This window comes from Jeotgalibacillus aurantiacus (assembly GCF_020595125.1).
Classification (GTDB): Bacteria; Bacillota; Bacilli; order Bacillales; family Jeotgalibacillaceae; genus Jeotgalibacillus; species Jeotgalibacillus aurantiacus.
In genome coordinates this window covers 230,686-288,356 of the sequence record NZ_JACNMS010000004.1, presented here as the reverse complement: position 1 = coordinate 288,356, position 57,671 = coordinate 230,686, and the positions used below count along the sequence as shown (strand labels likewise).

The 57,671-nt window shown below is 44.5% G+C and carries 59 protein-coding genes, 1 other RNA gene and 2 other annotated features (2 of these 62 only partly in view); of the genes, 5 read left to right on the top strand and 55 right to left on the bottom strand.

What is annotated here, in order from left to right; all coding sequences use genetic code 11:
- The 7 genes from H7968_RS14270 to cymR form a co-directional block, all read right to left on the bottom strand.
- Window positions 1-473: the 5' portion of an AI-2E family transporter gene (locus H7968_RS14270; RefSeq protein WP_227396775.1), read on the bottom strand. It extends 595 nt beyond the left edge of the window; the window shows 473 of its 1,068 coding nt (coding positions 1-473); it begins with the start codon at window positions 471-473; its stop codon lies beyond the left edge, outside the window.
- Window positions 470-649 carry a hypothetical protein gene (locus H7968_RS14265; RefSeq protein ID WP_227396774.1) on the bottom strand — a complete coding sequence of 60 codons (180 nt, stop codon included), beginning with the start codon at window positions 647-649 and terminating at the stop codon, window positions 470-472. Before H7968_RS14265 ends, H7968_RS14270 begins: the two co-directional genes overlap by 4 nt.
- Window positions 650-704: 55 nt before the next feature.
- Complete coding sequence (gene recD2, locus H7968_RS14260; RefSeq protein WP_227396773.1) at window positions 705-3,080, bottom strand: SF1B family DNA helicase RecD2; 2,376 nt, start codon at window positions 3,078-3,080, stop codon at window positions 705-707.
- A 16-nt stretch (window positions 3,081-3,096) separates the two neighbouring features.
- Window positions 3,097-3,762 (bottom strand): tetratricopeptide repeat protein, encoded by a 666-nt coding sequence (locus H7968_RS14255; protein ID WP_227396772.1) that lies wholly within the window; start codon window positions 3,760-3,762, stop codon window positions 3,097-3,099.
- Between the two features lie 388 nt (window positions 3,763-4,150).
- Window positions 4,151-5,266: a tRNA 2-thiouridine(34) synthase MnmA gene (gene mnmA / locus H7968_RS14250; protein WP_227396771.1), complete on the bottom strand. Its 1,116-nt coding sequence runs from the start codon at window positions 5,264-5,266 to the stop codon at window positions 4,151-4,153.
- A 34-nt stretch (window positions 5,267-5,300) separates the two neighbouring features.
- Complete coding sequence (locus H7968_RS14245; RefSeq protein WP_227396770.1) at window positions 5,301-6,443, bottom strand: cysteine desulfurase family protein; 1,143 nt, start codon at window positions 6,441-6,443, stop codon at window positions 5,301-5,303.
- Window positions 6,444-6,460: 17 nt separating this feature from the next.
- A complete protein-coding gene (gene cymR, locus H7968_RS14240; RefSeq protein WP_227396769.1) occupies window positions 6,461-6,880 on the bottom strand; it encodes a cysteine metabolism transcriptional regulator CymR in 420 nt (139 codons plus the stop codon).
- 123 nt (window positions 6,881-7,003) lie between these two features.
- Here cymR and H7968_RS14235 point away from each other — a divergent pair, with 123 nt between their 5' ends.
- Window positions 7,004-8,269: a replication-associated recombination protein A gene (locus H7968_RS14235; RefSeq protein ID WP_227396768.1), complete on the top strand. Its 1,266-nt coding sequence runs from the start codon at window positions 7,004-7,006 to the stop codon at window positions 8,267-8,269.
- Window positions 8,270-8,318: 49 nt separating this feature from the next.
- Here H7968_RS14235 and H7968_RS14230 read toward each other — a convergent pair whose 3' ends face one another.
- From H7968_RS14230 to hisS, 6 genes are all read right to left on the bottom strand, one after another.
- Complete coding sequence (locus tag H7968_RS14230; RefSeq protein WP_227396767.1) at window positions 8,319-9,242, bottom strand: ABC transporter permease; 924 nt, start codon at window positions 9,240-9,242, stop codon at window positions 8,319-8,321.
- Window positions 9,235-10,167, bottom strand: a complete 933-nt coding sequence (locus H7968_RS14225) for an ABC transporter ATP-binding protein (RefSeq protein ID WP_227396766.1) — start codon at window positions 10,165-10,167, stop codon at window positions 9,235-9,237. Before H7968_RS14225 ends, H7968_RS14230 begins: the two co-directional genes overlap by 8 nt.
- 379 nt (window positions 10,168-10,546) lie before the next feature.
- On the bottom strand, window positions 10,547-11,305 hold the full coding sequence (locus H7968_RS14220; protein ID WP_227396765.1) for a tRNA threonylcarbamoyladenosine dehydratase: 759 nt from the start codon (window positions 11,303-11,305) through the stop codon (window positions 10,547-10,549).
- A 176-nt stretch (window positions 11,306-11,481) separates the two neighbouring features.
- Window positions 11,482-11,670: non-coding RNA, 6S RNA (gene ssrS, locus H7968_RS14215), on the bottom strand.
- Between the two features lie 51 nt (window positions 11,671-11,721).
- Complete coding sequence (gene aspS, locus H7968_RS14210; protein WP_227396764.1) at window positions 11,722-13,494, bottom strand: aspartate--tRNA ligase; 1,773 nt, start codon at window positions 13,492-13,494, stop codon at window positions 11,722-11,724.
- A gap of 14 nt (window positions 13,495-13,508) precedes the next feature.
- On the bottom strand, window positions 13,509-14,774 hold the full coding sequence (gene hisS, locus H7968_RS14205) for a histidine--tRNA ligase (RefSeq protein ID WP_227396763.1): 1,266 nt from the start codon (window positions 14,772-14,774) through the stop codon (window positions 13,509-13,511).
- 58 nt (window positions 14,775-14,832) lie between these two features.
- Window positions 14,833-15,064: a binding site (T-box leader), on the bottom strand.
- Window positions 15,065-15,225: 161 nt separating this feature from the next.
- On the opposite strand from hisS, the gene H7968_RS14200 reads away from it, so the two are divergent.
- Window positions 15,226-17,022, top strand: a complete 1,797-nt coding sequence (locus tag H7968_RS14200; RefSeq protein ID WP_227396762.1) for an SH3 domain-containing protein — start codon at window positions 15,226-15,228, stop codon at window positions 17,020-17,022.
- Window positions 17,023-17,180: 158 nt separating this feature from the next.
- Here H7968_RS14200 and dtd read toward each other — a convergent pair whose 3' ends face one another.
- The 7 genes from dtd to H7968_RS14165 form a co-directional block, all read right to left on the bottom strand.
- Window positions 17,181-17,621 (bottom strand): D-aminoacyl-tRNA deacylase, encoded by a 441-nt coding sequence (dtd, locus tag H7968_RS14195; protein ID WP_227396761.1) that lies wholly within the window; start codon window positions 17,619-17,621, stop codon window positions 17,181-17,183.
- An 18-nt stretch (window positions 17,622-17,639) separates the two neighbouring features.
- The gene (locus H7968_RS14190) at window positions 17,640-19,832 is read right to left on the bottom strand and encodes a RelA/SpoT family protein (protein ID WP_227396760.1); all 2,193 of its coding nucleotides are present in this window, start codon (window positions 19,830-19,832) and stop codon (window positions 17,640-17,642) included.
- Window positions 19,833-20,098: 266 nt separating this feature from the next.
- Window positions 20,099-20,611, bottom strand: coding sequence for an adenine phosphoribosyltransferase (locus H7968_RS14185; protein ID WP_134376724.1), 513 nt, complete (start codon window positions 20,609-20,611; stop codon window positions 20,099-20,101).
- Window positions 20,602-22,962, bottom strand: coding sequence for a single-stranded-DNA-specific exonuclease RecJ (gene recJ, locus H7968_RS14180; protein WP_227396759.1), 2,361 nt, complete (start codon window positions 22,960-22,962; stop codon window positions 20,602-20,604). The genes H7968_RS14185 and recJ overlap by 10 nt, the downstream gene beginning before the upstream one ends.
- Window positions 22,963-23,120: 158 nt before the next feature.
- Window positions 23,121-23,471 carry a LapA family protein gene (locus H7968_RS14175; protein WP_227396758.1) on the bottom strand — a complete coding sequence of 117 codons (351 nt, stop codon included), beginning with the start codon at window positions 23,469-23,471 and terminating at the stop codon, window positions 23,121-23,123.
- A gap of 211 nt (window positions 23,472-23,682) precedes the next feature.
- A complete protein-coding gene (gene secDF / locus H7968_RS14170; protein WP_227396757.1) occupies window positions 23,683-25,956 on the bottom strand; it encodes a protein translocase subunit SecDF in 2,274 nt (757 codons plus the stop codon).
- Window positions 25,957-26,115: 159 nt separating this feature from the next.
- Entirely contained in the window at window positions 26,116-26,445 is a 330-nt protein-coding gene (locus tag H7968_RS14165) for a post-transcriptional regulator (RefSeq protein ID WP_227396756.1), read from the bottom strand.
- 100 nt (window positions 26,446-26,545) lie between these two features.
- Here H7968_RS14165 and spoVB point away from each other — a divergent pair, with 100 nt between their 5' ends.
- The gene (gene spoVB / locus H7968_RS14160; protein ID WP_227396755.1) at window positions 26,546-28,051 is read left to right on the top strand and encodes a stage V sporulation protein B; all 1,506 of its coding nucleotides are present in this window, start codon (window positions 26,546-26,548) and stop codon (window positions 28,049-28,051) included.
- On the opposite strand, the gene H7968_RS14155 is transcribed toward spoVB, so the two are convergent.
- Window positions 28,038-28,676, bottom strand: a complete 639-nt coding sequence (locus H7968_RS14155) for a DUF421 domain-containing protein (RefSeq protein WP_227396754.1) — start codon at window positions 28,674-28,676, stop codon at window positions 28,038-28,040. The genes spoVB and H7968_RS14155 overlap by 14 nt on opposite strands.
- A gap of 67 nt (window positions 28,677-28,743) precedes the next feature.
- On the opposite strand from H7968_RS14155, the gene H7968_RS14150 reads away from it, so the two are divergent.
- Window positions 28,744-29,115 carry a TIGR04086 family membrane protein gene (locus H7968_RS14150; RefSeq protein WP_227396753.1) on the top strand — a complete coding sequence of 124 codons (372 nt, stop codon included), beginning with the start codon at window positions 28,744-28,746 and terminating at the stop codon, window positions 29,113-29,115.
- Window positions 29,116-29,431: 316 nt separating this feature from the next.
- Here the strand turns inward: H7968_RS14150 and yajC are convergent, their stop codons facing one another.
- The 8 genes from yajC to safA form a co-directional block, all read right to left on the bottom strand.
- Window positions 29,432-29,704 carry a preprotein translocase subunit YajC gene (gene yajC, locus H7968_RS14145; RefSeq protein ID WP_134376731.1) on the bottom strand — a complete coding sequence of 91 codons (273 nt, stop codon included), beginning with the start codon at window positions 29,702-29,704 and terminating at the stop codon, window positions 29,432-29,434.
- A 34-nt stretch (window positions 29,705-29,738) separates the two neighbouring features.
- Window positions 29,739-30,878 (bottom strand): tRNA guanosine(34) transglycosylase Tgt, encoded by a 1,140-nt coding sequence (gene tgt, locus H7968_RS14140; RefSeq protein ID WP_227396752.1) that lies wholly within the window; start codon window positions 30,876-30,878, stop codon window positions 29,739-29,741.
- 16 nt (window positions 30,879-30,894) lie between these two features.
- Window positions 30,895-31,920 carry a tRNA preQ1(34) S-adenosylmethionine ribosyltransferase-isomerase QueA gene (gene queA, locus H7968_RS14135; RefSeq protein WP_227396751.1) on the bottom strand — a complete coding sequence of 342 codons (1,026 nt, stop codon included), beginning with the start codon at window positions 31,918-31,920 and terminating at the stop codon, window positions 30,895-30,897.
- Window positions 31,921-31,938: 18 nt separating this feature from the next.
- Window positions 31,939-32,127 (bottom strand): DUF2905 domain-containing protein, encoded by a 189-nt coding sequence (locus H7968_RS14130; protein WP_227396823.1) that lies wholly within the window; start codon window positions 32,125-32,127, stop codon window positions 31,939-31,941.
- 11 nt (window positions 32,128-32,138) lie between these two features.
- Window positions 32,139-33,137, bottom strand: a complete 999-nt coding sequence (gene ruvB / locus H7968_RS14125) for a Holliday junction branch migration DNA helicase RuvB (protein ID WP_227396750.1) — start codon at window positions 33,135-33,137, stop codon at window positions 32,139-32,141.
- A gap of 13 nt (window positions 33,138-33,150) precedes the next feature.
- Window positions 33,151-33,762 carry a Holliday junction branch migration protein RuvA gene (gene ruvA, locus H7968_RS14120; protein ID WP_134376735.1) on the bottom strand — a complete coding sequence of 204 codons (612 nt, stop codon included), beginning with the start codon at window positions 33,760-33,762 and terminating at the stop codon, window positions 33,151-33,153.
- Window positions 33,763-34,188: 426 nt separating this feature from the next.
- A complete protein-coding gene (locus H7968_RS14115) occupies window positions 34,189-34,476 on the bottom strand; it encodes a BofC N-terminal domain-containing protein (RefSeq protein WP_227396749.1) in 288 nt (95 codons plus the stop codon).
- A gap of 267 nt (window positions 34,477-34,743) precedes the next feature.
- Complete coding sequence (gene safA / locus H7968_RS18190) at window positions 34,744-35,523, bottom strand: SafA/ExsA family spore coat assembly protein (RefSeq protein WP_406566416.1); 780 nt, start codon at window positions 35,521-35,523, stop codon at window positions 34,744-34,746.
- Between the two features lie 94 nt (window positions 35,524-35,617).
- Between safA and H7968_RS14105 the strand changes: the two genes are divergently transcribed.
- Window positions 35,618-36,154, top strand: coding sequence for a transcription repressor NadR (locus tag H7968_RS14105; protein WP_227396748.1), 537 nt, complete (start codon window positions 35,618-35,620; stop codon window positions 36,152-36,154).
- A 431-nt stretch (window positions 36,155-36,585) separates the two neighbouring features.
- Here the strand turns inward: H7968_RS14105 and pheA are convergent, their stop codons facing one another.
- The 26 genes from pheA to H7968_RS13975 form a co-directional block, all read right to left on the bottom strand.
- On the bottom strand, window positions 36,586-37,440 hold the full coding sequence (gene pheA / locus H7968_RS14100) for a prephenate dehydratase (protein ID WP_227396747.1): 855 nt from the start codon (window positions 37,438-37,440) through the stop codon (window positions 36,586-36,588).
- Between the two features lie 24 nt (window positions 37,441-37,464).
- Window positions 37,465-37,920 (bottom strand): ACT domain-containing protein, encoded by a 456-nt coding sequence (locus tag H7968_RS14095; protein WP_134376740.1) that lies wholly within the window; start codon window positions 37,918-37,920, stop codon window positions 37,465-37,467.
- A gap of 17 nt (window positions 37,921-37,937) precedes the next feature.
- Window positions 37,938-39,227 (bottom strand): GTPase ObgE, encoded by a 1,290-nt coding sequence (gene obgE / locus H7968_RS14090; RefSeq protein ID WP_227396746.1) that lies wholly within the window; start codon window positions 39,225-39,227, stop codon window positions 37,938-37,940.
- A 157-nt stretch (window positions 39,228-39,384) separates the two neighbouring features.
- The gene (locus H7968_RS14085) at window positions 39,385-39,801 is read right to left on the bottom strand and encodes a Spo0B domain-containing protein (RefSeq protein WP_227396745.1); all 417 of its coding nucleotides are present in this window, start codon (window positions 39,799-39,801) and stop codon (window positions 39,385-39,387) included.
- A gap of 114 nt (window positions 39,802-39,915) precedes the next feature.
- Window positions 39,916-40,206 carry a 50S ribosomal protein L27 gene (gene rpmA, locus H7968_RS14080; RefSeq protein WP_134376743.1) on the bottom strand — a complete coding sequence of 97 codons (291 nt, stop codon included), beginning with the start codon at window positions 40,204-40,206 and terminating at the stop codon, window positions 39,916-39,918.
- A gap of 15 nt (window positions 40,207-40,221) precedes the next feature.
- Window positions 40,222-40,554, bottom strand: coding sequence for a ribosomal-processing cysteine protease Prp (locus H7968_RS14075; RefSeq protein WP_134376744.1), 333 nt, complete (start codon window positions 40,552-40,554; stop codon window positions 40,222-40,224).
- 8 nt (window positions 40,555-40,562) lie between these two features.
- The gene (gene rplU, locus H7968_RS14070) at window positions 40,563-40,871 is read right to left on the bottom strand and encodes a 50S ribosomal protein L21 (RefSeq protein ID WP_134376745.1); all 309 of its coding nucleotides are present in this window, start codon (window positions 40,869-40,871) and stop codon (window positions 40,563-40,565) included.
- A 15-nt stretch (window positions 40,872-40,886) separates the two neighbouring features.
- Window positions 40,887-40,962: a sequence feature (ribosomal protein L21 leader region), on the bottom strand.
- Window positions 40,963-41,065: 103 nt separating this feature from the next.
- Complete coding sequence (locus H7968_RS14065; protein WP_227396744.1) at window positions 41,066-42,442, bottom strand: ribonuclease E/G; 1,377 nt, start codon at window positions 42,440-42,442, stop codon at window positions 41,066-41,068.
- Window positions 42,443-42,455: 13 nt separating this feature from the next.
- Complete coding sequence (locus H7968_RS14060; RefSeq protein WP_227396743.1) at window positions 42,456-43,259, bottom strand: site-2 protease family protein; 804 nt, start codon at window positions 43,257-43,259, stop codon at window positions 42,456-42,458.
- On the bottom strand, window positions 43,252-43,968 hold the full coding sequence (locus H7968_RS14055; RefSeq protein ID WP_227396742.1) for a M23 family metallopeptidase: 717 nt from the start codon (window positions 43,966-43,968) through the stop codon (window positions 43,252-43,254). The genes H7968_RS14060 and H7968_RS14055 overlap by 8 nt, the downstream gene beginning before the upstream one ends.
- 6 nt (window positions 43,969-43,974) lie before the next feature.
- Complete coding sequence (gene minD, locus H7968_RS14050; protein ID WP_227396741.1) at window positions 43,975-44,775, bottom strand: septum site-determining protein MinD; 801 nt, start codon at window positions 44,773-44,775, stop codon at window positions 43,975-43,977.
- Window position 44,776: 1 nt separating this feature from the next.
- Window positions 44,777-45,451, bottom strand: a complete 675-nt coding sequence (gene minC, locus H7968_RS14045; protein ID WP_264476746.1) for a septum site-determining protein MinC — start codon at window positions 45,449-45,451, stop codon at window positions 44,777-44,779.
- A gap of 26 nt (window positions 45,452-45,477) precedes the next feature.
- Window positions 45,478-45,996: a rod shape-determining protein MreD gene (gene mreD / locus H7968_RS14040; RefSeq protein ID WP_227396740.1), complete on the bottom strand. Its 519-nt coding sequence runs from the start codon at window positions 45,994-45,996 to the stop codon at window positions 45,478-45,480.
- A complete protein-coding gene (gene mreC, locus H7968_RS14035; RefSeq protein ID WP_227396739.1) occupies window positions 45,993-46,877 on the bottom strand; it encodes a rod shape-determining protein MreC in 885 nt (294 codons plus the stop codon). The genes mreD and mreC overlap by 4 nt, the downstream gene beginning before the upstream one ends.
- A 29-nt stretch (window positions 46,878-46,906) precedes the next feature.
- Complete coding sequence (locus tag H7968_RS14030) at window positions 46,907-47,911, bottom strand: rod shape-determining protein (protein WP_227396738.1); 1,005 nt, start codon at window positions 47,909-47,911, stop codon at window positions 46,907-46,909.
- 88 nt (window positions 47,912-47,999) lie between these two features.
- Window positions 48,000-48,698, bottom strand: coding sequence for a RadC family protein (gene radC / locus H7968_RS14025; RefSeq protein ID WP_406566415.1), 699 nt, complete (start codon window positions 48,696-48,698; stop codon window positions 48,000-48,002).
- A 33-nt stretch (window positions 48,699-48,731) separates the two neighbouring features.
- A complete protein-coding gene (locus tag H7968_RS14020) occupies window positions 48,732-49,292 on the bottom strand; it encodes a Maf family protein (protein WP_227396737.1) in 561 nt (186 codons plus the stop codon).
- Between the two features lie 54 nt (window positions 49,293-49,346).
- Window positions 49,347-50,060, bottom strand: coding sequence for a hypothetical protein (locus H7968_RS14015; protein WP_227396736.1), 714 nt, complete (start codon window positions 50,058-50,060; stop codon window positions 49,347-49,349).
- A 106-nt stretch (window positions 50,061-50,166) separates the two neighbouring features.
- Window positions 50,167-50,925 (bottom strand): prepilin peptidase, encoded by a 759-nt coding sequence (locus H7968_RS14010; RefSeq protein WP_227396735.1) that lies wholly within the window; start codon window positions 50,923-50,925, stop codon window positions 50,167-50,169.
- Window positions 50,926-50,938: 13 nt separating this feature from the next.
- The gene (locus H7968_RS14005) at window positions 50,939-51,607 is read right to left on the bottom strand and encodes a hypothetical protein (protein WP_227396734.1); all 669 of its coding nucleotides are present in this window, start codon (window positions 51,605-51,607) and stop codon (window positions 50,939-50,941) included.
- Window positions 51,594-52,160, bottom strand: a complete 567-nt coding sequence (locus H7968_RS14000; RefSeq protein WP_227396733.1) for a PilN domain-containing protein — start codon at window positions 52,158-52,160, stop codon at window positions 51,594-51,596. Before H7968_RS14000 ends, H7968_RS14005 begins: the two co-directional genes overlap by 14 nt.
- Window positions 52,161-53,150 (bottom strand): type IV pilus biogenesis protein PilM, encoded by a 990-nt coding sequence (pilM, locus tag H7968_RS13995; RefSeq protein WP_227396732.1) that lies wholly within the window; start codon window positions 53,148-53,150, stop codon window positions 52,161-52,163.
- A gap of 224 nt (window positions 53,151-53,374) precedes the next feature.
- Window positions 53,375-53,767, bottom strand: coding sequence for a prepilin-type N-terminal cleavage/methylation domain-containing protein (locus tag H7968_RS13990; RefSeq protein ID WP_227396731.1), 393 nt, complete (start codon window positions 53,765-53,767; stop codon window positions 53,375-53,377).
- Between the two features lie 89 nt (window positions 53,768-53,856).
- Window positions 53,857-55,062 (bottom strand): type II secretion system F family protein, encoded by a 1,206-nt coding sequence (locus H7968_RS13985; protein ID WP_227396730.1) that lies wholly within the window; start codon window positions 55,060-55,062, stop codon window positions 53,857-53,859.
- Complete coding sequence (locus H7968_RS13980; protein ID WP_227396729.1) at window positions 55,059-56,105, bottom strand: type IV pilus twitching motility protein PilT; 1,047 nt, start codon at window positions 56,103-56,105, stop codon at window positions 55,059-55,061. The genes H7968_RS13985 and H7968_RS13980 overlap by 4 nt, the downstream gene beginning before the upstream one ends.
- 11 nt (window positions 56,106-56,116) lie before the next feature.
- On the bottom strand, window positions 56,117-57,671 hold the 3' portion of the coding sequence (locus H7968_RS13975; protein ID WP_227396728.1) for a GspE/PulE family protein. Its footprint extends 110 nt past the window's final position; only the last 1,555 of its 1,665 coding nucleotides appear in the window; its start codon lies beyond the right edge, outside the window; it ends in the stop codon at window positions 56,117-56,119.

Here is a 57,671-nt window from a genome sequence, read left to right as displayed (position 1 = left end):
GAGTCATCGAGCCCGAGGAAAACCGCCGACAGCTGACTGTCCAGCTGCTCTGTCACATGAGTGACTGTTTCCCCCGCCTTCAATTGAATCGCTTCCGGAAAGACCGTGAGCAGCTGCTCCATTTCTCTTCCTGCAGCGAACAGTTCTCCCGCTACGGTTTGTGCAGAAGTAATAAATGAAGGTCCTTCCACTATCAAAAACGGGATGCCCCATTGAATAAGTGAAATAACTGAGCAGATGATCAAAATAAAGATAATCGAGATAGATAACAAATCAGGGCATCGCGCTTTATTCAAAAGATGAACGGCGGGCAATAGCAAATACGCAAGCACCGCACTGATCAAAAGAGGGACGACTGCAGTGACAGCACTTTCCCTGACCACAAGACCGGTTTCCGTGAAGAAAAGAACCCATAAAAAAAGCACTCCACCCGCAGCCTTCAGGATGAAGCGCTTATTGATCCACTGAGTCATCCTTCAGCACCATCAAATACGATTTTTCGAGTATGGGTCAGCAGTCCATCCTCCGTAATTTCATAGAGCTTCCATTTATTTTTTGCCCGTGTAAATTCAACACAGCATGAATGACAGAAATAACGTTTTGAAGTCAGCATATCGACTTCACGGTTGGAACAGTTTGGACATGTCAATATAATCCCTCCAGTCCGGGGGTTTTTTTACTATCATTGACTGTCCAAAGATTTCCTATACCTCTGGCATAAAATCGTAGGGGCTGACGCCATTCATTCCGATCATCGGGTCCACCTGATCCGGGAACCTTTCCTGAACTTCCTGCTTCGCATCACCTTCTGAATAGCCGAGACGTTCTTTCAGAGTCGTCATCCTGACAAGATCATCCTGCCTTTCAACCCCGTAACGGAAAGCCTCTTCCTCACCGCAAAGAATTAAAAACCGGCTGCTTCGCGTGATCGCGGTGTATAACAAGTTTCTCCTAAGCATTCTTGAATAGCTTTTGACGACTGGAAGAATCACAATCGGAAATTCACTTCCCTGTGATTTATGAATAGAACAGCAGTAGGCGTGCGTGATCTGATTTAAATCCTGCCTTGTATAGGTCACTTCAACACCATCAAACGAAACGAGTACCATATCCTGCTTTTCTGTATTTTCCTTCGCGTAAAAAATGGAAATGATCTCGCCCATATCGCCATTAAACACATTACTCTCAGGCTGGTTGACAAGCTGAAGTACCTTGTCCCCGATCCGGTACGTGATATCTCCCCATTTCAATTCCTTCCTCGATCCATCCGGGTTCCCGTTCAGAAGCTCCTGTAAAAGCGTATTCAGCTTATCAATGCCTGCAGGTCCTCTGTACATCGGTGCAAGTACCTGTATGTCCTTCGGGCTGTAACCTTTATCAACGGCATTTTTTACGATCTTCCCAACTACATCATCCATCTGTCCAGCCCTGCACGGAATAAAGGAACGGTCAGGAAAGGACTGTCTGATCGTTGCAGGAACCTGTCCTTTTTTCATGTCATGGGCAAGCTCAATAATGGATGATCCCTCTTCCTGCCTGTAAATATCCGTCAGTTCAACAGACGGGATTTTTTCAGACTGAAGGAGATCCTGCAACACCTGGCCCGGTCCAACCGAAGGGAGCTGATCCTGGTCACCTACTAAAATGACCTGCATCCCTTCAGGAACGGCCTGAAGAAGCTTGTTGGCAAGCCATGTATCAACCATGGACATTTCATCAATGATCAAGAGGCGGCCGGTAATCATCCGTTCATCCTCATCCTCCATTTCCTCCTGTCCGGTAAAACCGAGAAGGCGGTGAATCGTCATCGCTTTTAATCCGGTCGATTCCGTCATCCGCTTTGCTGCGCGGCCGGTCGGGGCAGCAAGCACAACCGGAAACGGATCATCCTTGGAGTATTGATCAGGATCAAGCGAAACGCCGTGAAGTTCTGCGTAAAGTTCCACGATCCCTTTTATCACGGTTGTTTTCCCAGTACCCGGGCCGCCGGTCAAAATCATCAAAGGCGATGAAAGTGCAGTTTGAATCGCCTGTTTTTGGGAAGGCGCATAGGTCACACCAATCCGCTCCTCCAGATCACCAAGCGCCAAAAGAAATTCAGCTTCAGGAAATCCATCCTCATATTCAGTCCGGCTTAGAATGTTTTCAATACTCGAGGCTATACCTGCTTCTGAATAATAAAGGGAAGGCATATAGACCCGTTTATTTTCACCAATGATTTTTCCTTCTTCGTTCAATTCAATCAGGCTTGCTGATATATCTGTGTATTCAATCTGTTCAGGCTGATGCTTCTGCAAAAGCTCTTTGACCTTCACCATCAGGGATTTGGAATCTGCATATACATGACCTTCCTGCAGGGAGATCTGAGTCAGGCAATACAGGCACGCCGCCTTAATCCGGTCAGGGTGATTCCCGGACAGCCCCAGATGCCTGCCGAGTTCATCCGCCTTTCCAAAACCAACCCCTTCAATATCGTGAACAAGCTGGTAAGGATTTTTTTCAATCACATCAAGCGTATTTTCCTGATAAAATTGATAGATCTTCATGGATAACTGGGGACCGAACCCCCAGTCATTTAACAGTACCATGATCCGCTCAAGCCCCTGATGCTCCATCAGCACCTCATGAATGTGCTTTGCCTTTTCTTTAGAAAGCTTCGGGACCGAGTGAAGAACGGCTTCATTTTCCATGATTTTCGAAATGGCATTTTCACCAATCACATCGACGATCTTTTCAGCCGTTTTTTTACCGATCCCGTTAAACAGATCACTTGAAAGATAATGAATAATCCCCTGTTTCGTCTGCGGGAGTTCTTTTTTAAAGCGGGATGCGATAAATTGCGGGCCAAAACGGGGATGCTCTTTCACATGTCCATAAAAAAGATACGTATCCTCCTCCTGCATCGCAGGAAAGTGACCCGTTACGACCATTTCATTTTCCGCATTCTGAAGATTCGTCTCCGCCACGCGGATTCTGACAACGGAGTACATATTATCTTCGTTATGAAAAATGGTAACAATCATTCTTCCTTTCACATACAGCTCTTCTTCTGTAAACAGATCTGTCTGCTGTGCCTTCATCCCGAGTCCTCCCGAATTATTGTTCAAGTGCCTGCTTCATAATCTGACGTCCGTTTAATGCCAGATAATGATCCGGCTGAACCTCAATTGCACGTTCAAAACAGTCAATTGCGGCTTTCGCATCCTCCACAAAACCAGCATAAGCCACACCGAGATTATACAGGGCGTCTGCATGCTCGGCATCCAGCTCAACCGCAAGCTTCAGGTTTCTGATCGCCTCTTCTCCCTGCTCAATCTTTGCAAGGGCAAGTCCATACTGAAAGAACACTTCCGCATCCTCTTCAGTCAGCTCAGAAGCACGCTGCAAATAAGGTAAAGCAAGCTTTGTCTGATCCTGATTCACAAAAGACATACCGAGCATAAAATAAGCATCGCTGTCCTGAATGCCATTGTGAACAGCCTTCTCATACAGTACCGCTGCCTCCTGAAAACGCTCCTGATTATAATACAGGTTTGCCAGCGAATAATAAGCCGCTCCCGCTTTCTCATCAAGCGTAATCGCCTTCTGATAAAAACGCTCCGCTTTCTCAATTTCATTAAACTGCGCAAGAATATTACCAAAGTTAATATAAGCCGCTGCATCATTCGGATTTTCTTCAATCTGCTGATTCAACAGCTGAAGCGCCTCCTCATACTTTCCTTCCTGTATTAATGCAATCGCCTGATCATTTAAAGAACTCATCTTTCCACTCCTGAATCTGATTAAATTTGTGCCATCAGTATAACATATGTTCGGTAAAAACTGACTCATGGCTTATGTAAATGGCAATATATTTAACCAAGTCTGATTTTATATAATTTTGAAGATACATAAAAAAAGACTGGATATTCGGAAGCTTCTCCGTCTAAAGAAACGGGTTTTTCTTTCCTTTTCAAAAAGATAAGTTGTATGTAAAAACTTAAAGGGCCTGGGGCATCCGTAGACTCCTGCGGCAGAGAAGCGACAGGTGAGCCAGATGTGCGAAGCACAGCTGGCTCACCGCGCGGCGCGCGAGCGAAGGATGCCCCAGGCCCGGTTCTCCAATAATAAAAAACAAAAGCGGAACACATCACATGTTCCGCTTCCTGTATCAGCCTACATACATCAGCTGTTCAGACTTCTTGAAAATCTTATCAATCGTACCGCCACCTAAACACACATCACCATCATACAGCACAACAGCCTGTCCCGGTGTTACTGCGCGTACAGGCTCATCAAACACGATCTCCGCTTCACCATTTTCTTTAAGATGAACCGTTACTCCCTGATCAGGCTGACGATAGCGGAACTTCGCTGTACAATGAAATGTTGCTTCCTGCTGGCTGGCTGAGGTAAAGCCCATATCTACAGCTGTGATGGAATCCGAATACAGCGCATCATTGTCAAAGCCCTGCCCGACAAGCAGTTCATTTGTTTTCAGGTCTTTCCCTAACACAAACCACGGCTCACCAGAACCACCAATTCCGAGTCCGTGACGCTGACCGATTGTGTAATACATCAGACCGTCATGACGGCCGACTTTTTCGCCATCCATCGTCACCATATCACCTGGCTGTGCAGGCAGATACTGACCTAAAAACTCCTTAAAGTTCCGTTCACCAATAAAGCAGATGCCCGTACTGTCTTTCTTCGTTGCTGTGGCAAGACCTGCTTCAGCGGCAATTTTCCGCACTTCTTTTTTATCGATATTTCCGATCGGGAACATCGCTTTTGACAGCTGATCCTGTGAAAGCTGGTTCAGGAAGTACGTCTGGTCTTTATTCTGATCCAGACCGCGAAGCATTTTCACTTCCCCGTCCTGTTCCTCAACCCGTGCATAATGCCCGGTTGCAAGGTAGTCCGCACCAAGCTTCATCGCATGATCAAGAAATGCCTTGAACTTAATTTCCTTATTACACATCACATCAGGATTTGGTGTTCTGCCTGCTTTATATTCGTCCAGGAAGTACGTAAATACTTTATCCCAGTACTGTTTTTCGAAGTTTACTGCATAATAAGGAATGCCGATCTGGTTGCAGACTCTTATTACATCGTTATAGTCTTCTGTTGCTGTACATACACCATTTTCGTCAGTGTCATCCCAATTCTTCATGAAGATTCCGATCACATCGTACCCCTGCTGTTTTAAAAGCAGCGCTGCGACTGAGGAATCCACGCCTCCTGACATTCCGACGACAACACGGGTGTTTTCCGGTGTTTTTGTCATTTTCCTCACCTTTTATTCTATAGATTAACCGTGACTATTTTGTAAAACGGTCCATGATTTTTTTCAGCGTCTGAGCGATCTTTTTACCATCCTCAACTGTATTACCGTATCCAAAACTGAACCGGATGGAGTTAAAAAGCTTCTCATTCCCTTCCCCAAACATAGCGGATAAAACATGTGAAGGCTCGATTGAACCAGCTGTACATGCGGAACCGCTCGATACAGCCACCCCTTCAAGATCCAGGTTGACCAGAAGAGATTCAACGTCTGCACCATGAATGCTTAAGTTTAGCACGTGTGGAAGACTGTCCTCAAGTGATCCGTTCTGCTCATAGCGGACATTCAGGCTGTTTAATTCTTCAATCATCGCATGGCGGATCGCATTCAGCTCAGCAATCTTCTCATCTCTGTTCTGAAAGGCCATTTCCACTGCTTTTGCCAGCGCTGCAATCGCCGCTGTATTTTCTGTACCCGCTCTCTTTTTACGCTCCTGCTCGCCACCAAAAAGACCAGGGGAAAGCGAGATTCCTTCTCTTGCATATAAAAAGCCGATACCTTTCGGGCCGTTAATTTTATGGGCCGAAACCGAGAATAGATCAATACCAAGTTCTTTTGGATCAAATAACAAGAGCCCGAACGCCTGAACAGCATCCGTGTGAAACACGGCCTGATGATCCTTCAGCAGCGCGCCAATTTCCTCAATCGGCTGTATTGTACCCACTTCATTATTACCAAACATAATCGTGACCAGAATCGTGTCTTCTCTTAACGCTTTCTTGACATCATCGACGCTGATTTTTCCATTTTGATCAACAGGGAGATACGTAACATCATATCCCTTTTTCTCAAGCTCCTGGCACGGATGTAAAACCGCGTGGTGTTCAACAGCAGTCGTAATGATGTGATTGCCTTTTGATTTCATTGATTCTGCCGTTCCGAAAATCGCCAGGTTATCCGCTTCCGTCCCGCCGCTTGTAAAGATGATCTCATTAAAATGAACACCGATCTGTCTTGCAATCGATGTTCTTGCATCGTCAAGAATTTTCCTTGCTTCCCTGCCTGTTCCATGAATACTGGACGGATTCCCGTAGCTCGACGTCAGTGTTTGAACGAGAACATCAGCCACTTCCGGATGGACAGGGGTTGTAGCTGCATGATCAGCATAAATGTGATTCATGATCGTAGTCCCTCCAATTAAATATAAAACATATAGGCGTCTGATTCGCCTTCTTCTGTGTAGTTTGCCAGATCTTCAATCGTTGTATGATCCAGAACATTTTTCACTGCATCACGAATCCGGATCCACAGCTCTCTTTGAGGCGGCGCTTCATTCTCTATTCCTTCGACTGGACTGATCGGTCCTTCCAGTACACGGATTACATCACCGGCTGTGATATTCCCAGGTTCATCAGCCAGTACGTAACCGCCGTAGGCACCCCTGATACTTTTTACAAATCCGGCATTACGAAGCGGTGCGATCAGCTGCTCAAGGTAATGCTCGGAAAGATCATGTGTTTTGGCAATTGATTTTAATGACGTTGGCCCTTCACCATGATTTTTAGCAAGCTCAATCATGATCGTTAATCCGTAACGGCCCTTTGTCGAAATCTTCATCTTGTCTCCACCTTTGTTAACGTCTTTTTTGCTTTAGCCATTATAGCATATAACCGCTTCGATTGGCATTAAGGGTAACTGATAGACTATGATGGAAGAAGTGATCTTACAGGAGTGATAACTATGGCGAAAAAACCGCTTGCCTTTCGGATGAGACCGTCTGATATTGATGAAATCATCGGTCAGCAGCACCTTGTCGGAGAAGGGAAAATCATCAGACGAATGGTGAAAGCGAAACAGCTTTCATCCATGATTCTATACGGACCACCTGGAATCGGTAAAACGTCGATTGCTTCAGCGATTGCAGGCAGCACGAAATATGCATTCCGTTCTCTGAATGCCGTGACGAACAATAAAAAGGATATGGAAATTGTCGTGCAGGAGGCTAAAATGTCAGGCAGGGTCATTCTTTTGCTTGATGAAGTCCACCGGCTTGATAAAACGAAGCAGGATTTTCTCTTACCACATTTAGAAAGCGGATTGATTGTCATGATCGGGGCAACCACAAGTAACCCTTATCATGCCATTAACCCTGCGATCAGGAGCCGATGTCAGATATTTGAACTGACCCCTTTAACACCTGATGAAATGAAAAAAGCGATTTTACGTGCACTTGATGATGAGGAACGCGGACTTGGCACAGAGCAGGTCAGGCTGACTGATGAGGCACTCGATCATTTTTCTAACGCCAGCAATGGGGATGTCAGAAGTGCACTGAACGCCCTCGAGCTCGCAGTGATGTCAACAGAGGAAAAAGAAGGGGAAATCATAATTGATGTTGAAACGGCCGAAGAGTGTCTGCAGAAAAATTACTTCGCACACGACAAGGACGGAGACGCACACTATGATGTGATGAGCGCTTTTCAAAAATCCATCAGAGGCAGCGATGTCAATGCTGCCCTTCATTATCTTGCCCGGTTAATTGAAGCAGGAGACATGCCCACAATCGCAAGAAGACTTCTTGTCATTGCCTATGAAGATGTCGGGCTCGCCAACCCCCAGGCCGGTCATCGGACCCTGGCAGCGATTGAATCAGCTGAAAGGCTGGGCTTTCCTGAAGCTCGAATTCCACTTGCTGCGGCAGTCATTGAACTCTGCCTGACGCCGAAATCCAACTCCGCTATTTCAGCGATCGACAGCGCACTGTCAGATATAAGAAAAGGAAAAGCAGGGTCAGTACCGAACCATTTAAAAGATGCTCATTATAAAGGTGCTGAAAAACTCGGACGCGGAACCGAATACAAATACCCACACAGCTACCCAAGCGGCTGGGTGGAACAGCAATATCTGCCTGACAATTTGAAATCGGCGAGATATTACGAACCAAAAGAAACCGGGAAGTTCGAACAGGCACTGAAACAGATATACGGAAACATGAACAAAAAGTGAATACAATTAAAAAAGACCGGACATATGAAACAGTCCGGTCCTTTTTTCATCAGCTTGCAATATCTCTTTTCGTAAACACTGTAAACGCCAGCACCATAAAGATCGCAAAGTAGATCAAAATCATGATCACAGAGAACGTCATCGTCATCCCTTCTACAATCGGCATATTCATCTCATACATCGCAAGGCTTGTATTGGCAAAAAGGCTGTATTTAGCCCAGTCATAATACATGGCGATAAAGCTTGTGACCGTTCCACCAACAAACAACAGGAATAGGCTAATTCCAATCGCAAGCGAGCTGTTTCTGAACACAGCTGAAATCATAAACGCCATCGCCGTCAGCAAAATTACATCAATGGAGCTGTAGAAATAAATCTTCACAAGGTAGAAAATCATATTGCTTTCTTCCACTACTCCGTCTACGTAAGCAAGTCTTACCGAAGAACCTGAATCGAAGAAAATGAAACCTAAAATAATGGATAAAACAGCGGTGATCGCAACGAGCAGCATACCGAACGCACCTACGGTTAAAAACTTCGATAAAAGAATCTTCCATCTTGAAATTGGACGGATCATCAGTAGCTTGATCGTTCCCCATGAAAATTCACTTGCCACGATTCCGGACGCTACGATAATCGCAAACAATCCAATAAGGGAGATTAATAATGCATTGTTTTCCAGATATGACCATGCAGTTCCGGATGTGTTTGGTTCAATATCGTTCTCAAGTGCATAATTATTGATAGCCACCTGCGCTTCGGGATCCATCACAAAAGCTTCGCCGGCTTCGATCTGCGCATTTTGAGTCTCAAGCTGCGCCTGCCACGATCCACCTTCTGTTTCTTCCATGTTCGAGATGAAAGCATAAATCACAGTGGACCCCGCAACTGCAACGACTAACAGACCGATCATGATATAGGTTGCAACCCGGCTGAACAGCTTCATCCATTCGTTACGAATTAAATTAAACATTGACTGGCTCCCCCTTCCTGCTCGTTACTTCAAGGAATCGGTCTTCGAGCGTTTTAGCTGCCGGAGCGACTCCATAAATATCAACGTTTTCCCGAACACACCATTTGACGATTTGAGGTACATCTTCTTTTGTACAGCTGATAAGAAGTGACTGATCAACCAGCTCTACTTTCCATTCTTCAAAAACAGCCTGCATCCGTCCGATGATCTGCTCCGGATTTTCAACCTCAAGCTTAAATACCTGCGTCTGTTCAGACATAAAGTCGTTCACCGTTTGAACATCAACAAGCTTTCCATCCTGAATGATTCCGATCCGGTCACACATCATTTCCATTTCTGAGAGCAGGTGGCTCGATACGATCACAGCCATGTCTCTTTCTTTTGCCAATTTTCTTATGTAATCACGAATTTCCCTGATTCCTGCAGGGTCAAGTCCATTCGTCGGCTCATCTAGAATGAGCACTTTTGGATCATGGAGTAAGCTCTGCGCTATGCCAAGTCTTTGTCTCATCCCCAGAGAATACGTTTTTACCTTATCGTTAATTCTCTTTTCGAGTCCGACAAGCTTGACAACTTCGTCAATTTTTTCCTTTGAAATACCTTTATACATTCTTGCGTAATGAACAAGGTTTTTATAGCCTGACATAAACTTATACATTTCCGGATTTTCTACAATGGCCCCGACATGCTGGACCGCTCCTTCAAAATCCGTTTTGATGCTTTTACCGTCAATGATGACATCTCCACCAGAGAGTTTCATCAAACCGACAATCATACGGATCGTTGTCGTTTTACCAGCTCCGTTTGGCCCCAAAAATCCGAACACTTCGCCGCTGTAAACGTTAAAAGATATGTTGTCAATAATCGTTTTACTGCGAATTTGTTTTGTTACATTTTTCAGTTCAACTACTGTTTTCCCGCTCATATTCACCTCTCCTTTTTTCGTTGTTCAACCTATTTACGGACTACTTGGAAAAAAGTTTCAGGAAAATAAAAAAACGGCACAAGGCCGTTTTTTTTGCAGGATATTGATTATATAAACCGTGCCGGGTCATTCCTTCGCTTTCCGCGGCCGCGCGGTGAGCCAGCTAATGCTTCGCATCACGCTGTCTCACCTGTCGCTTCTCTGCCGCAGGAGTCTACGGAATGACCCGGCACTTTAGGTTTATAATGTTTAGCTTAGTTTAATTCATCGTGGTATTAAACGTATTCTGAATGTTTTGTTACCAAGAGAATAGTATAGAGTTTTAGCATTATATTTAATTTACTGTGCACTAAAGTTTGTTCATATTTTTGTCACTTTATTATCGCACTCTTTTAATTTCTATATCTTTCAATAAAGTGTTAATGACATGACTTGCTGCAACTAATCCAGCGACGGATGGTACAAATGCATTAGATGATGGCGGCATTTTGGCTTTCCGGATCGGTGCGTTTTCTTTGCCGACTGTTTTGTTCACTTCTTCTCTTGTAACAATCGGGCTTTCATCAGAAAAGATAACCGGAATTCCTTTTTTAATGCCCTGCTTGCGTAGCTCACGTCTGATTACTTTGGCAATCGGATCTGTGTGCGTTTTCGAGATATCGGCAATCTGGAATCTTGTAGGGTCCATTTTATTTGCAGCACCCATACTTGAAATAACCGGGATATCACGTGCGATACATTCCTTCATCAAATGAATTTTGTAGGCGATCGTATCAGACGCATCGACTACAAAATCCAGGCCATAGCTGAAAAATTCTTCATACGTTTCTTCTGTATAGAACATTTTCAGTGAAATCACTTCACATTCTGGATTGATGTCAGCAATACGTGCTTTCATCAGATCAGCTTTTGGCTGACCGACTGTTGACAATAAAGCAATGATCTGACGGTTTACGTTTGTAATTTCCACATCATCTTTATCAACGAGAATGAGTCTTCCCACGCCGCTTCGTGCCAGTGCTTCTGCTGCGAAAGATCCAACACCGCCGATGCCGAGTACTGCAACTGTTTTTCCTTTTAAAAGATCGATCCCTTCACGGCCGATCGCAAGTTCATTTCTTGAAAATTGGTGAAGCATATTAATCAACTCCAAATGGTTTCTTTAGCGGTAATAGAATAGCGTATTTTTCCGATAAGTGCAATAAGATTTAGAAATGGATCACCGATTCAATGCCCTTCGCAATCGTGACATCTGTGAAATGTAAAAAGTCCGGAGCACGAATGCTCCGGACTTTTTATGCTATGTACGGTTCGGTAAATCCCAATTGTGCCGTCAAGATGTAAGGATCTTACGTTTTGAACCCGGTCTCAGCAAGTGGGTGCCCTGTTTTCTGATTGGTGTTTCCCCGCAAAGGGATGCACGCCGCAGAAAAACGTGAGCTCCCGGATAATGAAGTGTTCGGTCAAAACTGAAGATTTGGGTAACGTGCACTTCAGGACTTACCTTGTGATTACATCATAGCATAAGAGTATATATAATACAATTTATATTCATCAATTTTTCTGAAGATTCAGAGATAATCTTAATTCGTCCAGCTGAGCATCACTTACTTCACCCGGTGCATTTGTCAGCACACAGCTTGCGCTCGCTGTTTTAGGGAAAGCAATCGTGTCACGAAGGTTCGTTCTGCCTGCAAGCAGCATGACAAGACGATCAAGTCCAAGCGCAATTCCACCGTGTGGAGGTGTTCCATACTCAAAGGCTTCTAAAAGGAAACCAAACTGTTCCTGTGCTTCTTCCTGGCTGAAGCCGAGCACCTCGAACATCTTTTCCTGAATTTCGCGTTCAAAAATACGCAGTGATCCGCCGCCAAGCTCGTAACCGTTTAATACGATATCATAAGCCTGCGCACGGACAGCACCCGGGTCTGTCTCCAGTAAAGGAAGATCTTCTCTCACAGGCATCGTGAACGGATGGTGAGCGGCAAAATAACGGCCGGCTTCCTCATCGTATTCAAGTAACGGCCAGTCTGTCACCCAAAGGAAATTGAAGGCTTTTTCGTCAATCAGGCCAAGATCTTTACCAAGCTTTGATCTAAGTGCACCAAGTGCATCTGCTACGACTGATTTTTTATCCGCTACAAATAGTAACAGATCTCCTTCAGATGCATCAGCTGCAGAAATAAGCGACTGCTGCTCTTCTTCATTAAAGAACTTTGCAATTGGTCCTGCAATGCCGTCAGCTGTTACTTTCAGCCATGCCAGCCCTTTTGCTCCGTAACGGCCTGCAAATTCACCAAGTGCATCAATGTCCTTACGTGAATATTGCTCTGCTGCACCTTTGGCATTAATCAGCTTAACCTGACCACCATTGGCAACGGCTCCGCTGAATACTTTAAAGCCTGATTCTTTAACCAGCGCTGAAACATCCGTCAGTTCCATACCAAAACGTGTATCCGGCTTATCAGAACCGTAACGCTCCATCGCATCCTGATAAGTCATTCTTGGGATTGGCAGCTGAATTTCAAGACCCTTTACATCCTTCATCATCTCGAACAGCATTTGCTCATTCATGGCCATAATCTCTTCCTGACTCATGAAGCTCGTTTCTATATCGATCTGTGTAAATTCAGGCTGACGGTCTGCACGCAGATCCTCATCGCGGAAGCAGCGAGCAATCTGATAATAGCGGTCAAATCCGCCGACCATTAACAGCTGTTTAAAAAGCTGAGGTGACTGGGGAAGTGCGTAAAATTCTCCTTCATGAACGCGGCTTGGTACAAGATAGTCACGCGCTCCCTCAGGTGTACTCTTCGTCAGCATCGGTGTTTCCACCTCAATGAACTGTGCATCATCAAGGAAGCGTCGAACTGATTTTGTAATCGCATGACGCATCTTGAATGTTTCTGCCATTACAGGGCGGCGCAGGTCAAGGTAACGATGCTTCAGTCGGATCTCTTCTGCAGTTTCCGCCTTATCTTCAATGGCAAAAGGAGGTGTTTTGGCTTCACTGATAATCGTCACGGATTCTGCGTGAATTTCAATGGCACCTGTTGCAAGATTCGGGTTCACGGTTCCTTCCTGTCTCGCCTGAACCGTTCCCTCAATGCTCAGTACATATTCACTACGGATTGTTTCAGCTGTTTCAAGTGCCTCTTTTGAAAAATCCGGATTGAACACAACCTGGACAATCCCGCTTCTGTCACGCAGGTCTACGAAAATCAGTCCACCAAGGTCACGTCTTTTCTGAACCCATCCTTTTAGGGTGATTTTCTCACCAATCGCCGCTTCCGGTACTTCTCCACAATAAAATGATCGTCCAAACATATTAATCCCTCTCCTCACGCTTTTCTGATGTAGTTAATGACTTCGTCTAAAGGTACGGTTTCCTGTGTGCCATCGTGCATATTTTTAACGGCAGCCTTGCCTTCCTGCAGTTCATTTTCACCAATGATGACCACATATTTCGCCTGAATACGGTCTGCTGTTTTTAGCTGACCTTTCATTTTCCGGTTCAAAAAGTCCATCTCGGTGCTGAGTCCGCTGTGGCGTGAAGTGTAGTTCAGCTCCACTACTTTATCCTTCGCCTCTTCACCCATGGCTACAAAGTAAGCATCCACCTGATCATTGACTTCGAGCTCAACCTGTTCAGCATCAAGCGCTGCCAGCAGACGTTCAATACTGAGGGCAAAGCCGATACCAGGGGCAGTTGGTCCGCCGATCTGCTCAGTAAGACCGTTGTATCTTCCACCACCACAGAGTGTCGTAATCGCGCCAAAGCCTTCCGCATTACTCATGATTTCAAAAGCAGTGTGGTTGTAGTAATCAAGCCCGCGAACAAGATTCGGATCCAGTTCATATTCGATGCCCATGATGTCCAAATAGTGCTGAACCTTTTCAAAATAGGCCTTCGATTCTTCATTTAAGAAATCCTTAAGTGAAGGTGCATTTGCGATCAGTTCGTGATCCCGGTCTTTTTTGCAGTCAAGAATGCGTAAAGGGTTCTTCTTGAGACGCACCTGACAATCAGAGCAGAATTCATCAATTCTCGGTTCAAAGTGCTGAATGAGCGCTTCCTTATGCGCCAGTCTGCTTTCTGTATCTCCAAGGCTGTTCAGCACGAGCTTCAGTTTTTTCAGACCCATACGGCTGTAAAGCTCCATCGCCAGTGAGATCACTTCTGCGTCAATCGCCGGATCGTCACTTCCAATCGCTTCTACACCGAACTGTACGAACTGTCTGAAACGGCCTGCCTGCGGGCGCTCATAGCGGAACATCGGACCGCTGTAGAAAAGCTTAACGGGCTGAACGGCCTGACCGTGCATTTTGTGCTGAACGTAGGAGCGGACAACTCCTGCAGTTCCTTCAGGGCGCAACGTCAGATTTCTGTCACCGCGGTCTTTAAAGGTATACATCTCTTTTTGTACGATATCCGTTGTATCTCCCACACCGCGCTCAAATAATTCAGTATGTTCAAAAATAGGGGTTCTGATTTCCTTATATTGATACTGTCGGCAGATTTCAGCTGCAGTCTGCTCGATCAGCTGCCAGCGGCCTGTTACATCCGGAAGCAGGTCCTGCGTTCCTCTTGGTATATTAATGGTCACATCAATTCCTCCTTTAAATTTCCAGCAAACACAAAAAAATCCCGTCCCTTGTCCGAAAACAAGGGACGGGATTTGATTTCCCGTGGTGCCACCCTAATTGAAGCATAAGCTTCCACTTTAAGCAGTTAACGCCTGCCTACGTTTCTTCCTAATGAGTGATGAGCCACTGTTCAGAAAAAAGCCTACGGAGTGTTCATTCAATAAGGCGTCATGTGAGTCTGATCTCAGCCGCGTCAGACTCTCTCTTTTCATGCGGGATCTTACCTACTGTTCTCCATCAACAGCTGTTTGTGCGTTTATAATGATGTTATCAATCATAATAACGTAATCCATTGTTGTCAAGAGGAATTGTCAGATCTCTCTTTTTTGAAAATTCTAATGACTTCATCCCGGATTTTCTATATCATATTGACTATTAAGAATATCCGCAACATGAGACTGAGGTGATGTGATGAAACAACGGATTAATATTTTTATCATTTTCCTGCTATTATGTTCATTTGTTCCCTTTCAAGGTGTATCTGCAGAAGAAGGCAAACTAACACCGGCCTACCCATCTATTCAGATAAGAGAAGGCCCGGGCCTTGCTTATCCACCGGTAGCTTCCGGGTCAGAAGGTGATCGTTTTACCGAAATATCCAGAGAGTATGGATGGGTACATGTTGAAACGTCAGACGGACAGATGGGATGGATTGCCGAATGGCTTTTAACTGAGGTTTCCGTGGCACAACCGGAAACTGAACAAACAGAGAATCCATCTTCTTCAGCCGTTACCACCGACCAGCTCCGGGTAAGAGACGCACCGTCTGAAGAGGGAGAAATTCTGACGGTTCTTGCTGCAGGTGAAGTCTTACAGGTACTTTCCGAAGAATCAGACTGGAGTGAAATCCGGACATCGACGGGAGTCACCGGCTGGGTATTTTCAGCATACATAGAAGCGCAGGAAACAGCTGATGAGGACACAGGCTCTGAATCGAATCGTGCTTACGGAACCATTCTTGTAGATCGTCTGAATGTGAGAAGTGACGCTTCAGCAGAAGGTGCTGTGATCGGAACGTTAAACAGCGGTGATCAGGTAAATGTACTGGATGAACAATACGGCTGGCTGGAGGTCGAAACCGGATCCATTAGCGGCTGGGTCAGCTCTTCTTATGTCGAATACAATCTTCAGGGGAGCAATGCTGCAGATGAAATCCCGGCTGATGAGCCACTGCAGGCAGATATACACATAACAGCTGATGGCTTAAACGTCAGAAGCGAACCCGACAGAACGTCTGAATCAATCGGAACAGTTTCATTATACGAATCGTACACGGTCCTTGATCAGTCAGGAGAATGGGTACTGATTGAATTCAGGGAAGGCGAGCAGGGCTGGATCGCTTCATGGTACACTGCTCCTGGCAGACACGCAGGCAGCTCAAGCGTTACAACCGGGCAGGAGGAGAGTATTACGATTCTTTATAACGGTTCCAATATTCGCCGCGAACCCTCTACCAATGCAGAAATTGTCTACCGCGCCCAGGCGGGGGAAGTTTTTTCAGCTCTTTCGCATGAAGGTGACTGGATTGAAATTAAACTGGCTGATGGAACGTCAGGTTTTATTGCAAACTGGATCGTTTCATCAGATGCCAAGCCCGATGATGAAGCTGACAGTTCCGGGGTAACTGAAGAGCCTGAGACTGACAGTGAACCTGTGACCTCTATTGAGGATGCCACTATTGTCATTGATGCAGGGCATGGAGGCCGTGATGGCGGAACTATTGGTGCTTCAGGCACTCTGGAAAAATCCATTACGCTTCGCACTGCCGAAATTCTCTATCATAAGTTGGTAAGCGCAGGGGCAAATGTGATTATGACGCGACAAGATGACCGTTATATTGAGCTTCATCAGCGCGTTGCCATTTCACAACAGCATGATGCAGATGCGTTTGTTTCCATTCATTATGATTCAGTTGATGATCGCAGTGTCCGAGGATACACTACCTATTTTTACGGAGGCCCGGATGAGGATCTGGCCAATGCCATTCATACCGGTCTTGAAGATCAAATGACGATCCGCAATCGTGGTGTCCACTTTGGAAATTTCCTTGTTTTACGTGATAACACTGCCCCATCTGCTTTAATTGAGCTTGGTTTTATCAGTAACCCATCGGAGGAAGCGTCTGTAACGAATGACCGTTTCAGAGAAATTGCCGCAACCGGGATTTACAATGGATTAACAGTGTATTTTTCAGGTGATGAAGACTGACAAAAACAGGCAAAGGTCCCGGTCATGTGTTTGACCGGGACCTGTATGCTGTATATCTTTTTTTCAATAAAGAGCTTCATGAATGAATAAATCAATTCGCCTAAAATTAAAAGACCGCACAAGTTCTTCCTGATTCAAAAGAGCTTGTACGGTCTTTGTTATTTACTTTCTACGATGAGTGTGACAGGACCATCATTTGTGAGAGATACATCCATCATCGCACCGAATACGCCGGTTTCCACCTGAAGCCCTTTTTCTCTGAGCAATTCGTTAAAATGTTCGTATAAAGGCTCGGCATGATCAGGTCTCGCAGCAGCCATAAAATTAGGTCTGCGCCCTTTTTTCGTATCCCCGTATAAAGTGAATTGTGAAATGGATAAAATCTGCCCTTCACGATCCAGGACAGAATGGTTCATTTTCCCCTCTTCATCTTCAAAAATTCGCAGTTTAGCGATTTTCTCTGCAGCATAAGCACAGTCCGCCTCACTGTCATCCTGACTGATTCCGACTAACAGAACAAGGCCATGAGGGATCTGTCCTGTTACATTTCCATCAACGGTTACTTGTGCTTTTTTACTTCTTTGTACGACCACTTTCACTGTTAAAAGCCTCCAGTATCAGTTTACAATTCGCTGAACAGCGTAGATGTCCGGTATTTGTTTGATCCTGTCCACTACCCGCTGAAGATGGGTGACGTTTTGAATCATGATGGACATGTTAATCGTCGCGATTTTATTACGGTCGCTTCTTCCGCTGACAGCAGAGATATTGGTTTTTGTTTCATTAACCGCCTGCAGGACCTCATTTAATAAACCTCTGCGGTCGTAACCGGAGATTTCAATGTCCACGTTGTATTCCTTGCGGTTATCGGTAGTGCCTTCCCACTCAACGGGAATTAAGCGTGCTTCTGAATCCCCCTGAATATTCGGACAGTCATGACGGTGAACTGAGACGCCGCGGCCTCTTGTGATAAAACCAATGATCTCATCACCAGGCACAGGGCTGCAGCATTTTGACAGACGTACGAGAAGATTATCGATTCCTTTTACCGTTACACCTGCATCCTTCTTTTTCTTCGGAGAAGGCGGTTTAATATCTGCCATCGCTTTTTCAAGCGTGTCTTCTTCATCACGAAGCTTCCGGAGACGATCCGTCAGACGGTTGGCAATCTGTGCCCCCGTGATCCCGCCGTATCCTACAGCCGCATAAAGGTCTTCTTCACTGGCAAAATTGAATTTCTCATAAACACGTTTCATATTTTCATCTGTCAGAACAATTTTAGGGTCAAAATCAAGCGCACGGATTTCACGGTCAACGACGTCGCGGCCTTTTTCCACATTTTCTTCACGCCGCTGTTTCTTAAAGAACGCTTTGATCTTGTGCTTAGCCTGGGAAGTCTGTGCCAGCTTGAGCCAGTCCTGACTCGGGCCGTAAGAATGCTTGGAGGTCATGATTTCAATAATATCGCCAGTCTTCAGCGTTGAATCGAGCGGTACCATTTTACCGTTCACCTTGGCTCCAATTGTTTTATTTCCGATTTCAGAGTGAACCCTGTAGGCAAAATCAATAGGTACCGATCCGGCAGGCAGCTCCATAACATCTCCTTTTGGCGTGAACACATACACCATATCAGAGAACAGATCGAACTTCAGCGCATCCATAAACTCCTCAGCATCAGACGAATCCTGCTGAAACTCAAGAATTTCACGGAACCAGGTTAACTTCTTTTCAATTGACTGTTTATTGTCTTCATTGACAACAGTTCCTTCTTTATAAGCCCAGTGAGCCGCTACCCCGTATTCTGCAATGCGGTGCATATCGGACGTACGGATCTGAACTTCAAGCGGATCCCCTTTTGGACCAATGACGGTCGTATGGAGAGACTGGTACATATTCGGTTTCGGCATGGCGATATAATCTTTAAATCGACCAGGCATCGGCTTCCAGCACGTATGGATAATTCCGAGCACAGCATAACAGTCCTTAATACTGTCAACCAGAACACGCACAGCAAGAAGGTCATAGATTTCATTAAACTGTTTATTTTGCATCGCCATTTTTTTATAGATCGAATAAATGTGCTTCGGACGGCCATAAATTTCCGCATCAATGCCTACTTCATTTACCTGCTGGTTAATTTCATCAATGACGTTATTGACGTACTCTTCCCGTTCGTTACGTTTCTTTTTCATCAGGTTAACGATTCGGTAGTATTGCTGAGGATTTAAATATCTGAGCGCTGTATCCTCAAGTTCCCATTTAATAGCGGATATACCGAGGCGGTGAGCAAGAGGAGCGAAAATTTCGAGCGTTTCGTTCGAAATCCGAATCTGCTTTTCCACCGGCATATGCTTCAGCGTTCTCATATTATGAAGACGGTCAGCAAGCTTGATCAGAATAACCCGAATATCCTGTGCCATGGCAATGAACATTTTCCGGTGATTCTCCGCCTGCTGCGCCTCTTTTGATTTATATTTGATTTTTCCAAGCTTGGTCACGCCGTCAACGAGCATTGCCACTTCTTCGTTGAAACGTTCGCGTAAATCATCATACGTATATATTGTATCCTCAATCACATCGTGCAGAAATCCTGCTGCAACGGTTGAGGGATCCATTTGAAGGTTTGCCAGGATGCCTGCCACCTGAACAGGGTGTATGATGTAAGGCTCACCCGATTTTCTGAACTGTTCTTTATGGGCCTCTTTAGCCAGCTCATAGGCTTTTTTTACAAGGTCAACCTGCTGATCATTCATATAGGTTGCCGTAATCTCGAACACTTCTTCCGCGGTAAGCACCCGATCATTTGCCATACGTTTTATCACCTTTATCATTCTTAATAGTTTTGAGTATTGTTTCTATTATTAATAAAAAATCAATTTATGTAAAGCAATTCCGGCTGTTTTCGTAAAATAAGCACAAAGCCGCCGGTAAAATTAACGAAATTTTACTTCTAATTCTATGTTCAGCTAAAGATTGAAAAAAGAAATGTATCCTGGCTTAATCGTCTTCTTTCAAATTATGTGATTCGGGATATGAAAAAGAGTCCCTTTTGATCAGGACTCTTTGCTGCTTAACCTCAGTATTCCATTAATCTCAGCATATCATAACCGTTCAGCTTTTCACGGCCGTTAAGATAAGTAAGCTCGATCAGGAAAGCACAGCCTGCGACTACTCCGCCAAGCTCTTCAACCAGCTTGATCGTTGCTTCGATTGTACCGCCTGTTGCAAGCAGGTCATCGGTAATCAGCACGCGCTGTCCTGGCTTGATCGCATCACGATGAATCGTCAGGACATCTTTTCCGTATTCTAATCCATAATCTACTTTTACTGTCTCACGCGGAAGCTTTCCTTCCTTACGTACAGGTGCAAAACCGACACCAAGTGCATAAGCAACCGGACAGCCGATAATAAAGCCGCGCGCTTCCGGTCCTACGATTAAATCAATCTGCTTATCTTTTGCATATTCAACGATCTGATCCGTTGCGTAACGGTAAGCATCGCCATTGTCCATTAGAGTCGTAATGTCCTTGAAGCGAATACCTTCTTTCGGCCAGTCTTCAACGATCGTCACATATTGTTTTAAATCCATACCTTTTCCTCCTCAAGTTGCCCCGTCCAGCCGGAGCGCTCTTCAAACCATCGCTTCAAATCATGAAACGAAGAATATAAAAGCTCCTGCTCCATCTTTACAGACTGTGTCTTGCGCTGATAAGCAGGGGATTCTGTTAAATCCCGCTTTTGTATATGCTCATTAATCGAAACGAATCCATCGTTTATTGTAACAAAACCAAGTTCAAAAAACACCTTTGTCATAAAATTAATTGTGTCAATTGACCAACCACGGTGAGAAGCAAGTGCCTGGCCCTGATTTTTAAGGTTGAATGAACCTCTCTTTTTCAGAAATGTAAAAAACCACGCAAACTGATCTCTTCCTGGAACCGCACTGAAAAACTGCGGATTCTCATGATAAAAATGAGCATACAACCTTGAAGGTCGCTCATTTTTGATAAGATCGACCAGTACATGCTCCTCTTCAGGCAGGTCAAGCAGGACAAGCGGTCTGTCCATCAAATCTGTTTGCTTTGCCTGCTCATGATTTTCAATCAGATGCAGTTCATGACCGGAAAATAAATCATAGAACCGGTCATACGTTTCTTTTTTAAAGGAAACAGCTACCGCATTTTCAGGAACGAGCGACACCCACCTTGCCGGCTGGGTAATCCCTCTGACATCAAACAATTGCCATTCCTTCACACGGAGATCTTTAATAAAAAGCTGCGGCTTCCGCGTATTGTTCCACTCATTTACTGAAAGTTCACCAATTACGTCAATTGAAGCCAATGGTGAAATATGGTCTGCCGCTTCTCCAAGCTGAAACGCAATCGCATCAAGAGAATAATCATCCTGTTTTAAGGTGACTTTTAAATGATTTTGATTGGCACCTATTTTTCTGATGGAAGAAATGGCTGCCTGTTCAACCAGTACTTTCGGTTTCGCATTTTTCATCCCGAATGGAGCGAGCATATTGAGCTGTTCAATCGCTTTTAAATCTGTATCCTCGATTTTAATCGGCACATCGATATGTGTGACAGGTATAAAATCCTCCTCACGCATGGACTCCGCCTGACGATTCAGGTTCTCCCTGAGCAGATCAACATGCTCAACCGACAATGTCATTCCTGCTGCCATCGGGTGTCCGCCGAAATGTGGAAGGATTTCACGGTTTTTAGAAAGCTCCTGAAACATATTAAATCCTTCGATACTTCTGGCAGAACCCTTGGCTTTCCCAGTCTCTTCATCAATACAAAGAATAATTACGGGACGGTAATATTTTTCAACGAGTTTTGATGCAACGATTCCGACTACGCCCGGATTCCATCCTGCTTTAGCCAGGACAAGCACCCGGTTTTCTTCAGAGCGGTAATGCTCTTCCACGATCTCTGTCGCTTCCTTTGTAATCTCAGAGACAATTGCCTGCCGTTCTTTATTCAGCCTGTCTATTTCAGCTGCAATCCCTTCTGCTTCTTCTGTATCCTCAGTCAAAAGAAGATCAACCGCCGGATCTGCATCAGACAACCTTCCTACTGCATTCAGACGTGGTCCGATTGCAAAGCCGACCGTTTCTTCATCCGCTTCAGAAACATTTGAACCTGCTTTTTTCAGAATGGCATGAATGCCGGGACGTCTTGTTGCTCTAAGTTGTTTTAAACCTTTTTTAACAAGAATCCGGTTTTCTCCATGGAGCGGAACGAGATCGGCAATCGTACCAATCGCCACAAGATCAAGCAGTTCATCCGGAACCCTTCCAAGCAGCGCATGAGCCAGCTTAAAAGCAACCCCTACGCCTGCCAGTTCTTTAAATGGATAAGTACTTTCAGGATGATTCGGATGAATGATGGCTAAAGCTTCCGGCAGTTCAGGTCCTGGTTCATGGTGATCCGTGATAATCAGATCTGTATTCAGTTCTTTCAATACCTGCGCTTCATGGACACCTGAAATGCCATTATCGACCGTAATAATTAATGAAAACCCTTGAGCAACAGCATCGCGGAAAGCACCTTCATTCGGTCCATAACCTTCAGTAAACCGGTTCGGTATGTAAAATTCGGCTTCAGCACCTAATTCTCTTAGTGCCGTCAGCAATACAGATGTACTCGTTACACCGTCCGCATCATAATCTCCATATACAAGAATCATTTCCTGTTCGCTGATAGCCCGTTTGATGCGTTCCACTGCCTTATCCATATCCATCATGAGAAACGGATCGTGCACTTCTTTTTTATCTGCATATAAGAAATCAGATGCAGCATCAGGCTCTGTTATACCCCTTTGCACAAGTAAATTTGCAATAAAAAGTGGAATGTTAAGTGCATCAGCAAGCCTTTTGGATTGTTCGCCGCTGGTTTCCTTAACATTCCATCTAGTTTTAGATGTTAGCATGTTATTCACCTCTTCAGATTCTTTTATTATACAGGAGGCGAATACGTGTTTCAATCGGTCGTCCTTATCATCCTCTTAATACAGTCAGGATTAAATATCAAAAAACAACCTTCTCAATGACATGACATTGAGAGGGTTGTTGATCAATAAACATTTCTTTATTCTGCTGCAGAGTCACCCGCACTGTCAGGGGCCGTTTTCCTGTAATCCGTCCGCGTAGGCAACGGTTCCGGATTTTTTGATTCAAGCTCTGCCACACGATCATTCAGACGCTGATTTTCAACCTCCAGCTGCTTCACTTTCCGCTGCGCAATAAACAGACGGAACAAGCCAACTGAACCAATAATAATTCCACCCATTAAAACTGAACCGAGAATAACAAGAATCAGCGGAAGATCCGTCTCAGCAAAACCAAAGTTCACCGTCACAGGATCAACATTAATAACAGCAAAAATAGCAACAATTAGTGCAAAAACAATCCCTAAAATTAACGTCCATTGAAATTTCATCTTCTCACCCCATTTTTATTTATCTGATCTAATCCATCAAATTCGGACAAAACCCTTTACCAGTATAAAGAATTATTTCATTTTACCCTAATACGAGTGTTCTTAACCCTATTAAAACGGCTTGGCTCAGGGGATGGTCCCGGACCGGGTATTCAAAAAAACCGGAACAACTCCCTCAAGAGTCATCCCGGTTTCAATTCATCTATTCACCTTACACAACAGGCTCATCTGAAGCCCAATCCTGCTTCTCTTTATACGTAATCAGTACACCCTTCTTCTTCAACTGACGCTTCTTCAGCACATACCAAAGCTGTGCAGCAATAAACACAGAAGAATAAGTACCTGCAATTAATCCGACTAATAGCGCAATCGAGAAGTTAAGAATCGACGTCGCCCCAAAAATAATCAGCGCAACAACAACAAATACAACCGTCAAAACAGTATTAACCGAACGTCCAAGCGTTTGTCTGAGTGAATTATTCACAATTAACGCAAGCTCTTCTTTCGTCTCAATACGCTTTATTTTTCTCATATTCTCACGGATACGGTCAAATGTAACGATCGTATCATTAATTGAATAACCAATTACGGTCAGAACGGCCGCAATGAAGGTAATATCCACTTCAAGACGTGTCAGACTGAACACAGCAATAATGAAAAATGCATCGTGAACAAGCGCGACAATCGAAGCCACTGCCATTTGCCATTCAAATCGGATCGTTACGTAGAGAATGATACCCAGTGAGGCGATCGCTACTGCGTATAATGCATTTTCAGTAAGCTCTTTTCCGATTACAGGACTAACCGTTGAAATATTTGGATCACTACCGTATTTTTCATTGAAATAAGATCTCAATTCAGCAATCTGATCCTGGCTTAATGCCTCACTGAATCGGGCAACCCCAATCTCCTGGTTATCTCCGGAGATGACGATACTTGAAGCCTCAAGACCTACTGATTCAATGTCTGACTCCAGCTGTCCATCTTCAAATGATTGATCTGAAAGAACTTCCATACGAGTTCCCTCGGTAAAATCAATACCCAGATTCAATCTGAAAATTAATAAAACCGACAATCCGGCAACAAGAAGTGCTGCAGAGAGAAGGAAGAATTTCTTCCGGCTTTTTACAAAGTCAAAACGGTCAAACTTTGTTGGAAGATCAAGTGAATCAGGTTCTTCGTCTTCATTGTATTCAAGAATTTCCGACTGTTTGACACCGAACCAGCTCTTATGGCCTTCAAGGAACTTACTCTTCACCCAAAGACTCATAAATAGTCGTGTACCGAAAACGGCGGTGATAAAGCTTGTCAGAATACTGATCAGAAGCATCGTCGCAAACCCTTTAACAGAGCTTGTTCCGAATGCAAACAGCACAATACCTGCAAGGAGTGTTGTAATATTCGCATCAAAGATCGTCCAAAGTGAGGATCCGCTACCTTTTTTCCAGGCATCTTTGATTGAACGCCCCACACGAAGTTCTTCTTTTACCCGTTCGTAGGTGATGATATTGGCATCAATCGCCATACCGACCCCGAGGATCAGGGCTGCAATACCCGGTAAGGTTAAGACACCATTCAACCAGTCAAAAATAAGCAGAATTAAGTAAATATATACGGAAAGCGTCAGGATTCCAATGAATCCAGGGAAACGATAGACCACAAGCATAAACAGGAAAATCAGCGAAATACCAATAATCCCTGCTAATATTGTCTGATCCATTGCCATTAGACCAAATGAAGCTCCTACAGAAGTAGAATAAACTTCAACAAGTTCAACAGGCAGAGAACCGGCGTTTAAAAGGTCTCTCAGGTTTTGAGCTTCCTCAAGCGTAAAATTCCCAGAAATCGTTACCGTTTCTCTATCTAGCACTTGATTTACGTATGGGGCAGAAATAAATTTAGGATCTTCCTTCGTCACTTCTTCCCGGAAAGAGTCACCCTCTTCATAATCAAGCCAGATCACTAGTTGATTCTCAGGTGCCATAGCGAGAATACGCTCTGTTATTTCACCAAACTGTGTTGCATCCTTTAATTGAACCTGCACAATCGGCGCATTTGTATTCGGGTCAAAGATTTGTGTGGCACCACCCTCAACAAGGTCAGCACCGGTCATCTGAACTTCATCATTCACATCACGGAATGTCAGGTTGGCTTCAGTAGACAGAATCTCTCTTGCCTCATTCTGATCCTCTACCCCTGCAAGCTGAACACGGATTCTATTGCCATCCTCGACCTGAATGACCGGTTCGCTGACACCAAGGACGTTCACTCTTCGTTCAAGTGCTTCTGCTGTATCTGATACAACGGCTTCCGTTATGTCCTGTCCTTCTTCAGCGGGCTCCACTTCATAAAGAACTTCAAATCCACCCTGGAGGTCAAGTCCAAGCTTAATGTTGTTAAGTATCGTCTGAGAGGTCAATCCCATTGTGCCGCCTATTAGAATGACTAATAGAAAAAAAGCGACAATCCTGCTGCGCTTTATCATTATGTAAAAATCCTCCTCAATTACATGCACACGGTGTGCAAGAAAACTTCAGCCAAAACATTGCTCCGGCTTGTAACAAACTTGTAAAACGTCTGAAATTTCAGCAACAGACTTATTATGTAACAGTTGAGAACACGTGTCAATGACCTATAAAATTTGTCAGGACTTGTTCAAGTTTCCGTTTTGTTCTCCATAAAGCAGCAGTTCGACTTCGTCATCATTGAGACCATTTCCTACTGAAAATGAGCGGTACTCCTGATTCGCCATATAATTCATAAAATCACCGGCTTTAATAGATAATATTTCATTTACAGCACGGTGAATACGAATTTCGCCCTGTTCCCTCTTCCACTTCTTTGTTTGCATGTATTTCCAAAGAAGCTCAGGGGTTGCCGAATCATATCCGTAAAGCTGTAATTCCTGCGCTTTACTGACAAGAGCCGGACCGGCCACTCTGAATGCTTCTTCAAATGACATTTCCTTATTCACACATTCTCCTCCTGTCTATCTTGTTGTACTAACCAATCTCTCTTTGTGCATATGATTCATTGTAGCTGAAATCAAGTCGTTTGAGAAGATGGAGGACACTGTGTCGACATTTATTAAAGGAACCATTTTACTGATGGTAGCCGCACTGGCCACAAAAATATTGGGATTTGTTCATCGGATAATGCTCGCCGGGCTGACTGGTGAAGAAGGCGTCGGATTATATATGATGACATTTCCTGCTCTGATGCTTGCTATCACGGTCACCCAGCTTGGTCTGCCAATTGCCATTTCAAAATATGTATCCGAAGCGGAAGCCAAAAAAAGCCCGCACGAAGTCAGAAATATTCTGACTGCATCGTTGTGGATTACAGGATCACTGGCATGTTTATTAACACCTGCTCTGTTTTTCTCGGCACCATTCATCGCTAATGTTCTGCTGGACAACAACCGTACACTTATTCCCTTTATTGCAGTACTTCCGGTTGTGCCCATTGCAGCCTTTTCAGCTGTCCTGCGGGGATACTTCATGGGTAAACAAAAGATGGGTGTTACAGCAGCAGGATCCGTCATTGAACAACTGGTAAGGATATTTCTGTTAACATGGATTGTTTCAGCACTGATGGAACGCGGAATCGAATATGCAGCGGCAGGGGCAATGATTGCGTCCGTTGCAGGTGAGCTCGTTTCACTACTCTTTCTTCTAACTGTTTTTTACATAACAAAAAGACCGGTCAGAATGAAAAAGCCGGTCATGTTTGCTGCTACATCAAAAAAACTTCTCAATATCGCACTACCTTCTGCAGGAAGCAGGATGGTCGGATCTGCAGCGTGGTTTCTTGAACCGATTATTGTGATGAAATGTCTGATGATGACGGGCTTAACCGCATCATATGTAACCGGGCAATACGGATTGCTGACAGGATTTATTCTTCCTGTCCTTTTACTGCCATCCTTTATTACGGTCTCACTCAGTACCGCTCTTGTTCCCTCAATCAGCGAGGCGCTGGCAAAAAAGCAGCTGCAGACTGTTGAACACAGGGTTCATCAGGCACTCAGAATTTCACTTGTAACCGGTGCACTGTTTTCCCTACTGCTGTTTATGGAAGGAGAGTATTTCCTTCAGCTGCTCTATCACACCTCAAACGGGCAGGATATACTGAAGCTTTTATCTGCACTATTCATTTTTTATTATTATCAGGGTCCCCTTCATGCTGTCATGCAGGCATTCGAAGCGGCGGGAACAGCTATGATCAACAGCATTATTGGTGCCATTGTCAAATTGGCCGTCATGGCCTTTTTACTGCTGCAAATGGAAAACATTATTGGCGCGGCGATCGGGATTGCAGCCGGCGTGATCACCGTCACCTTTTTACACTTTCACTCCATACGCACGATGATCAAACTGACGATTCCTTATGGACAGTATGTGGCGACGGGATTTTTACTCGTACTGTGCTCCCTGATCCATCAGTTAATCGTTCCATATGCCTCTTCTCCGGAACGCATTTTCATTTTAACGGTCTGTTTTATTGTGTTCGCATCCGGTCTTCAGCTTATTAAAAAAGAGGACTGGTTTATTTTCGGCAAGTCTTTCAGGAAGAGCTGATGTACCATCTTCCATCCTCAAAAGAGCAAAAGAAAATATCTTTACAGGATGTGTAACCCATTTTACCTAGTTCATTTTTCAACCAAGTTTCATCCTTTCCGATCAGATCCAGATGTCTTTGCTGAACCCTTCCATCCATTACTAACGGAAGAGAAAGGCTGCCTTCTTCACGTCCCTTTCTCAAAACCGTCAAACTGCCCGATGGCTCTAAAATAGCATAGGACACTTCATGAAGGTTAAATACTTCTTTTTCACGCAGCTGCTGCATCAAATCATCAATGTTGTATCTGTTTTTTCTCATTTCGCTTTTAACAAGTTCACCATCTTTGATTAAAATAGAAGGTCTCCCATCAAAAAGCTCACGTATTCGCTTTGACTTCAAAGAAACCCAGGAAAGAATAATCTGCAGGATCATTAACAGAATCATGGGGAAGGCTGCCTGAAACATACTCATATAAGGATCTTCAATCGCAAATACAGCTACCTCAGCAATCATCATAAAAACAACGAGATCCAGCAGGCTCAGTTCCCCGACCTCTCTTTTGCCCATGAGTCTGAAAATAATAAAAATCAATATATATAATAATACGGCCCTTAGTGCAACAAGACTGTAAAACTCAATCATCACGGTCACCATCCTTCAACGATAGCGTTCCCGATATTTAAAAAACTACTCAGAAAGAAGGGATCCCATGTCTTCCTGGATCAATGTCTTCAAAGGTACAAGCGGTGCCATCATCACCATCCTAATCCTTGCACTCCTGTCATCCTGTCTCTTTGCCACCCTACTCCACTTCACATCTATGACCGAAACAACCGCATCAAAATGGCTCAACGGATCCGTCTTTGTTTTTGCCGTCATCGGCAGCATGGCAGGCGGCGCCTTCTCAAAAAGTCACGGCTGGGTAATTGGTGCCATCACCGGACTATTACTCATCGCCTTATCCATATGGACAGTCTGGCCGATCCAGTTCGAATGGTCCCACCTCTTTCACTACACCGGCCTCCTCCTCCTCTCCTGCACCGGAGGAGTCGCCGGCGTCAACCTGTTCAACAAATCCTGAAGATCAGTCACTTCAGACCCATCATAGCTTGCAGTTATTCTATACCATACACTGAAAAGTCGCACAGCCCCCTGTTTATTAACAAACATTATATTTTAAGACAGGGGGACTTTTCATATTCAGAGGGGCTGGGGCACCCGAAGACTCCTGTGGCGGAAAGCGACAGGTGAGACAGATGTGCGCAGCACAACTGGCTCACCGCGCGGCCACGGAAAGCGGAGGGTGCCCCAGCCCCGGTTTCATGTATTAAAAATAAATAAAAAGAAAAAAAGCCGCCCTCAGGCAGCTTTTTTTCTTTAAGCAGTCGATCCCCTATTTACATAGCAGAATTTTTCTCTACAACCTCACGAATCGCATTGCGATCATAAGTTAAACGGCTTCCGTCTCCACACTTAATGACAACCTGACCTTCGTCAAGCGCATCAATGATTCCGTGAAGACCGCCAATCGTGACAATCTTATCACCTTTGCTTAAGCTGTTCTGCATTTCCATTACTTTCTTCTGGCGCTTCTGCTGTGGACGGATTAAGAAAAGGTACATCAAACCGAACATCAGAATAAGCGGTGCCAACGTCAATAACATATCCATACTGATTTAACTCCTCCCTTCGTGCAGTTATCTATTAGAAGTTTTTTGCATTCGGCTGATTGAAACCGTACTGTTCAAAAAACTCTTCGCGGAAATCGCCAAGTCTGTCTTCTCTAATCGCCTGGCGGACTTGCCCCATTAAGTTTATCAGAAAATGCAGATTATGATAAGTAGTTAGTCTGATTCCGAACGTTTCTTCACACTTAATTAAGTGACGGATATAAGCACGTGAATAATTTTTACAAACATGGCAGTCACAGTTAGGATCCAGTGGTCCGAAGTCGCGGGCATACTTCGCATTTTTCACAACAAGTCGTCCTTCACTTGTCATCAGCGTACCGTTACGGGCGATCCGTGTCGGCAGCACGCAGTCAAACATATCAATTCCGCGGATTGCACCGTCAATCAGTGAATCCGGGGATCCGACGCCCATCAGGTAACGCGGCTTATCCTCAGGCATCCACGGTGTCGTGAATTCAAGCACGCGGTTCATTACATCCTTCGGTTCACCAACCGATAATCCTCCTACTGCATAACCCGGAAAGTCCATTGCAACGAGGTCGCGGGCACTCTGACGGCGCAGGTGCTCATATTCCCCACCTTGAATAATGCCGAACAGCCCCTGATCATGAGGTCTTGCATGCGCTTCAAGACAGCGCTCAGCCCATCTGGTTGTACGCTCCACTGAATCCTTCATATACTTTTCTTCAGCCGGATAAGGAGGACATTCATCAAAAGCCATCATGATATCAGAGCCGAGTGCATTTTGAATTTCCATCGCTTTTTCAGGGCTTAAAAACAGTTTGTCCCCGTTAATATGGTTTCTGAAATGCACGCCTTCTTCCTTAATATCACGGAATTTACTTAATGAAAATACCTGAAAACCGCCTGAATCTGTTAAAATCGGACGATCCCAATTCATAAATTTATGAAGGCCGCCTGCTTCTCTTATAATATCGTGACCCGGACGCAGCCACAGGTGATACGTATTGCTTAAAATAATACCTGCATTTAATTCTTTCAGGTCTTCCGGCGACATCGTTTTAACAGTGGCCATCGTTCCGACCGGCATAAAGGTAGGCGTTTCAAATGATCCGTGCGGTGTATGCACGATTCCGAGCCTTGCACCTGTCTGTTTACATGTTTTTATATGTTCATATCGTATTGCACTCAATGGAGAATGCTCCTCTCTACTTAATCAGCATCGCATCGCCAAAACTGAAAAAGCGATACTTTTCTTTTACTGCCTCTTTATAAGCGTTCAGTGTATGCTCTCTGCCAGCCATTGCGCTCACGAGCATGATTAATGTGGATTTAGGTAAATGAAAGTTGGTCAGTAAGACATCAGATGCTTTAAACTGATAGCCCGGATAAATGAAAATATCTGTCCAGCCCGATTGAGCGTTAAACTTTCCATTTTCATCTGCAATCGTTTCAAGCGTGCGTGTTGAGGTCGTGCCAACGGTAATGATCCGCCCGCCATTTTCACGCGTCCGGTTCAGAATGGCCGCATTGTCCTCTGACAGCAGATAATATTCACTATGCATATCATGCTCCTCAATACTGTCCACTGACACAGGGCGGAACGTGCCAAGTCCGACATGAAGCGTGATAAAGGCAAGCTTAACGCCTTTTTGCTGAATTTCCTCCAGCAGCTCTTCCGTGAAATGAAGACCGGCCGTTGGAGCAGCCGCTGATCCTCTCTCTTTTGCAAAAACGGTTTGATAGCGGTCTCTGTCATCCAGCTTCTCTTTGATATATGGCGGTAGCGGCATATCACCGAGCTCGTCCAGCAGTTCATAAAAAATACCGTCATAGGAGAATTCCAGTATTCTTCCTCCCTGCTCACCTGTTTCCAGACACTCAGCTGTCAGCAAGCCGTTGCCAAATGAGATTTTCGTTCCCGGCTTGATCCTTTTAGCAGGTTTCACAAGCGTTTCCCACTTGTCTCCCTCAAGTTGTTTTAAAAGCAGCACTTCAATCGCCGCTCCCGTTTCTTCCTTTTCCCCGATCAGGCGGGCAGGAAGAACTTTCGTATCATTCAGGACAAGGCAGTCACCCTCGTTTAAATACTGCAGAATTTCACGAAATGAGTGGTGCTCCACCTTACCTGTTTTCTTATCGAGAACCATCAGTCTGCTTGAAGTCCGGTCCTCAAGTGGCACCTGCGCAATCAGTTCCTCAGGCAGTTCAAAATCAAAATCATTGATATTCATGTCTCTTACAGCTCCTTATTATCGAAACCTTCCGATCAGAAAAAAGATCCCCGTCAAAATAAGACTGAGCAGAATCGATGTCACGATCGGAAAATAAACCGTGAAATTTTCCCGTTTAATCACAATATCTCCAGGCAGACGGCCCGCTTTTATAAATTGCAGTAAAAATCCTGCAATGAGTAAAGCCGCACCGGCAATCATCATCATTTTTGGAAGACTCACTCTGGTACCTCCATATTAAAATGCTGATAAACAAGTGGCGTTACAATACGCCCTCTCGGTGTGCGCTGGAGAAAACCGATTTGCAGCAGGTAAGGTTCATACACATCTTCAATCGTTGTGGATTCCTCACCAATGCTCGCAGCAATCGTATCAAGTCCTACCGGGCCACCCCGGAACCGCTCAATAATGCCCGTCAACAGCTTATGGTCAATATGATCAAGCCCCATCCGGTCCACCTGCAGAAGTTCGAGGGATGATTGAGCAATCGGAAGTGTAATGTCCCCGTTCCCCCGTACCTGCGCATAATCCCGTACACGTCGCAACAGACGGTTCGCGATACGCGGTGTTCCTCTTGAGCGACGGGCAATTTCAGCAGCGCCCTGTTCATCAATCTCCGTATTAAAAATATCAGCCGTACGGCATACGATGTCAATCAACTGCTCTTCATTATAATATTCCAGGCGGCTGAGGACACCAAAGCGATCTCTGAGCGGCGCAGATATGGCGCCTGCTCTTGTCGTAGCGCCAACGAGCGTAAAAGGTGGTAAATCCAGCCTGACTGAACGTGCACTCGGACCGGTACCAATCACGATATCCAGACAGAAATCCTCCATAGCCGGATACAATACCTCTTCAATCGCACGCGGCAGACGGTGAATCTCATCAATAAACAAAACGTCCCCCGGTTCAAGCGCTGATAAAATGGCGGCAAGATCACCCGGACGTTCAATCGCCGGTCCTGCAGTCGTCCTGAGATTTACATTCATTTCATTTGCAATAACCGCAGCAAGCGTTGTTTTCCCAAGCCCCGGTGGTCCGTAAAGAAGGACATGGTCAAGAGTCTCCTGCCTGTTTTTAGCTGCTTCGATATAGATTTCAAGGTTCTTTTTCACCTGGTCCTGACCGATATACGTGCTCAGCAGCTGTGGCCTGATTGATTGCTCAAGCGACTGGTCTTCCAGGTTTGCTTCACCGGTCATGATGCGCTCTTCCATGCTGTCCCCTCCTTTACTTCAGTTTTAACATGAGCTGCAGCCCTTTTTTAATATACTGATCGGTTGTCATGACTTCTTTTAGCAAGACAGGTTTTATTTTCTTTGTTTCCCTCTCAGAATACCCGAGTGCCTCGAGCGCGAGCATCGCTTCTTCCAGTGCAGTCTCAGCTTCATTCTTCTCCTCAGCCGGTTCTGTAAACAGGTTAGGAAAGTAATCAGGAACGACATCCTGAAGTTTCCCTTTCAGATCTAAAATCATCTGACGTGCCGTTTTCTTGCCGACGCCAGGGAATTTAACAAGCAGTGTTTCATTTTCGTTTTCAATCGCTTCAATCACCTGTTCAGGTGCACCCGAAGCCAAAACGGCAAGTGCCCCCTTCGGTCCAATGCCCGAAACACTTAAGAGTTTTGTAAAAAGCAGCTTCTCTTCCATTGTCGGGAAGCCGAATAACGTCAGCTGGTCCTCGCGAACATGCTGGTATGTAAAAATTTGTACAGTCTGTCCTTTTTTTGACGCCATAATAAATGGATTTGGCATATAGATTTTATAACCAAGTCCATGATGATCTGACACAACATATTCAGTTGCAATATAAGCGATTTCGCCTTTTATATATTCATACATCAAGGTATCTTCCTTTCAGTCCATTCTCCATTGTACCACATTTTTAGCGCTTTAAAATCTGACTATTTCAGATAAATAGAAACATCCGTTCTATTTTAACAGATTTCAGAACGAAGCGCACGAACCGTTGAAATCGTCAAAGAAAAGCTCAGGCGGCTCGTTCAGCCCCGACAAGCAAAAGGCGAAGATGAAAAGAGGGCTGACCTTCGCCCTCGTTCAGCTTTGACTTATGACCTCGAGGGGCTAGCCGCCGGAGCTGGACACAGAAAAGCGCAGGCGACTCGCCCAGCCCCGACAAGCATAAGACGAAAATGAAAAGAGGGTTGCTCTTTACCCTCGTTCATTTTTGGCTTATGACCTCGAGGGGCTAGTCGCCGGAGCTAGACAAAAAAAAGCAGCCCGGAGGACCGCTTTTCGATTTAAATATTATTCTTTTGTGATGATGGGTGTATATCCGTTCATTGCGCTGAGCGGGGAAAGCTCTTCCCTGCTTTTTCTGAGAACAACTTTTTCCTCTGACATATCCACCAGCTGCCACCCTTCGTAAAGGGACCAGAAATCCTCCATGGCTTCAAAGCTTTCCTGACGTGTTTCAGTTCCTTTTTCGCCGTCAAGGAAAATCGTTTCGAAATCAATGGTGATGGTGTGAGCGGATGCGTGTTGAGGAATGCTGAACATAGTGAGTAGGGCTGCTGATAGGATGAAATACTTCAATGTGTTCACCTGCTTTTTTGTTACTTAGTTTGCGGCTGATTTTGTTTTTTATTCATAAAACCGGGGCTGGACGAGTCGCCTCCGCTTTTCCAAAGCCGGGACGGGGACATCCTTCGCTTTCCGCGGCCGCGCGGTGAGCCAGCTAGCGCTTCGCGCTACGCTGTCTCACCTGTCGCTTCTCTGCCGCAGGAGTCTTCGGATGTCCCCGTCCCTCTGAATAATATAGAACAGGCATGACTGCTTATTAATTTATTATCAATTTACTGCTTAGTATCCCCGAAATGGCATTGGGTACGGCATGCCTTGATGGGGTTTGTTGCAGCCGCATTGACAGTAGTGATGTGGCGGCATCATTTGGCCTTGAGGAGGCATCATCATCGGCGCATTTTGGTATGGCATCATTTGCATTTGAGCGGCTTCCTGCATTGGCATTTGAGCGTTGAAAGGAGGTTGCTGCTGGACTCCTGCAACTTCCTGCATTTGAGGCATCTCCATCTGAGGCGGCCCCATCATTGGAGAAAATGGGACGCCGTATGGCATTGGACAATCGAGTCCTGAGCCTGGCATGACCGGTGAGATTGGCCAACAGTTGCCAGGGTAACCACCAGGCATTTCCTGCACACCCATCACCATCGGTTCTTCTTCCATTTCCTCTTTTACTTTATCACTCACCATTTCCGGAGCCTGAACCGGAGCTGGAAATGGAGGAGGCGCTGGCATCATGAAGGACGGCATTTGACCTGCCAGCTGCTGCATATGAATGTTGTACGTCTGATGAAGATCGATTTCCGGCTGTGTATAAACCGGATATTGCATCTGTTCTTTCATCTCAGGGTAAGCCGGTTTCACCTCTGCATAAGGATGGGTCATTTCCATTTTCAGTTCTTTTTTTGCTGCGGCTGACGGGACTTTAATTTTCATTCCAGGCATAATCATATCCGGGTTTGCAAGCTGAGTGTTGGCTGCTTTAAGCTGGTCAAATGGAACATTGTATTGTTTTGAGATATTCCATAAGGTGTCACCCTTCTGGACAATATGAATTTTCATTTTGCCACCTCCATGAATCGTTCCATATATCCTATGAAAAGATTTCATTTATGATACAATATCGTCAGAGACTTACAAGAAAGAGGTTAGAGGAATGCCAAGTGACCGCAAGACAACAGGTGAACAGAGACGCCAGCAAATTTTATTGACACTGCGTGATTCGATCAGTCCCATCACGGGCAGTACGCTTGCTGAGAGAATGAATGTCAGCCGGCAGGTGATTGTCAGTGACATCAACCTGTTAAAAGCAAAAGAAGAACCTATTCTGGCGACGAGTCAGGGTTATTTATATATGCCGTCCACCCCATCTGTGCGGGTGACAAAAAAAATTGTATGCAAGCATACGCCGGCTCAGGCGGAAACTGAGCTTTTAATTATTGTGAATAATGGTGCGACTGTTAAGAATGTATCCATTGAACATCCGTTATACGGAGATTTGACTGCTTCTCTTATGCTCCACTCACCAAATGAGGTGAAGCGGTTTATGGAGCAGGTTAAGGAAACCGAAGCCGGACTTTTATCTGAGCTGACAGAGGGTATACACCTTCACGAAATCGAAGCAGATCATGCTTCAATTATAGAAAAGGTGGAAAAGGAACTGCTTGAAGCAGGGATTCTGATTGATGAATAAAAAATGGTCTGGACAAACGTTGTCATGTTTGTCCAGACCATTTTTTATTTATAGAGCCGGCCCCGGCATACCCTCATGTCCAAATAGCCAGGTCAGTAACCATTGATAATGTCAATCACACGACGGTTTCTGTCGTTAGGTAAGCAATTTATGTCGTTAGACTATTTCAGAAAGCTGGTTTCGTCGATAGCATGACTAATCATGTTAATAGACATCTATTTTCTGTCGATAACCCTTCCGGATTTGTTGTTAAGAACATCAAAATTGTTCTTACCTAAAAAAGTGTCCTGATGCCTCTCCTCATCCTGAGCCTTCATCCCATACACCTTACTATTACTAGGTGAGCCCGTTTAAGAGAAATCAAGAAACAAAATAAAGCGGAACAAACGATATCCAGTTTGTTCCGCTTTATTTATAGGCCTTTACATTCATCACGATTGTATTGGATATTTTTTATAGCTGCCGAGAATTTTCACTTTGCAGCCGAGTGCTTCAAGTTCTTCGATGGCTCCCTGTACAAGGATGCTGTCAGCAGACTGTTCCACGTCTAAGATAAAAAAGTAGTTGCCTAGTCCGGTTTTCAGCGGTCTTGACTCGATTTTACTCAGACTCAGCTGGCGCCATGCAAATGCTGATAATACCTGGTGCAGGGCTCCGGGACGGTCGTCGGATGGCAGTGTAATCATAAGCGTTGCCTTGGCATCACTCCCATCAAGCGTCAAATTCTCTGTCACAGGATCTCTCGAGAGGACAACAAACCGTGTATGGTTAAAGTGAAAGTCATGAATGTTTTCTTCCACGATTTTTAATCCGTATGTATGGGCAGCAAGACTGTTCCCGATTGCTGCAATATTTTCCTCAGAATGTTCACCGACATATTTAGCCGCTGCTGCCGTTGATGTAACAGGCTCAAGCTCTCTGCCGCGAAAACGGTAGTAGAGATATTTATGACATTGGGCAAGCGCATGTGAGTGAGACAGAATTTTTTCAACATCCTGCCATCTCGACAGGTTGTCGGGATGAACCATTAAATGCTGTTCAATTGGAGAGACAAGCTCTGCTGTAATATGAAGATCGGCATCATGGAATAAATAATCCACCGTAATCGGTACTGAGCCTTCGAGGGCATTTTCAAGCGGCACTGCTGCTCGATCAACCTTTCCTTCAGATAACGCCTCCAGGCAGTCCGGAATTGTGGCAAAAGGAATTAAATCTTCATTTACGAAAGCACTCTTTACAGCATGATGGGTAAAAGATGCTTCAGGACCTAAGTAAGCTATTTTCACGACTACACCTTCTCTATTTCAAAATCAGGCACCCGAACCGAGAACCTCCACTTTTTCAACAAACTCAAGTTTCTTCAGTCGTGTCAGCATTTCGTCCAGGCTGACATTCATATCTGTTACATTTAATGACAGGGTGACATTTGCCCTTCCCTGCAGTGGAATCGTCTGGTGAATCGTCAGAATGTTGCACTGACATGACGCAACCAGACCAAGGAGCTGGGATAAGGTGCCTGAACGATCCTCTAAATGAAAGAAAAGAGTAATGATTCTTTCCTTAACGATGGTATGAAAAGGAAATACAGTATCCCGGTATTTATAGAATGCACTTCTGCTTAAGTCTACCTCGCGGACTGCCTCCCATACTGAGCCTGCCTTTCCTCTCTCAAGAAGCTGTTTGGCTTCTAGCGTTTTTTGCATCGCTTCCGGAAGGACATCCTCCCGGACCAGATAAAATTTTTCATCAATCGTTTTCTTTGGCACCTTCTTCACTCCCGCCTTTATTCTACAAAATCAAATTCGAATTCAATAATTTTTACCGTATCGCCGTTCTCAGCACCGCGTTCGCGCAGGGCATCATCCACACCCATTGCACGCAGCTGACGCGCAAAACGGCGGATGGACTCTTCACGGCTGAAATCAGTCATCTTAAACAGACGTTCAATCGAATCACCTGTAATCACGAAGCTTCCGTCCGGATCACGTGTGATGACAAAATCATCCTGTTTCCCTTCGTGCTTATAAAGAACGCGGTTGATCGTTTCATCCTTTTCCGCTTCCTGAAGAGGGAATTCCGGCGTGCTTTCAATCAGATCAGCAACCGTGTAAAGAAGCTCTTTCAAGCCTTGACGTGAAATGGCTGAAATCGGGAAGATCTGAACTTCTTCGCCAACCTTTTCACGGAAAGCTTTCAGGTTTTCTTCTGCATCCGGCATATCCATTTTGTTCGCCACAACGACCTGTGGACGTTCCGTTAATCGGAGGTTATATTCTTTCAGCTCGTTATTAATCGTCAGATAATCTTCATACGGATCGCGCCCTTCAAGAGCTGACATGTCAACTACATGGACAATGACACGGGTTCTCTCAATGTGACGGAGGAATTGATGACCAAGTCCGACACCTGAGTGTGCCCCTTCGATCAGTCCTGGCAGATCGGCCATAACAAATGTACGGTTATCTTCCGTTTCAACCATTCCGAGGTTTGGTGCGATCGTTGTAAAGTGATATTCTGCAATTTTCGGCTTTGCAGCTGATACGACTGAGAGCAATGTGGATTTCCCTACACTCGGGAATCCGACAAGGCCAACATCAGCGAGCAGCTTCAGCTCCATCACAACATTGCGTTCCTGACCTGGCTCCCCTTTTTCAGAAAGCTCAGGTGCCGGGTTGGAAGGTGATGCAAATCGTGAGTTACCACGGCCACCACGGCCACCCTTTGCAATAATGGCGGTTTGTCCGTGCTCTGTCAGATCGGCAATCACCTCACCTGTCGCTTCATCTTTCACAACAGTGCCAGGTGGTACTTTTACGACCATATCATCAGCGCCGCGGCCGTGCTGATTTTTAGACATGCCGTTTTCACCTTTTGGCGCTTTGAAATGACGCTGGTATCTGAAGTCCATCAGTGTTCTCAAGCCTTCTTCTACGATGAACACAACATTGGCTCCTCTTCCGCCATCACCGCCTGCAGGTCCTCCCATCGGCACATATTTCTCACGGCGGAAAGCGACCATTCCATCGCCACCGTCTCCGCCTTTTACATATATCTTGACCTGATCTACAAACATGTATGAATCCTCCTATTTCTTGCTTTCAATTTCTGGGTTCTCATCACTAAACTTTACCTGTACTGTAAAGGATGTGCGTGAATCGCTAATCCATTCAACCTCTGCCCGGTCCGGTTTCGGCACAAGGGATGATGGAGGCTGCTGCAGTTCTCCCCCGTCAAATTCGACTGTAATTGAGAAACAGCCATCCTCTTCTTTTTTGAAAAATAAAGTAAAGTTCATGATCAACCGAGTCAGGTGCTGCCTGTTCAAGCGAGGCTGCACATGATTCAGCCCAGGAAAGCAGAACCGAATCAAAATGTTCCGGAATATTCATCTGATCCATAAATTCATACCCTATTTTAAGAGGACCTGTCCTATACCAGTTATACGTTAAAAGCCATTCAGCAAATCCCGGGACACCAAATGATGTCAGGTGTGCTTCCTGTCTGGCTTCAATGATAATATCATCAATAATTTTTCTAGCGCGGTCTACATTTGACAGCTCCAGGTTTCCCTTTATGATCTGCAGTTTATTAAGCCAGTCATGGCGGCTGTGCTGCAGAAGCTCAAGCTTTTGCTTTGAACGTTTCATCGGTCCCCTCCTTTGCCTGTCATGTTAACTTGTAGTCTAGTATATCAAAAGAATGACGGTACTTCTAAACAAAAAAAGAAACTCTGACCGAAAATGGCCAGAGTTTCTGGATGCTTACGCTTCCTGTGCAGCTGGATATACGCTGACTTTTTTCTTGTCGCGGCCCATACGCTCAAAGCGAACAACGCCGTCTGTCTTAGCGAAAAGAGTGTCGTCTCCTCCGCGGCCAACGTTTACTCCAGGATAAATCTTAGTTCCGCGCTGACGGAAAAGGATAGAACCACCTGTTACGAACTGACCGTCCGCACGCTTAGCGCCTAGACGCTTAGAGATTGAATCACGACCGTTCTTTGTAGAACCTACTCCCTTTTTCGATGCGAAAAATTGAAGATCTAATCTTAGCATGTACTCCACCTCCCACTATTTGAAGGTTATTTTAATGTATTGCCCGTATTCCTGTTGAATCGTCTCAAGTGAGACAATCATGCTTTCCATAATCAGCTGAACTTTACCGGCTTCAGCCTGATCCATATGCTGCGGAAATTCTACCCGGAGATAGCCGCCGTCTTCTCCCTGTTCAATGGCTGGTTCCACTGACGTAAGGCTGAATACAGCATTTACCGCACCAAATGAAACTGCTGAGGCACCGGCACATACCAGATCCTTGCCATGTTCGGCAAAGTCGGCATGTCCATCCATTTGAAAAGCGCTAATCATACCGTCAGAATTTCGTTCCACGATCACTCGTATCATAGAAACCCTTAAGCGTTGATCTTGCCGATTACAACTTTAGTGTAAGGCTGGCGGTGACCAAGCTTGCGGTGTTGATTTTTCTTCGGCTTGTATTTGAATACAGTGATCTTCTTAGCGCGACCCTGTTTTTCAACTTTAGCTGTAACTGTAGCGCCTGATACTAATGGGCTTCCTACCTTTACGCTGTCTCCACCTACGAAAAGAACTTTGTCAAACGTGATTTCTTCGCCTGCTTCAGCGTTAAGCTTCTCGATGTAGATCTCTTGACCTTCAACGACTCTGATCTGCTTACCGCCAGTTTCGATAATTGCGTACATTCCAATGCACCTCCTCAATTCACTCAGACTCGCCATTTGCCAGGTGGCTTAAAAAGCGCTTAAGACCTGTAATGAGCGGTTGTAGCACGGGTGCTACAAACAGTAACATATGAATACTATCACAATTGGAATCACGGTGTCAATGCGCTTTTCCGGATATTTCACATTTCATGACACAAATGGCCACCCGTTATTTACTGCATGATTTCATAATAGGGATGACTGTGTGACATTTCTTTAAAAGTAACGTCGATATTTAACTGGTCGCGAATCCAGGTGATAAAGGAAGGATCCTTTTGCATGCCTTCATGTAAGTCAGCAGTCAGATATATGACCGCCTTGTCCAGCGTGCGGCGTTTTTCGAGCAGCTCCTTCTCCATTTCAAGCAGAACAGTTTCCACAGAACGGACTTTCCCGCTCCCTCCGCAGGCTTTACACGGAACGAGATAAACGGATTCATAGGATGGCCGTGTTTTCTTCCGGGTCAGCTGATACAGGTTCAGCTCAGTATATCCGGCGAAATGAACATGTTTATCGTCTTTTTCAGCTTCCTTCTTCAACAGCTGTTCAATCTCCTGTTTATCGCGTTCACTCTTAAGGTTAATAAAATCGATAATCATGATGCCGTGGAGATCACGCAGCCTGATTTGTCTCATCACCTCAGCTGCAGCCTTCCGGTTGATGGACATAATTGCGCGCTGCTGCTCTTTTTGTCCTGCGTTTTTACCGGAGTTCACATCAATAACGGTGAGCGCTTCGAGTGAATCAATAACAATCGAACTGCCCCCATCAAGCCAGACGTGCCTTTTCGTCATAAGCTCATGAACATCATCATTTATAAAGCTTGAGAACAGATCCGCATCACTCAGATAAAGTTCAATCTCTTTGTCAGTGAGTTTTTTCAGCCTGACCGCGACTTCACTGTCATCTGAAACGATTTCATCAGGATTTTCTTTTTTTATGAGTTCTATTAATTCTTTTAGATAAAGCGTCTCTTCTTCAATGATAAATTCACCTTTTCCGGAAGAAAAAGATTGTTCCCATCCCCTCACAGTTGAGCGTAACGACGTTAACTCTTCCAGCAGCTCCTGAACCGGTGCGACCTGAGCCTCAGTCCGCACAAGAAGCCCTTCAGTACCGATTAAAGACGTTTTTGCCCAGTTCGTCAGGTTTTGCCGCACAGTCCGATCGGTGATCTTTTTAGATAGATGCACCGTTTCGCCGTAAGGAAAGTACACGAGCCATTTCCCCTGACATTCAAGGTTAGCTGTCAGTACAGGACCCTTTGTCCCTTCCTCATCTTTCTTTACCTGAACGAGTATACGCTGACCCTGATGAATCTTTCCTCCTGGCACATCTTTCAGGGACAAATAGCCGTTTACTCCGCGGTCAAATGAGACAAAGGCGGCATTGAGCGACGCTTTCACACTTGTCACATATCCGCTGTAGACGTTTCCGATCTTCGTTTGACGAAAGGCAGGATACAGCGCTATTTTTTCGGGTTTATGATCATACAGCAGCGCCCACTTTTTTTCAGTCGTGCGCGTGCTGATTAACAGTCGTTTTAACATTTCATCACCTGTATTAAGAAGGCGGCAGCCGGAAATAGATCATGGCGATCTCGGTGTCATTCAATTTTCTGATGTTCCCATTCCAGGTCAGAATAAATGTTTGCCGCTTCCCCTTTTTTAATTTCTTTACCAAGTCTTTTACCGTCAGCTCCTGCTTAACGATTTCCGGGATCATTTTACCACGCCCCTGATCAGACTTCCATCTTTCAAGGAAAAACTGCTGTTCAATCACCGGCAGATTTTTCAGATGATCCAGACAGCAAAATAAGGTATATCCTAGAAGAAGTACCCACTGCAGCTGAAACGACTGCTGCAGAATCATCAAAAATAAAAGGGCAATGCCGAACAAACTGATCCGGCACACCCACAGGTTTGCTTTTTTAAACGGAAGAAAGGATGCCGCAAATAAATAGACAAGCCTGCCACCATCAAGCGGCCATATCGGCAGCAGGTTAAATACTAAAAGCTGAAGATTCATTTTTATACTTTCTTGAAAGCCTGACCAGTCCTGAAAAAAGGTGGAAAGAATCGCAATGATCAACACATTTACAAAAGGACCCGACAGCGTCACGACTGCCTCCTCCAGAATCTCCCTATCCAAAATACCGCGGGCCTGCATCTGACCCCCAAAAGGTAAAAGCGCCACTTTTTCAATCTTCCACCCTAAAAGCCATGCTGCGAGAACATGTCCGATTTCATGTAGGCAAATATAAAAGAAGAGCAGGAAAAAGGAAGAAAACTGTCCGCTCAGAAATGATAGAAGAGCAAAAATCCACAGTGAAGGATGAATCGAAATCTTCGGAATCCTTTTACTCATCCGCAGTCGTCTGCACTTTAACATCGTAAAACAATGATTCACTCCCACTCACCTTGAAGTGAAAGCCGGATTCGCCTGCAGATGTTCCAATAACCTGTCCGGTTTTCACATAATCAAACGGTTTCAGACTATTCGTTATAACCGGTGTATAAACCGTCTGTTTTGAATCAGCATGCTGGATAACAACCGCTCCTTCACCCTCAATCAATCCAGTAAAGAGCACCATCCCAGCCCGCAATGCGATTACCTGTTCATTCGTCTCTGCCGGAATAAACACCATAGCTCCTTCTTCAAGCACTGTATCCTGTGAAAGTGTGACAGGGATGGCAAACCTGCCTGAATCGATCACCGTTTGTTCATTTACGAGTCCGGTCAGTGTTCCCCATCTCTGATAGCCTTCCGCGAAATTGAAGGTTGAATGCATCACGCTTCTCATCTCGGAAACAGGGGATTTAAGTAAAGGTATCATATGATCCACAGAGAACAGAAGCACAATCAAACCAGATAGAACAATCTTTACCAGCAGTTTTTGAACTAATGAGTACCGTAAACCGTGATTCTTTTTCGGGACGGACCTCTGTCTGCGTTTCCGATCCATTTCCATCTTTAAGGGTGTTGTCCGATTCATCACATCACTCTTTTCATCCGCCATTTGGTTTACAAGAGTATATGAAAAAACCGGCAACTCATGCCGGTTTTGGTGTTTCATCGTATATTACTTCTTGCCGATCAGACTGAAGATCTTCTGGAAGAAAGATGGTTTTTCTTCTGCAATAGCCATCAGTGGTACGGATTCACCGAGAATACGTCTGGCAATATTCCGATAAGCAATTGAAGCTTTACTGTCAGGATTTAAAGTGACAGGTTCACCTTTATTTGCAGCCGTAATAACCTGATCGTCATCTACTACGATGCCGAGAAGATCAATAGACAGGTGTGTTGTTACCTCATCTATATCAAGCATCTCTCCCGATTCCATCAGATGATTACGAATACGGTTAATAATAAGAACTGGAGGCTCCACTTCTTCCTGTTCAAGCAGGCCGACAATACGGTCAGCATCTCTTACTGCGGAGCGCTCAGGTGTTGTTACGACGATCGCACGGTTTGCACCCGCAATCGCGTTTTTATAGCCCTGCTCTATCCCTGCAGGGCAATCAATCAGGATATAATCATAATCCTGTTTCAACTGTTCTACCAGTTCTTTCATTTGTTCAGGAGAAACAGCTGATTTATCACTCGTTTGTGCTGCAGGAAGCAGGTACAGCAGATCATCAAACCGCTTATCTTTTACAAGCGCCTGATGAACCTTACATCGGCCTTCCACCACATCCACAAGATCATAAATAATACGGTTTTCAAGCCCAAGTACGACATCGAGATTACGAAGGCCGATATCGGTATCAATCAAACAGACTTTTTTTCCCTGCATTGCGATTGCAGTACCCAGGTTAGCGGTGGTCGTTGTTTTACCGACTCCCCCTTTTCCTGACGTTATGACGATTGCATCACCCACGTTATCTTCCTCCTTCAAAATTGGTCATTCCCGGACGGACATGACGCAATACTTGTAACCGATCTACAACGATCTGATCATTTTCATCTATAAAAGCACATTCCATTTCATGGGGTTCTTCATCCTGATCCGGGGAACGATTAAGTCTCGTTGAAATTCTCAGCTGCGCAGGAGTCATTTGAGACGCGACGATAACAGCGTCATTGTTCCCATAACATCCCGCATGTGCAATACCCTTTAAAGAACCAAGAATAAAAATATTCCCGCCGGCCATGATCATTCCACCCGGATTAACGTCACCAATCAACAGAAAGTCACCTTCAACTTCAATTACCTGGCCCGAACGCACAATACCCGTCAAAGATGACATTTCACGTTCTCTAATCAGCTGATTGGACTCCTCAACCGTGATGACATTACTGTAGATTTCTTCAACAATCAGACTTTTTTGCCGATGGACAATTTCTTTCAGCTCTTCTTTCTGATCCTCTGTCAGGAAACGGTTCCCTACTTCGATTTTCGCTTTCACTGCGTGTTCTTCAATAGAGTTGTACTGAACAGAAAGTTTTTCAACCATCTCTTCTTTCAGCACATCATAACTACATTGATCATCAAGCTTTAATATAAATCCGTCCTTTGTCCCTTTAATCATTACGTGCTGGCGCTTTTGACTCATTATTCTTCACCCCAAACCTTAAGCGGTTAATCATCAAATTGACTCTTGCGCAGTGCTGTCATCCACATTTTGAGCGGATAGGCAGCTATAAGAATAAATAAAGCATTAAAAAGCAATGTGGAATAAAGTCTCTGGTTTAAAAATGTTTGAAAATCGATTCCCGCGACACCAATCAGAAGGTTAAACTGATAGACGAGGAATTCAAGTGCTGCCATTAAAAATAACCCGATTAGTCCAGTCACGACAGCATTTTGATTAATATATCTTAATATAAATCTAGCAGCGTAGATCAATGCAGGAAAAAGAAACATATAAACACCAATAACGCCAGTAAAAAAGACGTCATACATAAATCCAAATACAAATCCGTATATGTATCCTGCATTACGCTGATAATAAATACTTAAAAAAATCAAAAATATAAATAGAAAACGGGGCACAAGAAAACGCGTGTCACCGAACATTTCCACTGGAGAAAATGTGGCAAAAATACTTTCACTGTAAAAAATGACGATGGCTAGAAAAGGAAGAAGAAATCGTCTCATTCCTCTTCCTCCTCAGTTGCTTCCTGCTCAATCTCATTCTCACCTGCAGCCATACGCTCGACGACCATTACGTGTTCGATATCATACAGACTGGCTGCCGGTTTTACATATGCCGTTTGAGTCAACCCATATTGATCAGGTGTCACCTCTGTCACTTCGCCAATGAGCAGCCCTCTCGGAAAAACGCCCCCAAGACCGGATGTGATGACGTTAGAGCCCACTTCAACCTCCTGATCAAAAGGAATTTTTCTAACCAATAGTTCTTCACGCTCCAGGTCAAATCCTTCTACAAGTCCGTAAACGTTATTATCACCAGACTGAATAAGTGCGGATACCCGGTTGTTTTCATTACGTGAACTAAGTAATTCAACGGTTGATGTAAATTGACTGGCATTTTTGATTCTGCCTATCATGCCACTTGATGTTCTTACAGCCATATCTGTTTCAATCCCGTCAACCTGGCCCTTATCTATGATGATGGATTCCTGCCATTGGTCGGGGTTTCTTGCGATCACGGTTGCATTCACACTTTCCATTTCACGGATGTTGCTGTCAATATTGTTCATGGCCCTCAGCTCTTCATTATCTCTTGATAAGTCTGCCACCTGCGTTTCAAGCAGGGCCAATTCTTCAAGACGGGCCTTCAATTTTTTATTTTCCGTGTACGTATTGAGCAGATCCTGAACGTTTTCAACCATTCCTTCTGCAAAACCGGTAGGCTTTGAGGCAATATTTTGTCCAAATCCGACAATATCCTTCACAAACTGTTCCGGCCACGAAATATTTTCTCTTTCCCGTGTGGAAAAACCAATCAGTGCAACCAGCAGAATAATACTGACTAACAGCACGATCAGCCTTTTATTCATAAAAAACGATGGCATGTCCTGTACACCTCAATTAACTGTATTCCCTACTTCTGTTTCTTGAAATAGTCGATATTATCCAGGGCTTTTCCAGTTCCGATTGCAACACAATCAAGCGGTTCATCTGCGATATGGACCGGCATTGACGTTTCTTCCGTAATCAGCTGATCAAGTCCTTTTAATAATGCACCGCCACCTGTTAAAACGATGCCCCGGTCCATAATATCAGCTGAAAGCTCAGGTGGTGTATGCTCTAATGTACTTTTTACCGATTCAATAATGACGGAAATGGTATCAGATAGTGCTTTTCTGATTTCTTCTTCAGTGATCTCAATCGTTTTTGGCAGACCTGTTAAAAGATCACGACCCCGAATTTCCATCGAACTCTGGTTTTCAGAAGCAACCGCAGAACCGATTTCCATTTTGATTGACTCAGCTGTTCTTTCACCAATCATCAGGTTGTACTGCTTTCTGATGTACGAAATAATAGCATCGTCAAGCTCATCACCCGCCACACGGATTGATTCGCTCGTCACAATACCGCCGAGGGAAATGACGGCAACCTCAGTTGTTCCACCGCCAATATCAACGACCATACTTCCCGTCGGTTCCCATACAGGCAGCCCCGCTCCGATTGCTGCTGCAAAAGGCTCTTCAATCGGAAATGCATCCTTCGCGCCAGCAGATCGAGCAGCATCTACAACCGCTCTTCTTTCAACAGATGTAATGCCTGATGGTACACAAACCATCACATAAGGCTTTCGAGCAAAAGCACCGGTATTTTTCAGCGCCTGGTTCATATAATATTTCATCATCGTTGAAGTCGTTTCAAAATCAGCAATAACACCATCCTTCATTGGGCGCAAAGCCACGATGTTGCCAGGTGTTCTTCCGATCATATTTCTCGCTTCATTTCCTACCGCTACAATATCACGTGTATCCTGACGCAACGCTACAACGGAAGGTTCTCTAACGACGATGCCCTTCCCTTTTATGTAAACGAGTGTATTTGCCGTTCCTAAGTCAATACCAATATCTTTTGATCCAAACATGGAATATCTCCCTTTCTAATCCACAAATTGCCGTGAAGGCAAAAACCATAGCTTTAATTATAGCTTACCGGAACCCAAATTAACAACGTTACATATATCCTTTTTCCTTTAAACTGACATACTTCTTTTCTCCGATAATCAAATGGTCCAACACTTCAATACCAATCATCTTTCCGCATTCAACGAGTCGCCTGGTAACATCAATATCTTCTTTTGACGGTGACGGATCACCACTCGGATGATTATGGGCACAAATAATAGAGGCAGCTGACCGTTTAAAAGCCTCTTTAAATACTTCACGCGGATGGACGATCGAGGCGTTCAGACTTCCGATAAAAATCGTCTGCTGGTGAATGACCTGATTTTTTGTATTGAGATAAAGGGCGACAAAATGCTCCTGTGTCAGAAATCTCATTTCATTCATCAGCATGGAGGCTCCATCTTCTGGTGAACGAATCGTGAATCGGTCTTCAAAAGTGATGTTGGCAATCCGTCTGCCGATTTCGACAGCAGCAAGAATCTGAATCGCTTTTGCATCACCGATTCCTTTTAATGTGGTGATTTCTTCAAAGGATGCTTCTTTAAGTGATCGGAGACCATTAAATTCGTGGAGAAGTTTGTTGGCAAGGGTGAGGACGGACTCCTGCTTTGAACCCGTTCTGAGAAGGATGGCGATGAGCTCCTGATTGGAGAGACTCTGTGGCCCCTGCATTTTTAACCGTTCGCGGGGCCTGTCTTCGTCTTTAAAATCACGGATCATCAGCGTGGACTGCGGAATTAATACCATTTGATTTCCTCCTGACGGCACATGGCTGCGCAATCAGTCAAGAAAAGGCTTAAGCTCTCTTTTTAAACGGGAAATCGGTAATCCGACAACAGCGTAATAATCCCCATCAATTTTCTTTACAAAAAGAGACCCGCCTGTCTGAATACCATAAGCTCCGGCTTTGTCATATGGATCTGAAGTAAGGATGTAGTCTTCGATCTCCTGATCCGATAAAGGCCAGAACGTCACGTCAACCGCTTCAGTAAAGGTTTTTACATTGCTTCCTTTATGGATTGAGACGCCTGTATAAACGGTGTGGGTATTTCCTGAAAGAGACCGCAGCATTTCCCTTGCCTGATTCTGATCAGCCGGTTTGCCTAATATTTTTTGATCATATACGACTGTGTCACAGCCAATGACAATATGTTCGGGATAATTTGCTGCAACAGCTCGGGCTTTTTCCTCTGCCAGTGTTTCTACCGTCTGTTTAGGTGATGCTTCAAGAACGGAAGACTCATCAAACGATGACGGAATTACCGTAAAAGGAAGGTTCAGATGCTGCATTAATTCTTTTCTTCTCGGGGACTGTGAAGCTAAAATAATCATTGATTTCACCTCTGCGTGGAGTTAAAAAAGGAGACTGCTATAGTATAGCATATCTCCAGCATTTCATCCTTCTTTCATATCCCAGATCGTTTTGACTGCTTCCATCAATGACTGATGGCGTGAAGAGGTTTCTGTTTTCTCTAAAAGAGCAAGTTTGCTCCAAAGCATTTGAAGTGCAGGATGGGCGGGTTCGTAGTCAGCAAGGGCAAGCTGGAAGGGTTGCGGTGCTGCAAGCTGCCTGCTGACCTCATGAAAGGCGGATTCCATCCACTGCCGGTCTTCAGCTGTCAGAGTTAGCGCAACTGGCTGGTTCTGGACCTCTTTTATATAAAATTCGCCCTCCACTTTTTCTGCATATGCCTGAGCCTGTTGTTCAATAGCACCTGCAAATAACCAAAGTGCATATTTATCCTCATGGATGGTTTGAATAACAGGGCCTTTCTCTGCCAGTTTCCGGTGAATCTCCTCAGCTGTACCCGCCTCGTTAAATACTCCGCCTTGCACGACCCATATCTTCATTACAGGGATTTCCGCTTTTTCAGTAACCTGATTTGTGACAGATTCTGCTTCTTCAGGTTCTGACAGCATGATGACCGGCTCAGCCTGTTCAGGATATTCAGTCAGGCTAAAAACAAGCATTGCAAATAAAGTCGATGAGATTGCTGCAGCAATGATCGGGATCACCATGAATTTCTTCTTTTTTGATGAGGGTTTTCGATTTACCGGAAAACGGATTACTTTTTTTTCTGTTCGATTCGGGAGAGGTCCCTGTTTCATATGAGCAGCTCCTTTTATTCCATGTATTCAAGAGCCTACCATGCAAAAAATAAAAAAGAACAAGACTCGTGTCGTCCTGTTCTTAAAACTATATGACAGTATTCGATTACATGATGAAATTTGAAAAGTACCAGCGAATGAGGTCCTCTCCAAAAAAATAAGCAATAAGTGAGCCTGCTGCAATCGAAGGGCCGAATGGAACAGGCTCTTTTCTGGATTTCTTTTTGATCACAATCATAAACAACCCTGCGACTGTTCCAATTAGCGTAGCGAAAAAGAACGAAAGCAGCGTCAGCTTCACACCAAGTACAAGACCGATAACACCATACAGCTTAATGTCACCGCCGCCCATGCCTCCTTTTGATAAAATCGCAATGAAAAACAACAGGCCAAAACCTGCCGCCGCCCCTGCAAGTGCATCCCACCATGGATTAAGGGTAACGATTAATCTCAAAGGTATGAGGATTCCAGCAAAAAACAGCAGGATTTTGTCAGGGATGAGCATATAGGCCATATCAGAAACAGAAATGATGACTAACAAAGAAATAAAAACCAACGCTACTGCCAGTTCGGGTGAAAATCCAAGTGTATAAAAGGCATAACCAAAGCTTATGCCCGTGATCAGCTCCATCACCGGATAAATCGCGGAAATATGTGTTCCGCAGGATCGGCAAACCCCTTTTTGAATCAAGTACGAAAAAAAAGGAATGAGCTCAAACCATCTCAGTTTATGTCTGCAAACCGGACAGCTGGAACCGGGCGAAACGATCGATTGTTTCTTCGGAATCCGAAGTCCGGCTACATTAAAAAACGAACCGAAAATTAACCCAAGGACCGTAAAATAACCTGTAAATAGTATTGTCATTCACTTGCCCCCTTTACCGGTCAGGTTCATTTCCGTAATAATAAGTGGAGACTTCCATTTCCAATGAAATGATCGGTTCATCCAAATCATTTACAAGCATATCTTCCAAGGTTGACTGGGTGAAATAAAGTTCGTTAAAGCGAATGAACCTTTCGAGTCTCTCCATCTCCTCTATGAATAACAGGAGGCTCGTGTAATCACCTGCTGAAACAACAGATTCAAACGTCAACTGCTCATATCCATTCATTTGATTAAAAAGCTCATCTTCTTCCTGTGAATCCGTCACATCGTCATCCGGCACTACCCCATCAATAAGGTCTGAAGAATCCTCCTCACTATTCAGCCCGGCAAGCTCAGGATCCTCCAACACAAAATCAACTGTCTCAAGCCTCGTGTTACTTATTAATTCTGCCTGCTGCATCCCCAGCAATAGCTGCTCTTCTGAAGGCGTAACGGGGAACCTGTTATTAATGGATACAGGCGGTCTATTTTGATTCTGGTCAGCCGGCTGAATTTCAAGCCCTTTCAACGCCACCTGATCCTCCATGTCTTCCACTTGTTCAGACAGTCTATCTGCTTCTTCATTAAGCGGACGGACAAAAAACAGCCAAAAAACGATTAATTGAAGAAAGAGAAGAAAAATTAAAATGATGACGATGGTTTCTTTTTTACTCAGCTCCATCTGTTTTCTCCTCCTCAAGAACAGTAAGATGCAGTGTTACTAAATATCTTGGAATTTCTTTAAAACCTTCCGGCTCATTACCCGGGAAATAAGATTCCAATTTCTCCACCGCTACGTTTGAAAACTTTTCAGACCCTTTTATTCCGCTTATGTATGAGGTAGCATGATTAAGCGTTTCAAACTGATGTTGAACAACTAAAAGATCTTCATTCCATTCGAATTGCACAAGATATCCTTTCTCCGGCAAATAACGTACTAACTCTTTTAAATATACAGACACCTCATTATCCTGTGTCTCTGCCTCGATTAATGCAGTTGAATAAGTGGAATCCTCAGTTAACGTATCAGGTTCAGCTGAATTTAACAGCGCCAGCTCTGTGGTCAGTCTAGTCTGTTCGGAATTAAGCATAAGAATATCGGATTTATAAGAAAAATAATTGACAAGCAATAAGGTCATGACGAGCAACCAAACAGCAGCAGCAATGATTAAAATCAGTTTTTTGGCTGTTATGGCAGGTTCTTTTCTTGGTAAAAGGTTAATTTCATGAATCATTCAGCGGGTTGCTCCTTTCAAAAAAAGTCCAAGCAACGCGGCATGCTTCGCTTCCATTCCCTGAAAGTGAGGCAGCAGTCGCTGATGATTGATCATTTGCACAGGAATCTCATAACGTTCATTCACTTTTTCCATAATCCATTCAAGAAAGGGATTATCTCCTGAAATAATCAGCTCATCAACTGATTTTTCACCTTTATGTAATGAGAAACGATAGAAATTCATCAGTCTTTCCAATTCGGTAATGCGGTCCTCAAGCTGCTGCTCATATAAAAATGAATCGCCGGGCAACCTGATATGAACTTGTTTACCGTCCTGCTCAATTTCCCAGTTCCCAAGCATCGTTTCAATCGGTTGATATCTCATAAAGTCAATAATTCCATTTGAAAAGATCGTAATATTCAATCCGTTGACTGACCAGTCACTGATTAAATATGTCCTGCTGGTGTCGAGTGCATTCATAGAGAAAAGCAGGCGGTGCAGAGCGAGTGCTTTCACTTCTGCCGCTTCCGGAATTAACTTCACATCTTCAAATACATTGGTAAACGTTTGTACATCCTCTTCCGGAGAAGCAAATAATATACCCGGCACTTCATCCGGCTCACTTCTGCTCTGTGAATCCAGGCGGATGACATCAATCAGAGGATTTTCAAAGGGAAAATGGATTGACTGTCCGGTCTCCATCATGAAATGTTCACTGATTGCCGTTCCCTTCAACCCTGCTGGAACGGAAACGGGTTTCATCAGGACAGAGGAATCGGGAACAAAAAAACGCACTTTATGTTTTTTTATGCCCCATTCCTCTACAATTTTTTTAAAAAAATCATAAAAACCCGATTCATCCGTTATTTGACCTTCTTCGATCAGACCGGAGGGAATCACTTTTTCGATGATTTCTATGGATCCGGATGTTTGTTTATCCGTCATCGCGAGTCTGATGACGTAATCCTGGATCAATATGCTGACTGTTTTTTTCTTTTGAAAAATCATGTGATTCGCTCCTGTCTGACGAGTTAGGTGTGTTTCTGAGAACCGTGCCGGGGACATCCTCCGCTTTCCGCGGCCGCGCGGTGAGCCAGCTTGCGCTTCGCGCTGCGCTGTCTCACCTGTCGCTCCTCCGCCGCAGGAGTCTGCGGATGTCCCCGGCACTTTAAAGCATTGACCTCAAAGAATTAAATTCTATAATACTCATACTACTATTAAGTGTTTTAAAATCAGTCTAAGATTGCAGCTATTTCATCTTCATCATAATCTTGTAAAACATTATTTGAATCTTCATAATCATTGATTGTATATAATCCGTTTGCGTCAAATGTAACCGATGTAAATGTAACTCCATCAATATAAGCTGTAAGTGCTGCCGATGTACATTCAGCAGGAGAAACCGTAGCAGCACAATCCAACCCGCCTGCACTTTCAGCCAGTTTTGCTGCCTGAATAACGTTTAGTGCTTCTGCTGCGTCTGCTCGTTCTTGTGAATCGTCAATGATTCCTGTAATAATTGGTACGGCAATGGCTGCGATGATGGCTAGAATGACGAGTACTGCAAGCAGCTCGACCAGTGTAAGTCCTTTTTGGTTTTTAATTGTTTTAAACATTTTTCTCATAATTTCCCCTCCAACATTTTTAAAAGATTCATAGAGTAAATCCCGTTGACCTTGAAAAGCAGGTTCACCTCCTTAAAATGAGATTCAGATCAGATCTGATTGTATAAGCTGAATAGCGGTATCATGATGGCGAGCACGATGGTTCCGACCACTGCTGCCAGGATCACGATCATGATTGGCTCAATGAGCGTTTTAAGCGTGTCAACACTTCTGTCTACTTCTGCTTCGTAAAAAGAAGCGATGTTTTCAAGCATAAAATCAAGTGACCCTGTTTTTTCACCGATTGCAGTCATCTGATGAACGAGAGGTGGAAACAGCCAGCTTTTTTCAAAGGGCTCTGAAAGCCTTCCGCCGGATTCAAGATTCGTACGGGCTTCTGCTAACACCTTTTCCATTGGCGGATTGTTGACGACCCTTTGCACAATGGAAATTGCCTGTAAGATGGGGACAGAGCTTGAAAACAGTGATGATAATGTTCTTGCCATTCTTGCTATAAGTGCTTTTTGTAAAAGCGGTCCAAACAGCGGAATACGGATGATAAAAGCTGAGACATAATATCTTACAGATGGATTGGACTGATACAAATAGACAGAACCTCCGACAACCACGACCAGAATGATGACCAAGAGCCACCAGAACGATTGAATAAACTCACTGATCGATAATATAAAAGCTGTTATAGCAGGCAGTTCACTCCCTGCCTGTTCAAACATGACGGTGAATCTCGGAACAATTGTGGTCATGAGGAAAATGACAACCCCGACCGTCAGAATAGATAACAGAACCGGATAGGCGAGGGCTGACTGAACTTTTTTCTTTAACGTGTATTGTTTTTCAAAATAGGACGCCAGCCGTTCAAGCGTTTCATCCATGCGCCCTGTTGCCTCTCCAGCCCGGATAAGGTTGATAAAAATCGGAGGGAACACTTTTGGATATTTGGCAACAGCCATTGAAAAAGGAGTGCCGGACTGTATTTCATCCTTTACGAGCCACAACGTTTTTTTTAGCACTTTTCCTGAGACCTGATTGGCCAGGATTCCGGTTGATTCAACAATCGAAATCCCTGCCTTGATCAGCGTTGCAAACTGCCGGCAGAAAAGAACAAAATCCTTCTGACTGACCGGCGGAATCAGATAGATCTCCTTGTGCAAAATACTGTTGGAAGGCTTTATTTCCCTGGCGTTGATCCCCTGTTCTCTCAGCTTAATTTTTGCGTCCTGTTCACTGATTGAATCAATCGTTCCTTTTTTCAGCACACCTTTTGAGGTACGTCCGGTATATTTATATACCGTCATGTGTAATCACCTGCGGTCAGGAAAGCCTGCACTTCTTTATAATCAACCTGTCCGGATTGAACAAGCTGCTGGATGGCCATTGTCATCGACTGCATGCCATGAGACCGTCCAGTCTGAATGACATTTGCGATCTGGTGGGTTTTTTCACTCCGTATCAGGTTTGCAACGGAAGGAAGGTTGATCAACACTTCAATCCCTGCTATCCTGCCGTCTCCACGTGCACTTGGAAAAAGCCTTTGTGAAATGACCGCCTGAAGAACAGAGGCAAGCTGAGTGCGGATCTGACCCTGCTGGTGAGGTTCAAACACATCAATAATCCGGTCTATCGTCTGAGCTGCTCCGCTCGTATGCAGAGTGGCGAGAACGAGGTGCCCGGTTTCAGCAGCTGTAATCGCCGTGGAAATTGTCTCAAGGTCTCTCATTTCCCCTACGAGAATGATGTCAGGGTCCTGACGCAGCGCAGACCGCAGTCCGTTGGCAAATGTGTGTGTGTCAAGCCCCACTTCACGCTGATTAACCATTGATTGCTGGTGGTTATGTAAATACTCAATCGGATCTTCAAGCGTAATAATATGCTTTGACTGATGCTTATTGATGAAATCAATCATCGCGGCGAGCGTCGTGGATTTTCCGGATCCGGTCGGGCCGGTTACGAGAATGAGCCCCTGCGGTTTTGTACATAACTCTCTGATCACAGGCGGCAGTTTCAATTCGGTAAAATCCGGAATCATATTGGTAATGATGCGGATCGCAATAGCAATAGAGTTTCGCTGCTTATATACATTCACTCTGAACCTTGATACGTTCTGGATACTGTAGCTGAAATCAATTTCACCTTTTTGGAGAAATTCTTCATATCTGTGCTCCGGGATCATCTGTTTTGCTATAATCTGAAGATCTCCGGGTATAAATGTAGCTTCCCCGAGCGGCTTTAAACCTCCGTTTGACCGGCAGATCGGAGGCGATGCCACAGTTAAATGCAGGTCTGAAGCTTTAAGATTATATGCCTTGATCAGTAGATCATCGATTTCATAGTGACTCATGTTAACCCACCCTACGATAATGTTGTGACACGGAGAACTTCCTTCAATGTCGTTAATCCGTCGGCTGCTTTCTGCAGACCGTCTTTAACAAGAAAGGGCGTATTTTTACGTTCTGCATGTGCTTTAATAGCGGTCGAACCCGCTTTTTTAGTGATCAGATCCTTCAGTTGATCATCCACTTCAAGCACCTCATGAATCGCCATCCGCCCTTTATAGCCTGTTCCGTTACAGGACGAACACCCTTTTCCTCTGAATAGCTCAATGTAGTGCACGCCTTCTTTTGCAAAAAGGGCTTTTTCTCTTTCATCCGGCACATAACCTTCTTTGCAGTCACGGCAGATTTTACGCACAAGCCTTTGAGCCACAATTCCACTTAGTGAGGAGGACAGCAGAAACGGCTGAATGCCCATATCAATTAATCGGGTAACGGTTTCAATCGAACTGTTCGTGTGCAGTGTACTTAACACAAGATGTCCTGTAAGTGAGGCTCTGATCGCAATCTCAGCTGTTTCCTGGTCACGGATTTCTCCTAACATGACGATATCAGGATCTTGGCGGAGTATACTCCTCAAACCGGAAGCAAACGTAAATCCGATCTCTTCATTCACCTGAATTTGATTAATACCCTTCAATTGATACTCAACCGGATCTTCCACGGTCAGAATATTAACCGATTCTTCGTTTAAATGATGAAGGGCGGAATAAAGTGTGGAAGACTTACCGGACCCGGTAGGACCTGTAATTAATACGATTCCATTTGGCTTTGATATCATATTCAGAAAAAGACCGTAATTTTCGTCAGTGAAATCAAGTTTGGACAGGTCGGTAAGGGCATTATTCAGGTCATGAATTCTCAGTACGATTTTTTCACCATAAATCGTCGGAAGGGAAGAAATCCGGATATCAATCGTATGGTCATTGATCACTGATTTGATTCTTCCATCCTGAGGAATACGGCTTTCTGTAATGTTCAGCCCCCCCATGATTTTCAACCTTGCAATCACAATATTCTGCATATGCTTCGGAAGGGATCGTTCGGTTTGCATCATGCCGTCCACTCTGTACCTGACAAGCACTTCATCTTCATGCGGATCAAAATGGATATCACTTGAATGCTGAGCCGCTGCTCCTGCAATGATCTGATTGACAAGCCGGACGATCGGGGAATCAAGATTTGTCAAATCGGCTTCTGATTCATTTTCATTCATAGCCAGGTCCATGAGTGCTTCATTCATTGAGTTCTGGATATCATAAAATTTCACCACATAACGGTTCAGATCGTCTTTTGCCGCAATACTCGGTTCAATCTGACAGCCCGTTGCCATTCTCAATTCTTCTATGGCGAAATAATCCATCGGGTCGGCCATTGCGACAAAAAGTTTATTTCTTTCCTTTTTTAATGGGATAATCAGGTTTTCCTTGGCCAGTTCGGACGGGATAAGCTGGATTAAATCAACATCGATTTTGTATCTGTTTAATTCAACATGTGGAATACCAAGCTGAAATTCAAGGACCTCGATCAGTTGCCGTTCCGTAATAATGCTTTCTTTAATCAGCCAGTCACCG

Excerpts from the sequence above, each read along its gene's own strand:
- recD2 (WP_227396773.1), bottom strand. The coding sequence starts at position 3,080 with ATGAAGGCACAGCAGACAGATCTGTTTACAGAAGAAGAGCTGTATGTG.
- H7968_RS14255 (WP_227396772.1), bottom strand. The coding sequence starts at position 3,762 with ATGAGTTCTTTAAATGATCAGGCGATTGCATTAATACAGGAAGGAAAG.
- mnmA (WP_227396771.1), bottom strand. The coding sequence starts at position 5,266 with ATGACAAAAACACCGGAAAACACCCGTGTTGTCGTCGGAATGTCAGGA.
- H7968_RS14245 (WP_227396770.1), bottom strand. The coding sequence starts at position 6,443 with ATGAATCACATTTATGCTGATCATGCAGCTACAACCCCTGTCCATCCG.
- cymR (WP_227396769.1), bottom strand. The coding sequence starts at position 6,880 with ATGAAGATTTCGACAAAGGGCCGTTACGGATTAACGATCATGATTGAG.
- H7968_RS14235 (WP_227396768.1), top strand. The coding sequence starts at position 7,004 with ATGGCGAAAAAACCGCTTGCCTTTCGGATGAGACCGTCTGATATTGAT.
- H7968_RS14230 (WP_227396767.1), bottom strand. The coding sequence starts at position 9,242 with ATGTTTAATTTAATTCGTAACGAATGGATGAAGCTGTTCAGCCGGGTT.
- H7968_RS14225 (WP_227396766.1), bottom strand. The coding sequence starts at position 10,167 with ATGAGCGGGAAAACAGTAGTTGAACTGAAAAATGTAACAAAACAAATT.
- H7968_RS14220 (WP_227396765.1), bottom strand. The coding sequence starts at position 11,305 with ATGCTTCACCAATTTTCAAGAAATGAACTTGCGATCGGCCGTGAAGGG.
- aspS (WP_227396764.1), bottom strand. The coding sequence starts at position 13,494 with ATGTTTGGACGATCATTTTATTGTGGAGAAGTACCGGAAGCGGCGATT.
- H7968_RS14200 (WP_227396762.1), top strand. The coding sequence starts at position 15,226 with ATGAAACAACGGATTAATATTTTTATCATTTTCCTGCTATTATGTTCA.
- H7968_RS14190 (WP_227396760.1), bottom strand. The coding sequence starts at position 19,832 with ATGGCAAATGATCGGGTGCTTACCGCGGAAGAAGTGTTCGAGATTACG.
- H7968_RS14185 (WP_134376724.1), bottom strand. The coding sequence starts at position 20,611 with ATGGATTTAAAACAATATGTGACGATCGTTGAAGACTGGCCGAAAGAA.
- recJ (WP_227396759.1), bottom strand. The coding sequence starts at position 22,962 with ATGCTAACATCTAAAACTAGATGGAATGTTAAGGAAACCAGCGGCGAA.
- H7968_RS14175 (WP_227396758.1), bottom strand. The coding sequence starts at position 23,471 with ATGAAATTTCAATGGACGTTAATTTTAGGGATTGTTTTTGCACTAATT.
- secDF (WP_227396757.1), bottom strand. The coding sequence starts at position 25,956 with ATGATAAAGCGCAGCAGGATTGTCGCTTTTTTTCTATTAGTCATTCTA.
- H7968_RS14155 (WP_227396754.1), bottom strand. The coding sequence starts at position 28,676 with ATGATTGAGTTTTACAGTCTTGTTGCACTAAGGGCCGTATTATTATAT.
- H7968_RS14150 (WP_227396753.1), top strand. The coding sequence starts at position 28,744 with ATGTCTTCCTGGATCAATGTCTTCAAAGGTACAAGCGGTGCCATCATC.
- yajC (WP_134376731.1), bottom strand. The coding sequence starts at position 29,704 with ATGGATATGTTATTGACGTTGGCACCGCTTATTCTGATGTTCGGTTTG.
- queA (WP_227396751.1), bottom strand. The coding sequence starts at position 31,920 with ATGAATATCAATGATTTTGATTTTGAACTGCCTGAGGAACTGATTGCG.
- H7968_RS14130 (WP_227396823.1), bottom strand. The coding sequence starts at position 32,127 with ATGATGATGATTGCCGGTGCGGCTTTACTCATTGCAGGATTTTTACTG.
- ruvB (WP_227396750.1), bottom strand. The coding sequence starts at position 33,137 with ATGGAAGAGCGCATCATGACCGGTGAAGCAAACCTGGAAGACCAGTCG.
- ruvA (WP_134376735.1), bottom strand. The coding sequence starts at position 33,762 with ATGTATGAATATATAAAAGGCGAAATCGCTTATATTGCAACTGAATAT.
- safA (WP_406566416.1), bottom strand. The coding sequence starts at position 35,523 with ATGAAAATTCATATTGTCCAGAAGGGTGACACCTTATGGAATATCTCA.
- H7968_RS14105 (WP_227396748.1), top strand. The coding sequence starts at position 35,618 with ATGCCAAGTGACCGCAAGACAACAGGTGAACAGAGACGCCAGCAAATT.
- obgE (WP_227396746.1), bottom strand. The coding sequence starts at position 39,227 with ATGTTTGTAGATCAGGTCAAGATATATGTAAAAGGCGGAGACGGTGGC.
- H7968_RS14085 (WP_227396745.1), bottom strand. The coding sequence starts at position 39,801 with ATGAAACGTTCAAAGCAAAAGCTTGAGCTTCTGCAGCACAGCCGCCAT.
- rpmA (WP_134376743.1), bottom strand. The coding sequence starts at position 40,206 with ATGCTAAGATTAGATCTTCAATTTTTCGCATCGAAAAAGGGAGTAGGT.
- H7968_RS14075 (WP_134376744.1), bottom strand. The coding sequence starts at position 40,554 with ATGATACGAGTGATCGTGGAACGAAATTCTGACGGTATGATTAGCGCT.
- rplU (WP_134376745.1), bottom strand. The coding sequence starts at position 40,871 with ATGTACGCAATTATCGAAACTGGCGGTAAGCAGATCAGAGTCGTTGAA.
- H7968_RS14065 (WP_227396744.1), bottom strand. The coding sequence starts at position 42,442 with ATGTTAAAACGACTGTTAATCAGCACGCGCACGACTGAAAAAAAGTGG.
- H7968_RS14060 (WP_227396743.1), bottom strand. The coding sequence starts at position 43,259 with ATGAGTAAAAGGATTCCGAAGATTTCGATTCATCCTTCACTGTGGATT.
- H7968_RS14055 (WP_227396742.1), bottom strand. The coding sequence starts at position 43,968 with ATGAAACACCAAAACCGGCATGAGTTGCCGGTTTTTTCATATACTCTT.
- minC (WP_264476746.1), bottom strand. The coding sequence starts at position 45,451 with ATGAGTCAAAAGCGCCAGCACGTAATGATTAAAGGGACAAAGGACGGA.
- mreD (WP_227396740.1), bottom strand. The coding sequence starts at position 45,996 with ATGAGACGATTTCTTCTTCCTTTTCTAGCCATCGTCATTTTTTACAGT.
- mreC (WP_227396739.1), bottom strand. The coding sequence starts at position 46,877 with ATGCCATCGTTTTTTATGAATAAAAGGCTGATCGTGCTGTTAGTCAGT.
- H7968_RS14030 (WP_227396738.1), bottom strand. The coding sequence starts at position 47,911 with ATGTTTGGATCAAAAGATATTGGTATTGACTTAGGAACGGCAAATACA.
- radC (WP_406566415.1), bottom strand. The coding sequence starts at position 48,698 with ATGGTATTAATTCCGCAGTCCACGCTGATGATCCGTGATTTTAAAGAC.
- H7968_RS14015 (WP_227396736.1), bottom strand. The coding sequence starts at position 50,060 with ATGAAACAGGGACCTCTCCCGAATCGAACAGAAAAAAAAGTAATCCGT.
- H7968_RS14010 (WP_227396735.1), bottom strand. The coding sequence starts at position 50,925 with ATGACAATACTATTTACAGGTTATTTTACGGTCCTTGGGTTAATTTTC.
- H7968_RS14005 (WP_227396734.1), bottom strand. The coding sequence starts at position 51,607 with ATGGAGCTGAGTAAAAAAGAAACCATCGTCATCATTTTAATTTTTCTT.
- H7968_RS14000 (WP_227396733.1), bottom strand. The coding sequence starts at position 52,160 with ATGATTCATGAAATTAACCTTTTACCAAGAAAAGAACCTGCCATAACA.
- pilM (WP_227396732.1), bottom strand. The coding sequence starts at position 53,150 with ATGATTTTTCAAAAGAAAAAAACAGTCAGCATATTGATCCAGGATTAC.
- H7968_RS13990 (WP_227396731.1), bottom strand. The coding sequence starts at position 53,767 with ATGAGAAAAATGTTTAAAACAATTAAAAACCAAAAAGGACTTACACTG.
- H7968_RS13985 (WP_227396730.1), bottom strand. The coding sequence starts at position 55,062 with ATGACGGTATATAAATATACCGGACGTACCTCAAAAGGTGTGCTGAAA.
- H7968_RS13980 (WP_227396729.1), bottom strand. The coding sequence starts at position 56,105 with ATGAGTCACTATGAAATCGATGATCTACTGATCAAGGCATATAATCTT.